Source organism: Aeromonas bivalvium (assembly GCF_000819765.1).
GTDB lineage: Bacteria > Pseudomonadota > Gammaproteobacteria > Enterobacterales > Aeromonadaceae > Aeromonas > Aeromonas bivalvium.
In genome coordinates, this window is sequence record NZ_CDBT01000024.1 from 57,672 (window position 1) to 115,342 (window position 57,671).

A 57,671-nucleotide genomic window follows, 5' to 3' on the forward strand; every position below is an offset into this window, starting at 1 on the left:
GGCCGCCCCGGCCGCGGTGTCGGAGAGCCTGCGCAACATACGGCTGCACCATGTGGCCAACCAGACCGCCATCAAGGCAGCCCTGGACAGCATATTGCACGCCTTCTCCCCCGAGGCGCTGCGGGCGCGTTTCGAGCACTATCGTCGCACCCGCAAGCCCGACGACATGAGCGAGGAGGCCTGGAGCTGGATCATGTACCAGCACTACTACCAGGAACTCACCTCCACCCGTCAGCAGGGGTTCGACAAGCTGTTCCATCAGGTATATGCCCAGGCCTATGACAAGGCCCTGCGCGAACAACAAGGATTGATCTGATGCGATCCCTCGTCGGGTTATTGCTGCTGCTCGGCCTCTCTGGCTGTACCACCATGGGCAAGATGGCCGACGTGGCCATGGATCCGGATATCCAGGTGGGCAGCCATGATGATCAGCCCTCCACCCTGGGCTTCAGCCTGCTGGCCGAGCCCGATGTCAATCCAAACGAGGGCGGGGAGGCGGCGCCGATCGAGTTCCAGATAGTGCTGCTGGCCGAAGACTCCAAGTTGCTGGCCACCGATTATGACCAGGTGAGCGCGGATCTGGAGAAGGCCCTGGGCAAGAACTATCTGGACCACCAGGACTACACCCTGCTGCCGAATCAATTCAAGTACCTGCCGCCGGTGCCCCTGGACGAGAAGACGCGCTACATAGGCGTCATCGCCCGTTATGCCGATCCCAACAGCGCCGAATGGCGCAAGGTCATCAAGGTGCGCAGCAAGGGGCGCGCCTATCAGCTGCTGGTTCACCTGCGGCTCGATGAAGTCGAAATACAAAAAGAAGAAGAATAACTATGTCCAGTCGAAATCGGGTTATCTGGCGCGAAGGCTTGTTCATCAAGCCCCAGCACTTCCAACAACAGCAGCGTCATGGGGACTACAGCCTCCATGCCAGGCTGAGCGCATTGAGCGACTACTTCTTTGGCCTGCAATCCCTGCTCATCAACGAGGACTACCTGGGATTTGGCCGTATTGCCCTGGTGAGCGCCAGCGGCATATTGCCAGATGGCACAGTGTTCAATATCCCGGCAGACGATCTGCTGCCGCCTCCCCTCGAGATCCTGGACGGCTCTTTGGCCAACCAGAAGGTCTACCTGGCGCTGCCGCTCTCGGTGAGCGGGGTCAACGAGGTGAGCGATCCGGAACAGGGCATCGCCACCCGGTTGCAGGCCCAGCGCCACGATGTGCGGGACTTGCACAGCGACGGGGGGGACGTGGTCTCCCTCGAAATCGGCAAGGTGAGCCTGCGTCTCATGCTCGAGCGCGAGGACCGCAGCGCCTACGCGTCGCTGGCCATCGCCCGGATCCTGGACAAGCGGCCCGATGGCAGCCTGGTGCTGGACCCCAACTTCATGCCGTGCAGCATCAGCGTCTCCGCCATCCCCAGCCTCAAGCGCTTCCTGGGGGAGATCGCCGGTCTGGTGGGGGAGCGGGCGCGCAGCCTCTCCCAGCGCATCGCGGCGCCGGGTCAGCAGGGGGTGGCGGACGTGGCCGAGTTCATGATGCTGCAACTGCTCAACCGGGCCCAGCCCCAGCTCGCGCATCTCTCGCGCCTGGGCACCCTGCACCCGGAGCGGCTGTTCGAGGCCCTGGTGCAGCTGTGTGGCGAGCTGATGACCTTCACGGATGAGTCCCGCTTGCCGCCCCAGTTTGCCGCCTATCGTCACGACGACCAGCAGCTGAGCTTCGAGCCGGTGATCCTGGCCCTGCGCCAGGCCCTCAGCACAGTGCTGTCACCGAGGGCCGTCTCCATCCAGCTGCACAAGCAGCAGTACGGCGTCATGGTGGCCATGGTGGGGGAGAACGAGTTGATGCAAAGCGCCGACTTCGTGCTGGCGGTGCGCGCCCGCATGCCCCAGGAGCAGTTGCGCAAGCAGCTGCTGCAACAGATCAAGGTGGCCTCCAGCGAGAAGATCCGCGAGCTCATCAGTTTGCAGCTGCCCGGCATCCCGCTGTTGCCGCTGCCGGTGGCGCCGCGCCAGCTGCCCTATCACGCCGGCTACAGCTACTTCCAGCTCGACCGGCAGAGCCCGGCCTGGCAGATGCTGATCAAGGGCAACACCATCGGCTTTCACATCGCGGGCGACTTCCCGGAGCTGGACATGCAGCTCTGGGCCATTCGCAGCCAATGATCCGCCATAGGGAGGAGTATCACAGATGACCATGGACATCATTCATAGCGATCAGATGCAGGATCTGCTGTTCGACCATGCCCAGCAGCTGGATCTGGACTCGGACTACTGGTTCCGCCTGCGGGGCCAGAGCATCAACCCCATGATAGATGCGGTGACCCCCCTGCTGGGGCTGGTGCAGCGGGTGCGCCAGCTGACCCGTTACGATCGGGTGCCCGAGCTCTACCAGCGAGTGGTCACCGAGATCCAGGCCATCGAGCAGGAGCTGACCGCCCACGGTTACGAGAACGGGGTGGTGCTGTCGTTTCGCTACATCCTGTGCACCTTCATCGACGAGGCCGTGATGGGGCGCGAGTGGGGCAGCCAGAGCGAGTGGTCCGAACACTCACTGCTGACCCGCTTTCACAACGAGACCTGGGGTGGCGAGAAGGTGTTCGTGCTGCTCGCCCGCCTGCAAGAGGATCCGGTGCGCTATCGCGACATCCTGGAGTTCATCTATCTGTGCCTGTGCCTGGGTTTCGAGGGGCGCTACAAGGTGATGAGCCAGGGACGGGACGAGTTCGAGCGCATGGTGCGTCAGCTGCACCGTCAATTGAGGGAAGGGGCGCAGGATCCGTCGCCCCGGGTCTTTCACCTGGACCTGGGCCGGCAGGCCTCCCGCTACCAGCTGCCACGCCAGTGGTCGCTGCGCACGCTCTGCCTCGGCAGCGCCCTGGTGCTGGCCCTCATCTTCGGCCTTTATCACCACCAACTCGATAACCAGACCCAGGACGTGCTGCGTCAACTGGGCGAATTATTAAAATAAGAGGAGAGCACGCCTTGATCCGTATAGAACTGCCAGTCCTGGTGGAAAGACTCAACCCCATCTGCCGCCACATGCTGGAAGAGGCCGCCGCCCTGTGCGTCAGTCAGCAGGGCAGCGAGATCCGCATCGAGCACCTGCTGCTCAAGATGCTGGAGACCCCCTTGTGCGACGTGCGCCAGATCCTCAAGCGCGCCGAGGTGCCGGTCGACGAGCTGACGGTGCTGCTCCAGGCCAGGGCCGGGGATGCCAGCACAGAGCCGGGTTACCCCTCCTTCTCGCCGCTCCTGGTGGAGTGGCTGCAAGACAGCTGGCTGCTGGCCTCCGCCGAATTCGGTCATGGTCAGCTGCGCAGCGGCATCCTGCTGCTGGTGCTGCTGATGACCCCCCAGCGCTACCTCGCCGCCGCCATCAGCCGCCCCCTGGCCCAGGTCAACCGCGAGCTGCTGCGCCAGCAGTTCGATGAATGGGTCAAGGAGTCTGCCGAGACCCAGGTCACCGTCGCCGCCGACGGCCATCCGGCCCAGGCCGCCCTGCCTGCCGATGCCAGCCTGCTGGCCCGCTTCACGGTCAATGTGACCGAGCAGGCCCGTCAGCAGAGCCTGGATCCCGTGCTCTGCCGGGATCACGAAATCGACCTGATGATCGACATCCTCTCCCGCCGTCGCAAGAACAACCCCATCGTCGTGGGGGAGGCCGGGGTGGGCAAGAGCGCCCTGATCGAGGGGCTGGCCCTGCGCATCGTGGCCGGCCAGGTGCCGGAAAAACTGCGGGGGGTCGAGCTGCTCAGCCTGGATCTTGGTGCCATGCAGGCCGGCGCCTCGGTCAAGGGAGAGTTCGAGAAGCGCTTCAAGGGGGTGATGCAGGAGGTCAAGGAGTCCGCTCGGCCCATCATCCTCTTCATCGATGAGGCCCACACCCTGATAGGGGCGGGCAACCAGGCTGGCGGGCTGGATGTCTCCAACCTCATCAAGCCGGCCCTGGCCCGGGGCGAGCTGCGCACCATCGCCGCCACCACCTGGAGCGAGTACAAGAAGTACGTGGAAAAAGACGCGGCCCTGTCGCGCCGCTTCCAGCTGGTGAAGGTGGGTGAGCCCGATGCCGCCGAGGCCACCGTGATCCTGCGCGGCCTGCGCAGCATCTACGAGAAGGCCCATGGGGTGCTCATCGACGAGGAGGCGCTGCAGGCCGCCGCCGAGCTCTCCGCCCGCTATATTTCCGGGCGCCAGCTGCCGGACAAGGCGATCGACGTGCTCGATACCGCCTGTGCCCGGGTCGCCATCAACCTGACCACGCCGCCGCGCAGCGTCAGCCATCTGCAAAACGAGTTGCGCCAGCGGGAGCTGGAGATCCGTCAGCTCGAGCGCCAGACCATGATTGGCCTGGGAGACAACGAGGCCCGCCTGGCCGAGCTCCATGACGCCCAGCAGGCCTGTACCCTGGCCCTGGCCGAGCAGGAGGCCCGCTGGCAGCAACAGCAGAGCCTGGTGCAGGAGATAGTGGCGCTGCGGGCCAGCCTGCTGGCGAGCCAGCAGGCGGCGAGTCAGGAGAACCTGGATCTGGCCGAGATGGATCCCCAGGTCGCCATCGCCCGTCTCAATCAGCTCGATGGCGAGCTCGGTGCCCTGCAACAGGGGGCCGTGCTGGTGTCCGCCCACGTCGACAAGACCCAGATTGCCGCCGTCATTGCCGAGTGGACCGGGGTGCCCCTCAACCGCATCTCCCAGGACGAGCTGGACGTGGTCACCCGCCTGCCCGATTTTCTCGGCAACACCATCAAGGGGCAGGGGGTCGCCGTCGCGCACCTGCACAAGCACCTGCTCACCGCCCGTGCCGATCTGCGTCGCCCGGGTCGCCCCCTTGGCGCCTTCCTGCTGGTGGGGCCAAGCGGGGTCGGCAAGACAGAAACCGTGTTGCAGATTGCCGATCTTATGTTCGGGGGTCGCCAGTACCTGACCACCATCAACATGTCCGAGTACCAGGAAAAACACACCGTCTCCCGTCTCATCGGCTCGCCCCCCGGCTATGTCGGCTTTGGCGAGGGTGGGGTACTGACCGAGGCCATCCGTCAGAAACCCTATTCGGTGGTGCTGCTGGACGAGGTGGAAAAAGCCCACCCGGACGTGCTCAACCTCTTCTACCAGGCCTTTGACAAGGGGGAGCTGGCGGACGGGGAAGGACGCATCATCGACTGCAAGAACGTGGTCTTCTTCCTCACCTCCAACCTGGGCTTCCAGACCATAGTGGACAATGCCGAGCGACCCGATGTGCTGCTCGATGCCCTCTACCCCGAGCTCGCCGCCTTTTTCAAGCCGGCCCTGCTGGCACGGATGGAGGTGATCCCCTATCTGCCGCTCGGTCACGATACCCTGGTGCAGATTGTCGGCGGCAAGCTCGAACGGCTGGTCAAGCTGCTCAAGACCCGTTTCGGCGCCGAGGTGGTGCTGGAGTCCGAGGTGGCCGAGGAGATATTGCGCCGCGCCAATCGCAGCGAGAACGGCGCCCGCATGCTCGAATCCGTCATCGACGGCGCCCTGTTGCCGCCGGTCTCGCTGCAATTGCTGCAACGACTCGCCGCGGGCCAGGCCATCAGCCGGGTCAGCTTCCGGGTCGAGCAGGGCGAGTTTGTCGCCGAGGTCGAGGGCTGAGCCATGTTACATGCCCTCGAGTTTGCCCTGGGTCTGACCCGAGCCCGCGATGAGCAGAGCCTGTGCGACTGGTGGCTGGCGGAGCTGGCGACCAGCTACCCGGCCAGCGGCATGCTGCTGGCCATGCTGGATGTCAGCGGCCGCGAGCTGCATTGCCAGGGCCGGGTGCAGGGCCAGCCTGTGACCATGGTGCTGGGGGCGGACGACTTTGCCCATCCGCTCGCCTATGTGCTGCACAAGGCGCAGCCGCGCACCTGGGACTCTCTCTACGGCGGCGCCCGCATCGAACACCCTGGGTTTCGGCAGCTGCTGACCGCGATGGGCCAGGGGACCGGGCTCCATGCCATGCCCCTGGTCGATGGCGGCGGCAAGCCCTTCGCCGTGCTGGCCCTGCTCGATGAGGGGGCTCGGCTGCAAGCCTGGCAGGATGAGCCCTGCCTCGGCGCCCTGGCCCAGCTGTTTTGCAACCAGCTGACCCTGATCCGCGAACTGGGACGCAGCCGCCGGGATCAATCCGTGCTGCGGGACTCCCTGCGCCAGATCAAGGGGGAAGGCCAGCGCCAGCGGCTGCACGAACAACTGCTCGACGAGCGGCTGATCGGCCAGTCGGCGGCGATCCGCGGCCTGCGCCAGCAGATCCATCAGGCGGGTCAGCACAGGCTGACCGTGCTGATCCAGGGGGAGACGGGCAGCGGCAAGGAGGTGGTCGCCCGCCTGGTACACCAGTGCTCGGATCGGGCCGACAAGCCCTTCGTGGCCATCAACTGCGGCGCCATCCCGGAGAACCTGATCGAAAGCGAGCTGTTTGGCTACCTGAAGGGGGCCTTCTCCGGCGCCCAGCACAACAAGGCCGGCCTGGTGGCCCAGGCCCATGGCGGCACCCTGTTCCTCGACGAGGTGGGGGACATGCCCGCAGCCATGCAGGTCAAGCTGCTGCGGGTGCTGGAGACCCACGCCTATCGCCCCCTGGGGGGCGAGAAGGAGTGTCACTCCGATTTTCGGCTCATCGCCGCCACCCATCAGCCCCTGACCCGTCAGGTGGAGGAGGGGGTCTTTCGCAGCGATCTCTACCACCGCCTCTGCCAGTGCCTGCTGCACATAGCGCCCCTGCGCGAGCGCAGCGAGGACATAGCGCCCCTGTGCCAGCACTTCCTGGCCCAGTTCGGGGCCGCCGATGGCAAGGGGCCGGGCAAGTTGCAGGCCGGCTTCCTGCGCCAGCTGCAGGGGTACGACTTCCCGGGCAACGTGCGCGAGCTGCGCAACCTGCTGGAGGTGGCCTGCGCCCATACCCGGGCCGGGGAGGAGATAGGGCTGGAGGCGCTGCCCCCCGAGCTGCAAAACCGGGTCTGCGCCACCCTGCCTGACCTGCTCGATGACTACAACCATATCCGGGACCTGCGCATGGCCATGCAGAAATACGAGGCCTCGGTGATCGAGGCGCGCCTGCGCCACTACCAGGGCAATCGCCTGCTGGTGGCCCAGAGCCTGAATATTCCCAAACGAACCCTGGATCACAAGTGCCAGAAGCTGGAGGTGAACTGATGTCACTTAGCCTGATCCCGCTGCTGCTGGCCAGCGTCACCCAGGGCGATGCCCTGGCTCCCCAGCTGCAACAGTGCCGCGCCGAGCCCTCTCCCCTGGTGCGATTGGCCTGCTATGACGCCATCGGCGCCGAGACGGCGTCCCAGGTCGAGCCGGTGCAACAATCCCGGCTCTGGCAGGAAATCTGGCGCCAGGAGCAGGGGCGCACCGCCCAGGATGCGCCTTTTCTGCTCGGCCGGGAGGAGGGACAAACCGGGGAGCAGGCGGCGCTGCTGCTCACCCGACCCGCCCTGCGTGGTGCCACCCTGGCCATCGCCTGTCGCGACAACATCACCAGTCTGCGCCTGCGGCTGGACGAGCCCTGGGTGGGCAACCGGGTCGAGACCCGGCTCGACGGCGCGCTGCGCCAGGGCAACTGGTTCGTACGCGAGCAGGGGCTGCTGCTGGAGTACGGCCGCGGCCTGCCCGCCATCGAGGAGCTCAAGGCCTGGACGGGGCATCGTCAGTTGACCCTGACCGCCCCCAGGGGGCGGGCGTTGCAATTTGATCTGGGGGGGCTGGGGCAAGCCCTGTCCCCCTTGCGTCAACAGTGTCGCTGGTAGGAGAGAAGATGAGTCATATGCACCCCTGGTGTCATCGGCTCCTGACCGAGCTGCCCGAGGATCGCATCGCGGCCCCGGTGCCGACAGACAATGGCAACTGGGACTATGTCGAAACCGAGTTGGTCAAGCTGGGCTCCCTGGCCCACAGCCAGGTCAATCTGGACGAGGTGGCCGAACGCTGCCTGCAACTGTTTGAGCGGCACACCAAGGACATGCGGGTGCTTGCCCAGTTGCTGCGTTGCCTGCAACACCCGGCCAAGATTGTTCCGTTCGGTACCGCTCTGGCCCTGCTCGAGGCCTGGCTGGGTGCCTATTGGCAGCAGGCCTGGCCTCACAATCCGGTGCAGAAGCAGCGGTTGATGGTGCAGATCGTCAAGCGGTTCGAGGCGGCGGCGCAGCGCAGCTGCGAGACGGCCAGCGCCGGTGAGCTGAACCAGCTGCTCAGCCGCTGGGACAGCCTGGATACCCGCTGGCTTGCCCTGTGCCCCGACAAGGGGGAGACACTGGCGAGCCTGGGCAGTGCCCTGCGCCGCGCCCAATCCCGTCAGGCGGCCCAGCAACAGGCCGACGGAGGAGAGTCCGCGTCCACGCCCGTCGCGGCGACGGCCCCAGGCGATACCGGGAGCATGGGCCTGACCCCCACCCCGGCTGCGAGCGCCCCCCTCGAGGTCGACAGCAGCAATGACAGGGCCTGGCGTCAGACCCAGCTCAAGGTGGCCGAACTGCTCATCGAGCGCCAGCCCGAGGCGGCGGTGGGCTACCGGCTGCGCCGTCACGCCATCTGGTCCGGGATCGTCACGGCGCCCCAGGGGGGCGCCAAGGGCAAGACCCAGCTCGCCCCCGTCTCCCCCGACATGGTGGATGAGTACCGCGCCGCCATGACAGAGCCGAGCCAGGCGCTCTGGCAACGGGTGGAGCAGAGCCTGACCCTGGCACCCTACTGGCTGGAGGGGCATCTGCTCTCCTGGGAACTGGCCCGGGCCCTGGGCTTTGGCGCCGTGGCCCAGGCCATCCGGGAGGAGGCCCAGGCCCTGCTGGCCCGCCTGCCCGCCCTCAAGGATCTCGCCTTCAGCGACGGCACCCCCTTCCTGGGCAGCGCCTGTGTCAGCTGGTTGCAGCAGGAGCGCAGCGGGGCAGGGGAGGGAAACCTGGAGGCGCAGGCTGAGGCCAGTCTGGCCGAGGGCGGCCTGGGCGCGGCCCTGCAACGGCTCGAGGAGCAGATGCAGGGGCTGAGCGAACCCAGATCCCGCTTCTATGCCGAGCTGGTACAGGCGGATCTGCTGGCTCAGGCCGGCATGGCGAGCCTGGCGCGGCAACATTATCAGCACCTGTGGCAAACCACGGTTCGACTGGGTCTGGCCCAGTGGGAACCAAGCCTGGTCGGTCGCCTGGAACAGTACGCGACCCCCGGGTCGAAATGAGTCATCGAGTCGGAGTTGAAACACAATCCTATGTTCAAGACCCTGTTTAGTTTTTTACGGCAACAGCTGCCCAAGCTCAAACCCTCCTGGACCCTGTTGGGGGGACTGGTGTGGGTGGTCGTGCTGATCCTGGCCTGGTGGCTCGGCCCCCGTCTGACCCTGGCGCAGAGCCAGCCGCTGGCTTCCGTCTGGGGCCGGGTGGTGTTCACCCTGCTCTGGCTCTGGCTGGCACTGGGCATCCTGGCCTGGCGCCTCTACCAGGGGCTCAAGCGTGAGCGTCTGGCCCGCGAGCAGGAGGTGGTGCTGGAGCAGGATCCGGCCCAGGCCCTGGTCGACAGCCAGCAGCGCTTCCTCGACCGCTGGCTGGCGACCCTGCGCCAGCATCTGGGCAAGCAGGCGCTCTACGCCATGCCCTGGTATCTGGTGCTGGGACTGCCCGGCAGCGGCAAGAGCAGCCTGATCCACAGGGCCAATCCGGCCAACAAGCTCAACCCCAGGCTGGACGGTGAGCTGCGCGATGAAGCCCAGGATCAGCAGATCGACTGCTGGCTCGGCGAACAGGCGGTGATGCTGGATCCCGATGGTCAGCTGTTTGCCGAGCCCAGAGGGGATGAGGGGCACTCGGCGGCGCAGCGGCGCTGGCACCATCTGCTTGGCTGGCTGCGGGACAATCGGGGTCGCCAACCCCTCAACGGCCTGGTGCTGACGGTGGATCTTGCCTGGCTGTCCCAGGCCAGCGTCTCCGAGCGCAAGGCCTATGCCCAGCTGATGCGCGCCCGTCTGCAGGAGCTGGTGGGCACTCTCAATACCCGGCTGCCGCTCTATGTGGCCTTCACCAAGCTGGATCTGCTGCACGGCTTCGACGCCGCCTTCGAGGCGATGGACAAGGAGGCCCGCGAGGCCGTGCTCGGGGTCACTTTCGGGCCGGACAGCAGCCAGGGCAAGGAGTGGCTGACAGAGCTCGCGCAGTTCTGGGATCAGTGGCTGGCCAATCTCAACGACAACCTGCCCGAGATGCTGCTGGCCGGTCACGGGGACAGGCAACGCAACGCCCTGTTCGCCTTCGTGCGCCAGCTGGCGGGGCTCAAGGACTATGTCACCGCCCTGCTGGACGAGACCCTGGCCCCTCTGGAAGAGGGCAAGCCCATCCTGGTGCGCGGCGTGTATCTGAGCTCCGTCTACCAGCAAGGGGTGCCGTTTGATGCGTTCGCCCAGGCCTCGGCCCGTCGTTATCAGTTGCCGGACCCCATCTACTCCTCCCTGCGGGGCGAGTCGACCACCTACTTCGTGCGCAACCTGTTTGCCTCCATCATTTTCCCCGAGGCGCATCTGGCCGGGGAGAACCGGCTGCACACCCTCTATCGTCGTCGTCGCATGGCCTTCGGGGTGGGGGGGATAGCCCTGGTGTGCGCCGGTCTCATCGGGGGCTGGCACTACTACTATCGGGTCAACGAGGCGGCGGGCCAGGTGGTGCTGGCCAAGGCCCAGGACTTCATGGATACCCGGGATCTGGGGGGCCAGGATGGGTTTGGCTTCAATCAACTGCCCAGGCTCAACCTGATCCGCGAGGCAACCCTGTCGTTTGGCAACTACCGGGAGCGTTCGCCCCTGCTGGCGGATCTGGGACTCTACCAGGGGGACGAGATAGGCCCCTATGTGGAGGGCTCCTACCTGCAGCTGCTGCGACTGCGTTTCCTGCCCGCCCTGATGGCGGGACTGAAAGAGGATCTCGAGCAGGCTCCGGCGGGCAGCGAGGAGAAGTTTGCCATCCTGCGGGTGATGCGGATGATCGACGATGCCTCGGGTCGCGACAAGGCCCAGGTGGAGCAGTTCATGGCGAGCCGCTGGCAGCGGGCCTTCCCGGGGCAGGGACAGGCTCAGGATCAGTTGATGGGGCACCTGGATTATGCCCTGGACCACACCAACTGGCATGGCAGCCGCCAGCAGAAGGATCAGGCGGCCATCACGGCCTTCGTGCCGTTCCAGCAAGCGGTCTACGGCGCCCAGCGCGAGCTTGGCAAGCTGCCCCTCTATCAGCGGGTCTATCAGAATCTGGTGCTCAAGGCCGACGAGACCCTGGCGCCGGATCTCGATATCCGCGACGAGGTGGGTCCCACCTTCGACAATGTGTTCGTGCTGCGCGACGAACAGCGGGGCCAGGTACCCAGGCTGCTCACTTATCCGGGGTTTAGCACCTTCTTCCTCAAGCAGGATGCCTCCCTCATCGACCTGACCGCCACCGACGCCTGGGTGCTGGGCCAGCGCAAGCATACCCGGCTGAGCGAGGCGGACAGGAATGAGATCACCCGCCAGGTCAACGATCGTTACGTCACCAACTATGTGGGCCAGTGGCAGAACCTGCTGACCAACCTGGATGTGCAGCCGCTGCAAAACCCGCAGCAGGCGCTGGATGTGCTGGGGGCCATCACGGGCAACGATCAGCCGTTCCAGCGGGTCATCGCCACCCTGGACGACAACACCCGCATTCGCCAGTTGTCGGACAAGGAGGGGGATCCTGCCCAGGCCATCTCGGCCCGGATCGGCCGTCCTTTCCTGGCTACCAATGCCGTGCTGAGCGGCCGTGGCGAGCAGGGACCGCTCATCTCCGAGGTGACCCAGAAGATCACCGACTTGCAGCACTATCTGGATCTGATCGTCAACGCCACGGATCCGGGCCAGGCAGCGCTCAAGGCGGTGCAGATGCGCCTGACCAACAAGTACGCCGATCCTGTGTTCGCCCTGCAGCAGTACGCCAGCGGCCTGCCCATGCCGCTGGATCGCTGGGTCGGTCAGCTGGCCGAAGACAGCTCCCGCCTGGTGGTGGACTTGGCCATGTCCTCCCTCAACCAGGAGTGGCAGAACCGGGTCGTCACCCCGTTCAACACAGAGCTGGCGGGACGCTATCCGTTCAATCCGGCCTCGGCCAAGGATGCTCCTCTCTCCGAGCTGGAGCGCTTCTTTGCCCCCGGCGGCACCCTGGACAGCTTCTACCAGAGCAACCTCAAGCCCATGGTGGAGAGCGGCATGATGGACGGGGACTATGGCTCGCCGGTGCAGGCCGAGCTGCTCAAGCAGCTGGAGCGGGCCGCGCGCATTCGCCAGACCTTCTTCACCCCCAAGGGCAACCTGGAAGTGCAGTTTGTGCTCGAGCCCATCGAGCTGACCGCCAACAAGCGGCGCAGCGTGCTCAACCTGGACGGCCAGTTGCTCGAATACGCCCACGGCCGACGGGGCAAGGTGCCGCTGGTGTGGCCCAACACCATGCGTGACGGGGCCGAGAGCAAGATCACCCTGGTGCCCGCCGCACCGGATCGCTCACCGCGCAGCGAGGGCTTCGTCGGGCCCTGGGCCATGTTCCGCCTGATGGACAAGGGGGTGCTGACCCAGGTGAAGGAGGCCGCCTTCGACGTGCGCTTCCCGGTGGATCAGGGGGCCATGACCTATCGGGTCTATACGGACGCCTCCCACAACCCCTTTGCCGGCGGCCTGTTCAGCCAGTTCCGCCTGCCGGAATCCCTTTACTGACAGGGGGGCTCCCCCGGGTGCGTGCCCGGGGAGAGCCACCCATGGAATCTTGATATGCAAGACGCACAACAGGCACTGAAGATAGGTTCGGATCCCCGCATGCTGCCCGAGTACGAGGCGCTGCGGGCCGAAATCAACAAGCTGAGCCACGCCTCCCGCCCCGAGGTGGACTGGGCCAGGATCCACCGCCTGGCGAGCGAGATCTTCGATCGCCACGGGGTGGATCTGCAAACCGCCATCTACTTCGTGCTGGCCCGCTCCCGGTTGCAGGGGCTCAAGGGGTTCGCCGAGGGGTGCGAGTTCCTGGCAAACCTCATCGTCAGCCAGTGGCAGAGTTTCTGGCCCCCCGCCCATCAGGAGCGGGCCAGGGTCGAGATGCTGGACTGGTTCATCGCCCGCATCAGCCCCATCATCCGCGAATACCAGATAAGCCATGACGACAAGCGCCTCATCTACCGTTGCGAGAGGGCCCTGCAGCTCATCAGCGAGAAGCTGCACCATTGCGGGCTCAGCCGCATCCCCAGGGTCGAGAACCTGGTGCACTTCATCGAGGGATATACCCACCTGTTCGATGAGGCCGAGGTGGTCATCGTCTCGGACGAGGAGGGGAGCGCCCAGGAGATGAACATACCGCCCATGGTCTTCTTTCAGGGGGAACAAGCCGCCCAGTCAGGCCCGGCGCCGACGGGGAGGGGGGATGGGCCCGTGCAGGGCAGCATTCTGGTGGGGCGAGAGCCCGGCAGCCTCAGGCCCACGGTGCTGAAGATAGAGACCAAGACCAAACGGCGTCCCGCCTGGCAGTGGTTTGCCGCCGGGGTGCTCTGCTGCGCCCTGCCTGCACTGGCGGTATGGGGCTGGCAGGAGAGTCAGCAGAGCCAGAGCCGGCAACAGCAGCAGGTCGCCAGCGAGCGTGAAGCCATGGTGGCGCGGCTGAAGCAACCGGCCCAGCCGCAGCCCCGCGGGCTGGACAGGGACGATATCCGCCAGGCGCGCATCGTGCTGGGGGAGCAGGCCCTGCAGGATCTGGCCCCAGATCTGGTGGGCGACTACCAGCGCAAGCTGACCCAGCTCGAACAGATCTCTCCCCTCTACTGGTATGGGGTGGGGGACGAGCTCAATACCTCCATGGCGCGGCTCTACCCGGAGACGGCCCAGGTCCAGGCCATGGCGCGCCAGTGGCAGGCGGCCCTGCAACGCCAGCGCGGCGATGCCGCATCGGCGCAGTCCCGCTACCTCGGGGTCAAGGGCGGCGTCGATGAGCTGCTGGCCACCCTGCTCGAGCTGGAGCGTCAGCGCAAGACGGTGACCATCTCCTACCTCAAGTCCCGCCTCTATGAAATTCAGCAGGACTTGCTGCTGGACGTGCCCCTCGAGGCCAGGCTGGCGACCCTGGAAGGGAAGGGGCAGGCGGCCCCGGCCCAGCTCAAGCTCATGGAAGATGAACTGAAATCCCTGGCCGTGCGCCTCTATCAATTGCAGGGCAGCCCCCTGTACCAAGACGGTGGCATCCTGCCCCCGGGTTGAATTCCCGCCCATGCCGAGGTGTTGGCATGGGCGAACAAGGAGAATCATATGTGTCCCAGCATTGCCCTGCTCGGAGATCTCGGCACCGATCATGATGGATTCGTGCCATCGCCCATCATCGCCGCGAGCCCGGATGTCCTGCTCGATGGCAAACCCGTGGCCCGTCAGGGAGATCCCCTGGCGCCCCACGACAAGCCCAACAACCCGCCCCATCCGCGCAGCATCTCGGGCGGGGTCGGCTCCGTGCTGGTCAACGGCAAGCCCATCGCCGTCACCGGCACCGAGATTGGTTGTGGCGGCGTGGTGATCGGCAGCGGCACCGGTCAGGCAGGATAAGGAGCCATCCATGGCAGACAACACAGGATTGCAGTTCACCGCCCGGGTGGGCACCCTGCCCGAGACCACCTTCGCCGTGGCCGGGTTCAGCCTGGATGAGCGCCTGAGCGGCCCCTTCACGCTGACCATTGACCTCGCCAGCCACCAGGCCGACATCCCCTTCGCCGAGGTGCTCGACCAGCCCTGCGAACTGCTGGTCTGGTACCACGGCGAGTTGCAGCGCCGGGTCTGCGGCGTGGTCAGCGACATGGTGCAGGGGGACAGCGGCTTTCGCCGCACCCGCTATCAGGTCGTCGTCAGGCCCGCCCTCTGGCGCCTCTCCCTGCGCCGCAACGCCCGCATCTTCCAGGCGCAAAAACCTGAAGAAATCATCAGCATACTGCTGCAAGAGGCCGGCATCACCGACTATGCCTTCGCCCTGAAACACGACCACCCCCAGCGGGAATACTGCGTCCAGTACCGGGAGAGCGACCTCGAATTCGTCGAGCGCCTCGCCGCCGAGGAGGGGCTCTTCTATTTTCACGAGTTCGAGGCGGGCAAGCACCGCATCGTCTTTGCCGACGATGCCGCCGCCCTGACCCCGGGCCCCGAGCTCTTCTTCAATCTCGGCAACCGCTCCCTGGAGCAGGGTCCTTATGTGCGCCAGTTCCACTACCGCGAATCGGTGCGCACCAGCGAGGTGGAGCTGAAAGACTACAGCTTCAAGACCCCGGCTTATGGCCTCTCCCATCATGCCGTCGGCAGTACCCTCGATCACCAACGGGATGGCTATCAGCATTTTGACTACCCGGGCCGCTTCAAAGCCGACCCGAGCGGCAAGGCCTTCAGCCAGTACCGGCTCGACGCCCTGCGCCAGGACGCCATGACGAGCCAAGGCCAGTCCAACTGCGCCGCCCTGCTGCCGGGGCAGCGTTTCTCCCTGAGCGAACATCCCAACGACAGCCTCAACACCGACTGGCAGATTGTCCATGTCCGCCACATCGGCAAACAGCCCCAGGCCCTGGAAGAGGAAGGGGGCGATGGCGCCACCACCCTTGGCAACGACTTCTCTGTGGTCAAGGCCCAGCAGAGCTGGCGCCCTGCCATTCCCCACAAACCCATGGTGGACGGCCCCCAGGTCGCCTTCGTGGTGGGGCCCGAGGGGGAGGAGATCTATTGCGACGAGCACGGCCGGGTCAAGCTGCAATTCCCCTGGGACCGCTATGGCTCGAGCAACGACCAAAGCTCCTGCTGGGTGCGGGTGAGCCAGGGCTGGGCCGGCGGCCAGTACGGCATCATGGCCATCCCCCGCATCGGTCACGAGGTGATCGTTTCCTTCCTGGAAGGGGACCCGGATCAGCCCATCGTCACCGGGCGCACCTATCACGCCACCAACCGGCCGCCCTACGAACTGCCTGCCCACAAGACCCGCACCGTGCTGCGCACCGAGACCCACCAGGGGGAGGGCTTCAACGAGCTGCGCTTCGAGGATCAGGCCGGGCAGGAGGAGATCTACATCCACGGTCAGAAAGACCTGAACCTGCTCATCGAAAACGACGCGGCCTGGCACATCAAGCACGACGAGCATCGGGATATCGACCATGAGCGGGTGACCCGCATCAAGGCCAACGACCACCTCAGCGTCGATGGCGAGAAACGGGACCAGATCAAGGGGGACTATTCCCTCACCGTGGATAGCTCCCTGCATCAGAAGCTGGGGCAATCCCTGCTGGTGGAAGCGGGCAGCGAGGTGCACCACAAGGCGGGCATGAAGATAGTGCTGGAGGCAGGCGCCGAGCTGACACTCAAGGTCGGTGGCAGCTTTGTGAAAATCGATCCGAGCGGCGTGACCCTCTCCGGCGGCAGCATCAAGCTGAACTCAGGGGGCAGCCCGGGCTCGGGTTCTGGCTGGGCGGGCAAGATGCCGACCCTGCCCGGTGAGGTGGAAGTGGTGGCGCCCCCCGCCCCCCTGGACCCTGTCCGTCAGATTGCGACGCTCAAATCCGCCGAGCCCGTGTGCGAGATCTGCGAGCTGCTCGCCAAGGAGGGGGAGGCATGACACACCCTCTGCCGCCCCTGACGTTGGCGCAAGGAGAACGACTCTATTTGTTGCTTGATGGCGGCCAGATCCCGTGTATTGAACGGACCTTGTTTGAAATTTCCGACTCACCCGACTATCAGCCCATCTACCTGCATCAGCCTTGGGACAGCCTGCGGGAGGTGAGCCCCTGTCTGGTCAGCGCCAGCCGGACACTGCTGGACTGGTTTATGGAAAAGCGTGAACCATCATGGGGTTACCTGTTATCTTCCCCCCTCGAATTGCTGGCGTTGGCCGAGAGCCTGCGCACGCTCATCGAGGTCGAGAGCCCCTATGGCAGCCGCATTCTGCTCAAGATGGCCAAACCCGAGACCATGGGACGGCTGCTGATGGATGAGGACCCCTGGCTGTGGCAGGGGATAGGGCAGGTCTGGATCCCGACGCCAGAGGGCTGGCAGCACCGGCAGGCCCCCCCTGTGCTTGCCCCAAGACAGGGTGAACGGTTGCGGCTGACCGATGAGCAGTGGACGCGGCTGGGGGAGGTCACCTGGCAGAACACGCTGGGGGCGATAGGGCGCCATATGGAGAAATGGTTTCCCGCGCGGCTGGCCGAGCAGACAGATGCTCCTCGGTGGATCGCCGAGTGGGCCGAGTGGGGCTATGGCAGGGGATTTCAGAGCGAGCGGGATCTGCTGCTGATGTTCAACCTGCTGGGCTATCTGGGAGACACCGTGTTGACCCCGGCGCAACAGGTGCCAGGTGAAGAAGACGAGGTGGACGACATACGCGAACTGGCGCTGAACCCATCGAGCCAGACCCCGTCCCAACGTATTGAACGGGCCGCCGAACTGGCCCAGGCTCGCGTGCAGAACAAGAAGGAGAGAGTGGCATGAGCACCCCCAATCAGGCTGCCCAGTGTGCAAATCCGAGTGACGGCAAGCACCCCGCCGGGGCCTGTCCGTTCAAGAACAAAGAGATAGCCATAGTACCGGTGCGTTATGCACTGGATGAGGGGTTCGTCTCCCCCCAGCGTCAGCCGCACCCCTTGCCAGGCAAAGGTTTCAAGGGGGCCCTGACGCTCAAGAGTCGCGCATACACCCTGCGCCAACTGCGCGATGGCTGGCTCTATGTCTATGACGAGACCGCCAAGGTGCTCGATGAGTACGAGATCAAGGGGGCGCAATTTGTCAGCGCCAGCAAGGGGAGCAAGGGACATCTGCTCTATCTGGCGCCCCACACCCTGATGTTGATCTACTCTCCCGAACGCTGGACCACCCGCATCAAGGGCGAGATGACGAAAAATGCCAGCCTGCGTGGCAGCTGGATGCGCAAGGTCACGCCACTCAGCTTCGCCACCACCTTGAAGGCGGCCCATTGCGGGGTAACCGACTTGCTCGCACAGGTGGCAGATCTTGGCATGCCGAATCAGGACTTCTCGCTAAGCTGTACCCCTCTGTCTCAGCCCGAAGAGGAAGGGAAGCTGGGGGCCATCAAGCTGCTGCGGCACAAAGCTGCCGGAACGCCTGAGGCCTACAAGGCCGGTATGCCGGATCCCAAGAGCGCCATGATGGTTGCCCTGGATGACCCCTTGGCCGATCTCGCCGACCTCAGTATGGAGGTCAACAATCTGCTGGCCAAACGCGAAGCCCTGCTGGGTGAGAATGACACCATCAGAAAAACCAATAGCCACAAGCTGATGATGGCAGAGGTGACCCGCAATCTGGCAAGGGTCCGGTTAGATGAGAAGGAACTGCCCGCTTCCGTCAGAGGCAATGTGGCCAAAACCCAGGCTTTTGAAGAGGCGCTGGATGATTATCTGGGGGACCGGTATCTCGCCGATGCCGAAAGCATGAGCGCAGAGCCCGGTATGGTGACATTCAACTCCCCCATGGCCCAGCAAGCCGATGCCAAGCTCCAGCGCCTGCGTGACCAGTACGGTTTCAACCCTTCCAGCAAGCAGGTCAATCAATGGAAGGAGCGTGCCGCCTTCCAGGATGAGGTCAATTGGGGCGGACTCAATGGCTTTATCAAACAGTATCAGGTGCCCCTCAATGAGCTGGAACTGGCCCTGGGTCGCGCCCACGAAGATCTGCGCAATGGCCTGACCCGCCTCAAGGCCGATCCGCTGCCCTTTGGTCTGGATAACAGGACGGCCAGGGGACAGGCCTATCTGTTGACCCTGATAGCCGAAGCGGCGCAGGCGACCACCCTCAGCTGCACCAGCCAGGACCACAAAAAAGCACTGGAAAAACTGCTGGATGAGAAACGCCGGGACAACCTGCTGGCGCTGGCCCCCTATGGTTTTGATAGTGATCTGCACAAGGGGTTGAGCGAGCAGACGGTGGACAATACCTGGCTCAGCACCTCTTCGGGGGACATGACGGCTCTCTTTGGTCGAGTGGCCGAGTTGGAGACACTGCTGGGGGAGGAGAGGCTCAAGCAGAAGCCCTGGTTCCAGACGGTCGAGGCCGTGATCGACGCCATCAAAGGGGCGGGTCAATCCCTTGCCAAGGGGGCCCATGCCCAGATCATGGCGGCCATCTTGCCCCATGCCTGGAAGAACAGCCTGGCAGGCAACTTAAGGCTGGTACTGCTCGAATCCCTGCTTGGCGACAAGCCGCTCCAGGTCGACAGCGGTTTCAAGCTGCGCTGGGGTGGTTTCCAGAGCAAGATGCAGCCTATCGTCAAGCAAATGGCCGTCATCTCCTCGCCCCCGCCCGGGCGCAACACCACGGTGCAAGCCATCAATGGCCAGTTAAGGGCCTTGCAACAAGAGCTTGATACCCTGATAGCCGCCGAGATGCCGCAACTGGTCAGACTCAAGGGGGAGCTCTACCAGCAGCAGGCACGGCAATATATAGGCGACTATCTGGCGAGCGTGCGCACTGGGGTGAGCAAGGGGGTCTCGGCCATGAATGAGCGTGTGCCCAATATGGGTACCTTCGGCGGCTTGGTGGCCCTGCTCAACCTCTGGAACCTGAGTGTGGTCATTGCCGGAACGGCGCAAAACGCCCAGTCTATCGGCCGGGAGCGGGCCTCACTGCAATTGGGGGCTGCCTTTGCCTGGACAGGGAACGCCATTGCTGCGCTCTACCAGGGGGCGGCGTGGGAGAAGTTAAAGCCTCTAGTAACTAACGGAAAAACACTGACATCATTGTCAATTAGTGACGTGCTGGGAAGTAAGGATGGGGCTTTGATTAGGTCCTTCTCTATACGGATGTTAGCTTTTGCTGGGTTGGGAATGGTGGCTGCAGGGGCAGAGATGTGGGACTCCTTCCAGGCCAGCAAGGATCCTCTGATAAGCAGCATGGAAAAAACACTTCTGCAAATGAAAGCGGTTGTATTGCTAGGCCAGGGGGGGATCTTTTTTACTCAGCTTGTGTTCTTAGGTATCAATGGGTTTGGTGGCTCGTCCATAGCAGCGATTTTTGCACCCTGGATGGCGGTTGGATTATTTGTGCTAGGTGCCGCCTATCTGGTACTGACAGTGCTGCTGAATATCTTTAAACGTTCGGATCTGGAAAAGTGGTTGCTGCAATCCACTTGGGGCAAGCAGCCCGCCAACTGGTCCGCAGAAGACGAACTGGCTCGCTTTGAGTTGCTGGTCAATAAGCCTGGTGCCAGCCTGACGGTGGTGCGTTCCCCGGCCCAGGGCTGGATGGACAGCGGTCGCCCCCAGTGGCAGTTGCAACTCTCGCTGCCAGCTCACTTGAGAGGGCAGACCATAGGTTTAAAGGTCATCGGCCAGCCAATTGCTCGCGCCGGTCAAATGGTGCCGGTACGCTCCAAAGAGGATCTGGCGCGCTATCAGGCTGCCATGCAGCCCAAGACGCTGGAGACACAACGCGGACGCTGGGATGAGATGGTCTATTCCCTGCCGCTGGGGGTCGATACCAATACCGCCATCAAACTGGAGCTGGGATATATGGGTGGCATGGTACAGCGGCAATTTGTCTTCAAGGGCAGCGGCAATAGTGGTGGACCTATCACTTTGAATTCCAGCAGCGGTGAATTAAGTTCTATGCCCGCCCTGGTAGTTGGTAAACAAGGGAGTAAATAATGAACAACACGAATGAAGCAGCTGGGGCAAGCGAGCAAGAAACCCCTTTTCATCAGCTACCGCAGGAAGAACAGCAACGCATTAGCAATGCCAATCAGAAAAAAGTGTATGAGGCTCAGACGTGCTATGAATGGGATATTAAAGTTCCAACAACTTTCGCCTGGCCAATAATATTGATAGTCGTTGGCGCTATGATGCTATTCGGAGGTGCGGTGGTATGGTTTGCTGGAGATAATGATTGGGCTTTTGTTTATATGATGGTCGGTATGTCGATAGTGATGACGTTCTATTTACGTTATTTGGTGATGGCGGATAAGCATTACCATTATCGGTTAACAACAGAGGGTTTAATCGTCACTTATCATGAGGCTATTCCCGAAGTGGCCTACACTATAGTGCGTGGTTTGGCTTGGCTTGGAGTGGTGGTGTGCGTGATGGCCGTGGCTGTACTGGGACCGCTAGCACTGGTTGGCGCAGGCGGCATGGCTCTTTTGGCCGTGTTTTTCACTGGTTTTGAAAAAAAAACCACGACTGAATACACGGTGTTTAATAAAGATAAAAAATACGTTGTGAAGGTAGTAAAAAAAAGAAGTCTTATTCGGTTTGATGTCATCCCATTTAGCTGGTTTGAGTTTTCTTATATGTATTGCCATAAAGAAGATCTATATAAAATTCTGTCATGTTTGATGGGAGAACTTGGATGTGATGAATATAGAGAATTTAAAAGTGAACTATCTCTTCGCAGGACCCCTGTTGGTGTATTGGATGTTGGCGCCCCAAGAAAACTGGATGAAATAAATAAGTAGCTTATTAGTATGGAGTGTTTATTTAGATGTGACAGTCGTAGGGGTATTAGAATGATTGGTGTAAGAGACGTGGCTATTTAAATCAACTCAGGGCTACCAATCTGCCGAGGACGAACTGGCTCGCTTTGAATTGCTGGTCAATAAGCCTGGTGCCAGCCTGACGGTGGTGCGCTCCCCGGCCCAGGGCTGGATGGACACTGGTCGCCCCCAGTGGCAGTTGCAACTCTCGCTGCCGGCTCACTTGCGAGGGCAGACCATAGGACTGAAGGTCATCGGCCAGCCTCTGGCCCGCGCTGGTCAGATGGTGCCGGTACGCTCCAAGGAGGATCTGGTGCGCTATCAAGCGGCCATGCAGCCTAGGACGCTTGAGACACAGCGCGGACGCTGGGATGAGATGATCTATACCCTACCGCTGGGGGTCGATACCAATACCGCCATCAAGCTGGAGCTGGGCTATTTGGGTGGCATGGTGCAGCGGCAATTTTTTTCAAGGGCAACGGCAATAGCAACGGCCCCATTATATTGGATACCAGCAGTGGTGAGGTGAACTCTATGCCTGCACTAGTGGTTGGCACGCAAGGGAATAAATAATGAACGAGGCGAACGAGCAGGACATCCCTTTTCATCTGCTGCCGCAGGAAGAGCAACAACGTATAATCAATGCCAATCAGAAAAGGGTGCGTGAGGCCCCTACGCTCCATGAATGGGGGATTAGGGTAAAAACACCTTTTGTCTGGCTAGTTATTTCAATCCCAGTTGGTATTATGATGTCTATTGGTATATGGCTAGTGTATAGCGATGATGATGCAGGTTGGGCTCCTATTATCATGGGGGGAATAGTTGCGGCCTTTACTCGTTACTTATGGCTAGCAGATAAAAACTATCATTATCGACTGACAACAGAAGGCTTAATCGTCACTTATCATGACGCCATTCCTGAAATAGCCTATAAAATAGTCCGGGGCTTGGCTTGGCTGGGAGTGGCTGTATGTGTGATGGCGGTAGCAGTATTGGGGCCGTTAGCACTGGTTGGTGCAGGTGGTATGGCGCTCTTTGCGGTGTTTTTCACTGATTTTAAGAGTGAAGTTTCAGAACATGATACCATGTTTAAGAAAGACTGGCCCTACACGCTGTCTATTTCTAATAGAAAAAAGGCACTGAGATTTGAATCCACCCCCTTTACAGTTGCATATAGCGACAATTTATATTGTAAGTCCGAGGATTTTGAACGTGTTATTGAACTGATTAAAAATCAAATCAGATGCGTCGAGATAAAAAATATAAAAGGTCATCCAATGATTTGATTTTAAGATCTCGACAGTGATTGATAAATAACTCTTGTTGCTATTCACTAGGAAGCCAGTTTGTTCGATGAACAAGCTGGCTCACTATCCGGCGATTTTCTTGAGCCCCAATAAGGAAACTTGAATGGCATATTCTATACCTTTGACACCAATACCGCCGTCAAGCTGGAGTTGGGGTATCTCGGGGGTATGATTCAGCGGGACTTCATTTTCAAGGGCAGAAGTAGCAGTGGCGGCCCTGTCGCAGTGCTTTGCCGAACGCTACTTCGCCGCCCATCCCGAGCTGGCAGTCTGGAGCGAGCCATTGCCACCCGAGCAGTGGGCCAAGCCGAGCGAGCGGTTGACCCGTTGCAACCAGCTGCTGGCGGAGCAATACGCCGAGGGCCGGAACATCTTCACCGTGGGTGACGTGCGCGAATTGCTGGGGGAGGAGATAACCCCGCAGGCCGCTCAGACGTTGGCGCACTGAGGCGATAAACCAGCGGGCACGGTGGGGCTGCCGCTGCCCAGCCTGACTGCATGGAGATGGTATTCACAAGACACAGGTTTCAAGCCGATGTCTTGCATACAAGGCGTTAACACGCACTTCCTTCTGCATCAATCTCAGGCCTTGCTGAACATAAGGCAAGGCGTCCTGCCACGCTTGTGCCCTGATGTGGGGGACTGGGGATTGCCATGCCCCGGATAGCCAGCTCTGCCTGCTGTTTGCAACCGACGCTGGCATGGCTCAATGCACATTCAGAAGCTCTGGGGTTGCAGGTGCCAGGCTCATGGGTCGTTATCTCTTGCGTCTTATCCTCCTGCCTCGGGGGAGGGGGTGGCGGCAACCTGGCGTTTGAAGGGGCCTGGCTTGTTGGCCTTGCGGTGTTCCGAGACCAGGATCAGCAGGCGCTGCAGGGCGATGAAGCAAAACAGCAGCAGGCCGATGATGATCTTGGTCCACCAGGAGCTGAGAGTGCCGTCGAAGTTGATGTAGGTCTGGATCAAGCCCTGGATCAGCACCCCGAACAGGGAGCCGAAGACGGTGCCCACCCCGCCGCTCAGCAGGGTGCCGCCGATCACCACGGCGGCGATGGCATCGAGTTCCACCCCGACGGCGGCAAGCGGATAGCCCGCCGAGGTATAGAGCGCGAACACTATGCCTGCCAGGGTCGCCAGGGTGGTGGAGAGCAGGTAGATGCGAATGGTGGTGTGGCGCACCGAGATCCCCATCAGGGCCGCCGAGGTGGCGTTGCCGCCGATGGCGTAAACGTTGTTGCCAAAGCGGGTGCGGTTGGCGAGCAGGATGCCGAAGACCACCACCGCCAGCATGATGAGGGCCAGCAGGCTCAGGCGCCCGCCGCCCGGGATCTTCCATGACAGGCTCGACAGGTAGGTGAAGCTGGGGTGATCGATGGGCAGGGACTGCTCGGAGATGAGAAAACTGGCCCCCCGCAGGAAGAACATGCCCGCCAGGGTGATGATGAAGGCGGGGATCTTCAGGGTGTCGATGAGCCAGCCCATGAGGGCGCCAAAGCCTGCTCCGAGCACCAGCACCAGGGGGATGGCCAGCATGGGGCTGACCCCAAGATCCCCGATGAGGGTTGCCAGCAGCACGCCGGTGAAGGCGATGACGGCCCCCACCGACAGATCGATGCCCCCCGAGAGGATGACGAAGGTCATGCCCACCGCCACTATTCCTAGAAACGCGTTGTCCGTCAGTATGTTGCAGATGATGCGGGTGGACATGAAGGCCGGGAAGGAGGCCAGGCAGAGCAGATAGCCCAGCACGAAGACCATGATGGTCACCATCAGGGGGAGGTTGCGTTTAAACATGGCGAGTCCCTCGCTGGAACAGGTGGTTGAGGGCCGGTGACTGCATGACCAGCACCGCTAGCACCACCAGGGCCTTGACGATCTGGTTCCACTGGGGCTGGTAGCCGGAGAGCAGAATACCTGTGTTCACCCCCTGGATGATCAGTATGCCGATCAGGGAGAGGGCGAGGTTGAAGCGCCCCCCCATCAGGGAGGTGCCTCCTATCACCACCGCCAGAATGGCGTCCATCTCGAGCCAGAGCCCGGCGTTGTTGGCATCGGCACCCCGGATGTCGGCGGCGACTATCATGCCGGCGACGGCGGCCATCATGCCGCTCAACAGGTAGGTGGCGATAACCACCATGGGGGTGTTGAGCCCGGCGTTCTTGGCGGCCTTGATGTTGATCCCCACCGCTTCGATGAAAAGGCCGAGGGCGGTGCGCTTGGTCAGCAGCCAGAGCAGCAGCGTCATCCCCAGGGTGATGATGACCGGGGTGGGCAGATAGAAGAGGGAGCCGCTGCCGATCCAGGCAAGGGCCTCGTTGTTGAAGGTGATGATCTGCCCCTCGGTGATGAGCTGGGCGATGCCCCGGCCCGCTACCATGAGGATCAGGGTGGCGACGATGGGCTGGATCTTGAACACCGCCACCAGCAGGCCGTTCCACAGGCCGCACAGAAGGCCCACCCCGATGACGGCGGCGAAGATGACCGGCAGGCTGTGACCGCCGGTGGCCAGGCTGGCCATGGTGGCCCCGCTGATGGCCATGACGGCTCCCACCGACAGGTCGATGCCGCCGGTGGCGATCACCAGCGTCATGCCGAGGGAGAGCAGGGCCACCGGGGCACAGCGGTTGAGGATGTCGATGAGGCTGCCAAACAGCCGCCCATCCTGGATGTGGATGGCGAAGAAGTTGTCGGCGACCAGGGCATTGATGAGCAGCACGCACACCAGGGCGGCGCACTGGGCCGAGCCCGTGGGCCACTCCCTGCGGGCGCGCGACCCCTTGGCGAGGGGGAGGATGGATGACGTCATATCAGGCCTCACATGCAATGGCGTTCATGATGGCAGGAACGCTGAGGGCGTCCGTCGCAAGCTCTGCCACCTGTTTTCTGTCACGAAGGACGATCACCCGATCGGCATAGCCCACCAGCTCCTCGAGCTCGGAGGAGATGACCAGCAGGGCCAGCCCGTTGGCGCAGAGGGATTCGATGAGGCGGATGATCTCGGCGTGGGCCCCCACGTCGATGCCCCGGGTGGGCTCGTCCAGGATCAGGAACTGGGGCTTGGTGAGCAGCCAGCGGGCGAGCAGCACCTTTTGCTGGTTGCCCCCGGAGAGAAACTGGATGGGCTGCTCCGGTCCCGGGGTCTTGATGGCCAACTGCTCGATGAGGCGGGCGCTGATCTCGTCCTGCTCCTTGCGGGGCAGGGGGCGCAACCAGCCCCGCTGGGCTTGCAGGGCCAGCACCATGTTCTCCTGCACCGAGGCCGAGGCGATGATACCGGCGCTCTTGCGATCCTCCGGGCAGAAACCAAAGCCGTTGGCGGCCGCCTGGCGTGCAGAGCGGATGGTTACCGCTTTGCCCCGCACCCGGCACTCGCCACAATCCTTTGGCACTATGCCGAACATCAGCTCGGCGGTCTCGGTACGACCGGACCCGAGCAGGCCGGCGAGACCGACGATCTCCCCGGGCATGACGTCGAGACTGAAAGGGGCGATGACCCCCCGCTTGCCATAGTCCCTGAACGACACCATGGGCTGGTGGCTGCGCAGTGTCTTGCCCGCCCGCTTGAGGGCATTGTCGTCCAGCTCGCGCCCCAGCATCATCTTGACCAGCTCCAGTTGTGGCAGCGCCTGGGTGTCGCGGGTGCCGACCAGCTCGCCGTTGCGCAGCACCGTGATGCGATCGCTGATGGCGTAGACCTGATCGAGAAAATGGGTGATGAAGATGAGGCTCACCCCCTGATCCCGCAGGCGCGTCATCAGGGCGAAGAGCATCTGGACTTCGCTGGCATCCAGGCTCGCGGTGGGCTCGTCCAGGATCAGGATCCTGGCGGAGAGTGACACCGCCCGGGCGATGGCTACTATCTGCTGCATGGCGACCGAGTAGTGGTCGAGGGGCAGGGTGACATCCATCTCAAAGCCGTGGCTGGCCATGATGGCGCTGGCCTGCCGGGTCATGGCGGCTCTGTCGATGAAGCCGAAACGGCGGGGTTCGTGGCCGATGAAGAGGTTGTCCGCCACCGACATGTTCGGCAGCAGGTTGACCTCCTGATAGACGGTGCCAATCCCCAGGCGCTGGGCGTGGGCTGTGTCCGTCGGGGAGATGGGAACGCCATCGAGCTCGATGCGGCCCGCATCACGCTGATAGACGCCGGTGAGGGTCTTGACCAGGGTGGACTTGCCGGCCCCGTTCTCGCCGAGCAGCGCCATGATCTCCCCCCTTCGCAGGGAGAAGTCCACCTGATGCAGGGCTCGTACCCCGGGAAAGGCCTTGCAGATCCCGCGGGCGTTCAACAGGACATCCTGAGTGTTTTCTGACATGAATAGGGGCTCTCCGATATAAGACGCCATATCGCAACCCAGCCGATATGGCGTCTTATTCAACTGGCAGGCTCAGCGGGCGAGCGGTATTAATAACCCATGTCTTTTTTGAGCTCGAGCTGGGCCTCGGCACTCCCGGGCTCGAACAGAATAGACGCCGTCTTGATATGTTTGGGGGGCAGGGTGCCGTCTTTCTTATAGGCCAGCAGGGCATCGAAGGCGGGGCCTGCCATATTCGGCGTCAATTCTACCGAGGCATTGGCTTCGCCGGACATCATCGCCTTGAAAATATCCGGTACGCCATCGATGGAGATGATCTTGATATCCGTGCCCGGTTTCAGCCCGGCCTCTTTAATGGCCTGAATGGCGCCGATGGCCATGTCATCGTTATGGGCGTAGACGGCGCAAATATTCTTGCCGCTATTTTCCGCCTTGATGAAGCTCTCCATCACTTCCTTGCCCTTGCTGCGGGTGAAGTCCCCAGACTGGGTGCGGATGATCTTGATGGTGGGCACGGCCGCGACGGTGTCGAGGAAGCCCTTCTTGCGATCCAGCGCCACGCTGGCACCCACTGTGCCTTGCAATTCCACCACGTTGCACGGCTTGCCATCCTGCTGCTTGATGAGCCACTGGGCCGCCACTTCTCCCTCGTGGACGCTGTCTGCGGCGACCCCGGTCATGAAGAGGCCGTCATCTTTCACCGTGATGTTGCGATCCAGCAGGAACACTGGGATCTCGGCCTCTTTCGCCTCCTGCAATACCGGATCCCAGCCGGTCTGCACCACGGGCGAAATAAAGATGGCATCCACCCCCTGGGCAATGAAGGAGCGAATGGCCTTGATCTGGTTCTCCTGTTTCTGCTGGGCATCGGCAATTTTCAGGGTGATGCCGCGTTTTTGCGCTTCGCTCTTGGCGACCGAGGTTTCCGCCGCCCGCCAGCCGGACTCAGAGCCTATTTGCGAGAAGCCCACCGTCATCTCGGCAGAATATGCAGAGGCAGAGAGAATGAGGGTGCTGATAATGCTCGCCAGTTTCACTTTTTTATACATATGACACTCCTTTGTGATGCATGGTGAAATAAACCGGAACGCGTCCGGTTTTTATTGTATGGAGCAAGGGTAGAGGCTCGCGGATTAAACGACGGGAGGTGGCTCACAGAAAATTTTCAGCAGCATGATGCTTCATACAAACAGCAGAAGAGTTCATATGTCGGGCGGGTTGAACCGTGTTTTCAGTGCATATTTATTCGTATGTCGGCGCTCGCGCCAGGATGACGCTGTGCGAGAAGGCGAAGGTTGGTTTGGCCCCAGTCCCAGGGACGCACTGTGCCTGGCCCTGATCTTGTGCCCCCTGAGTTCGATATCATCTGAATGCCATGGGCCTGAGCGCCTCGCCCCCGGACGCACCGCCCAGCTGGCTAGATGCCACCCAGCGCCCAGGGAGGGCGCCGATGGGCAGCCTTTGACCATGAGGTGCGTCAGGGAGGAGGTGGGTGGCATCAAGGAACATGGATCCGCATCAGCGCCGAGGGGTGGCCTTGCACAAAATGGTGCCAGACATGGTCATAGAGCGCCTGCTGGCCGGGGAAACTCACCAGTCCCTTGGCCTCGGCCAAGGTGCACCAGCGATATTCGGTGTGCTCATCATTGAGGGTGACCGTTTGATTGGGCGGGCAATAGATCACGAACACAGGCACCACCATCACGGTATTCGTGGCCGCGTCGTAAAACTGCTCCAGATACTGGCCGTTATAGAGCTCGGCCACTTTGATGCCCGTCTCCTCGCCAAACTCGCGCACTATGGTCTGCCAGCCGGTTTCACCCGCCTCGACCGTGCCCGCAACATGGCACCAGAAACCGCCCTTGACCCTGTTCATCAGCAGCATCTTTATCTGGCCATCGATGTTCGATAGCGCCACTCCGGCAACGGCGTGGCAGCAAATGGGGATCATGCATCTACCTTGTCATTGTGAAATCACGGTTTGCATTATGGGGTTGTTCGGCGCCCCTTGCCCTCTTTTCTACGTCCCGCCCTGTCCCCGGCTAGCCCCCCATGATGCGGGCGGTCTGAATTGCCTCGATCAGCGCGGCCCGGTTGATGCGGGGGCGCTCGCTGTCCAGCAACTGCTGCCAGAGGGCGATGGCCTGGCTGTAGCGGCCGTGCAGGAAGTGATCGGAGGCGAGCAGCATCAGGGCGCTCACCTCGCCCTTGTCCTGCTTGAGCGCACTTGCCAGCAGACGCTGCGCCTCCGGGGTCAGCTGCTGGCCCGCCTGGTAGTAGAGCACGGTGGCCTGGGCGGCCTGGGTCGCCGCGCTGGCGCCTCCTTCTTGCAGGGCGAGGCGCTGGTAGGCGAGCAGGGCGTTGGCGTACTCGTCCCGATAGAGATACAACTGGCCGAGCGCCGCCCAGCCGTCGAGATCGGCGGGGTTGGCTTGCAGGCGCTGGTGCAGGGCGCCGAGCTCCTTGTCCTGCAGATCCCGGGGGCTCAATCCCGCCAGCGGATCGGGGCGCGACTGATAATCCTGCCACGCCTGATAGCGGCCAGTGCCGGCATAAATGCCGGCCATCAGCGCCAGCAGCAGGGCCCCAACTAGTATCCATGGCCGAAACCTAAGCTGCGGGCGGGCGGTGCGGTCCTTGGCCAGCCGCTCGCGCAGGGCCTGCTCGGCGGTTGGGGTGGCGTTGGCGAGGCGGGCCAGCTCCAGCTCCCGGTAGAGGCGGCTGTGGGGGGCAAGCCCCGCCTGCTGCTCGGCCATGATGAGGAGGTTCAGCTCGGCCCTGGGGTCGTGGGCAAGCATTCCCTCGGCTCTGTCGCCGACAAGCGGCACTTGCGCCGGTTGCCGGCGATGCAGGCTCCTGCGAAGGCGACTGAGCGCCAGCAACAGCAAGAGGGCGGGGCCGCCCCACAGCAGCGCCGTGCTGCTCTTGAAGGGGGGATCGTAGCGCACGAAATCGCCGAAGCGCGCCGTTATGCGGGCGATCACCTGCTCATCAGACTGCCCCTCGTCCACCCAGCGGTAGACCTCAAGCCGCAGATCCCGGGCGATGGGGGAGTTGGATTCCACCAGGTTCTGGTTCTGGCACTGGGGGCAGCGCAGGGCGCGGGCCAGCTCCTGAGCGCGGATCTGCCGCTCGGGGTGGCGAAACTCATAGGTGTCGACCCCGCTGGCAAGGGCCCCGAGGCTTAAGGCCAGCAAGAGCGGCGCGATCAGGGCGTGGCCGAGACGGCTCATGGCTTGCTCTCCTGCACTTGTCTCTTTACTTCTCTCTCCACTTCGGACTGGCTAGCGGTGTTGCTGCGGGCCTTTGCAAGCTGGGGGGCAAACTGGCGTTGCCAGATGTCCCGGGTGAGCAGGCCGGTATGACGGGTCAGCAGGGTGCCGTCGCCGGCGAAGAGATAGGTCTCCGGCGTGCCGTAGACGCCAAGCTCCATAGCCAGCTTGCCGTCGGGGTCGGCCAGCACGGCGCGATAGGGGTTACCCGCCTCGGTGAGCCAGGCGCGGGCGGCGTCTCCCTTGTCCCGGTAGTTGAGGCCGTAGAGGGGCACGGCGCTTGCCAGCTCACTGAGCAGCGGGTGCTCGGCGAGGCAGTTGGGGCACCAGCTGGCCCAGACGTTGAGCACGAAGGGGGCCCCCTTGAGTGCCGCGGTATGGATGGGGGGGCCACCAAACAGATCGTCACTCTGCCAGACTGGCAGAGTGCGCCCTGCGACAGCCTCATCCTGGCTGTAGGGATTGTTGCCAAGGCCGAGCCAGAGCAGGGCACCGAGCCCCAGGGTGAGCAGGAGCGGCACGAACAGGCGCAGACGGGCGTTCATAAGGTCTCCTGTTCAAGCCGGGGGCAGGGGGCGGTAGCTGGCGCAGGATGGCTAGCCAGCAGCGGTCGGCGGGCGAGCAGGCGCAGGGCGCCACCCGCCATCATCAACAGGCCACCGAACCAGATCCAGCGCACCAGTGGCTTATGGTGCAGCCTCATGGCATAGGCGCCGGGTCCCATCTTCTCGCCAAGCACCACGTAGAGATCGCCAAGCATTCCCCATTTGATCCCGGGTTCGTTCATGTTCATGGTGCGCACGCTGTAGTGGCGCCGCTCCGGCGTCAGCCGCGCCACCTCTTTACCGTCCTTATGCGCGCTAAGCGTGATGCGCTCGGCGGTGTAGTTGGGGCCGATGATGGGCTCGCTCCCCTCATAGCGAAACTCGAAGGCGCCGAGCCGATAGGGCTGGCCTGCGGCGAGTACCGCGCCCCCCTCCTGACTGTGGTGACTCACCTGCGCAATGCCGAGGGCGCACACCGCCACCCCGAGGTGGGCCAGCAGGCTCCCCAGCCGGCTGGCGCTCAGGTCGCGAGTCTTGAATGAGAAATTGAGCAGCAGGCTCGCGATTAGCCAGAGGCTCGCCATATTGGCGAGGATGCCGCTCCAGCCCATGGATCCCTGTTCGCGATAGCCGAGGCTCAGCAGGCCGCCCCCCAGCAGGCCGAGCAGGGGCGGCAGCAGCGTCCCGAGGAGGGAGATCTTGGCAAGGCGCTGCCAGCGCAGGCGCGGCAGCTGGGTCATCAGCGCCATCAGGCAGAGGGCCAGCGGCACGAAGAGGGTATTGAAATAGGGGGCGCCCACCGAGAGCGAGCCCAGATGGAGCGACTGGAACACCATGGGGTAGAAGGTGCCGAGCAGCACGCTGGCGCAGGCCACGCTGAGCAGCAGGATGGCGGCGCCGATCAGCCCCTCTTTTGACAGCAAGCCAAAGCGGGCATAGGGGGCGCGAATGTCCGCCCGCAGTGCAAACAGGGTGAGGGCGCAGGTCAATAACAAGCCGAGCAGCAACAAGAGGGTGAGGCCGCGGCTGGGGTCCACTGCAAAGGCGTGCACCGAGGTGAGCACCCCGGAGCGCACCACGAAGGTACCGAGCAGGCTCAAGGCGAAGGTGAAGATGGAGAGCAGCAACACGGCGTGACCATAGGCGCCGCGCTTCTCGCACACCACCAGGGCGTGCAGCAGGGCAGTGCCGAGCAGCCAGGGCAAGAGGGAGGCATTTTCTACCGGATCCCAGAACCACCAGCCACCCCAACCGAGCTCGTAATAGGCCCACCAGGAGCCCAGCACGATACCGGCGGTGAGAAACACCCAGGAGCCGAGCGCCCAGGGGCGGCTCCAGTGGGCCACGGCGCCATCGAGCCTGCCCGAGTGCAGCGCCGCCATGGCGAAGGCGAAGTTGACCGCAAAGCCGACATAACCGAGATAGAGCAGGGGCGGGTGGATGATAAGGCCGATATCCTGCAGCATGGGGTTGAGATCGCGCCCCTCCAGCGGCCCCGGAAACTGACGGTCAAACGGGCTGGAGAAGATCAGGGTATAGAGGCCGAACAGCCCGACGATCAGCCCCATGATGGCCAGTACTCGAGCTGTGATCAGCGGATCGACCCGCTTGGAGCAAAGTGCCACCAGCGCGCCCCACAGCCCCAGCGCAAAGACAAAGAAGAGCATGGAGCCTTCGTGGCCCCCCCACACCGCTGCCAGCTTGAAGCCAAGGGGCAGGGCCCTGTTGGCGTGCTGGGCCACATAGACCAGGGTAAAGTCATCGAGGCCAAAACAGCTGGCGAGCAGCAGCAGGGAGGCCAACAGCAGGAGCGCGACCAGGAGGGCCAGCGGTGCTGCGCAGCCGAGCAGCGGGCGTGAGGCGAGCCGCAGCCCCAGCCAGGGCAGCAGCCCTTGCAGCAGGGCGAGCCCGGTCGCCAGCAACAGTGAGAGATAGCCGAGCTCCGCCAGCACACAACCTCCAGTCAATCATTCGTCTATGTTATGCCGCAGCGTCTGCACCGTACCGGCGCTGGGGGATAACATCTACATTTCTGGCAACAACCAATCGCAACAACTCATCGCAACAAACAAGCGCCAGTCACCCGAGGGCGGCTGGCGCTTATCCCCAGCTTTCAATAACCGGTTCACGATCCGTCGCGAGAGGTTGTCAGCAAGGTAAAGAGCAGCGCAGGAACCGGAGTGTATGTGAATACATGAGGATTCCGAGCAGCGCATGAGCCTTGATCACGGCCTCGCAGCAGGAGCGTGAACGGTTTTTTAAACTACCGTCATCTGGCCGGCATAGAGCACGAAGTAGCGCAGCAGCAGTATGCCCACCAGGGTCAGGCTGCAGACCAGCACCAGGTGGCCGTTTCGCTCCCGCAGCGCGGCCGGAGCCAGCAGGGAGAGCAGCTGGGGCAACAGCATGCCGATCCCCACCACGCCGACCCAGAACACCTGAGCCCAGAAGCCGCTGCCGATGGCGGCCCACATGGCCACCTCCTTCTGACCGCCACCGAAGTAGAGACCGGTAAAGAAGCAGACCAGCAGCAGCACCTCTACCGCCAACACGGGGCGCTCGAAGCTATGCACAAAGCTCACGCCCGGGCTGTGGTGGTGCTCCTTGAACAGGGTCACCGCCAGCAAGATGGTGGAGGCGATCCCTGAGCTGATGCCTGAGACCAGGAAGAGCACCGGCAGCACCGGGTTGTTCAACAGCGGATAGGTCTTGAGCGCCGACAGCAGAAAGCCGGTGTAGGCCCCCAAGAGCACGGCGAGCAGCAGCAAGAGCGGCGCCAGCAGCCGCTCGAAACGAGCCAGCAGGCCTATCAGCCCATCCACAAAGGCGAACCTCTCTTGCAGCAGGTGACGGCGCAAGGTCTCAATCTCGGAGCGAAACACCACCGCCAGCCAGGCGAACAGCACCGCCATGTAGAGCTGAAACAGCATGACCCCCATCGACATCACGGAGTCGAACTGATAGTGGAACATCAGCTTCCAGAAGGTCCAGGGGCGGGCCAGATGGAAGATGAGGATCAGTAACCCCAGCACCACGCTCACCGGCGCCAGAATGGCGGTCGCCTTGATGATGCCGTTCTCGCTGCCGGCCCCCTTGCGGCGCAGCAGCACCGAGAGGGTGGTGGCCCCGGCGGAGATGCCGAGCAGAAAGAGATAGATGGCGATGGGCCAGTCCCACACCAGCGAGGGAAAGTGAAATGCGTCATGCAACATGATCCATTCCTCCTTCTGTTACTGCGGTAGATGGCGATGGGGCAAATCCCCACACCAGCGAGGGGAAGTGAAGCGCCGCTTGCATGGTCATGACGTTATCTCCCCTTTGGGTACGCGGTACATCTTGGGCGAGGTGCCGAGTGCCTGCTTGTAGCGATAGGTGGTCTCCTTCACCAGCCGTTTGGCGATGGGACTGTCCGGGTCATCCAGATTGCCGAACACCAGCGCCTTGGTGGGGCAGGACTCCACGCAGGCCGGCTCCTTGCCCGCCGCCAGGTTGGTCTTGCGGCAAAAGTCGCACTTGTCGGCAACCTTGGTCACAGGGTTGATAAAGCGCACCTGATAGGGGCAGGCGGCCAGACAATACATGCAGCCGACGCAGAGATCCGGGTTGACGTCGACGATGCCATCCTCCTCGCGGATATGGGAGGCACCGGTCGGGCAGACGTGCACGCAGGGGGCGTTGTCGCAGTGCTGGCAGGACTTGCGAAAGAAGTGGTACTCGGCGTCGGGGAATTCACCGATGGGGCCGGAGCGGAGGATCTCGAGGCGCGAGACCCCCTCTGGCACCTGATTGACCTCCCGGCAGGCATCCATGCAGGCGGTACAGCCGATGCAGGCCGTCTCGTCGTGGATCATGCCATAGCGGACCCCGTCTATGGTCTGGCTGTGGGCGAGGGTGGTGGCAAGGGCGCGGGTGTTGGCACGAGCAGCCCCCGTCATCATGATGAGGGCCCCCGCGCCCATCCCCGCCATAAAGTCACGGCGAGAGCAGCTCATGGCGCCTCCTTGCCCAGGCTTGCATTCTGGTTGCCTGCCTTGGCCTGATGCTGCTTGCTGTGGCAGTCGACGCAGAGCTTGATGCGGGACTTCTCCGGAATAGCCACCATGGGCTCCCTGGCCGGGTGCAGCTGGTGGCAGCTGGTGCAGGTGAGTTTGGTGGCGTGCACGTCGTGGGCCCAGAGCGCCTCGCGCAGCACTTTGGGCTCGTGACAGCTCATGCAGACCCCGTTTTGCTCGGCGATGGGGTAGGTCCCGGTGCTCTGCTTGTTATTGAAGCTGTCGCTAAAGCGCATCACATCCTTGACCCCTTCCCTGTGCTGAGGGGAGGGCTGGCCGTGGCAGTTGGTGCAGGTGACCGGTGCCAGGTTGTTGGGGTTGGTCGCCTGACCATGCTTGCCGTGCATCCCCTCGCTCTGCTCCTTGTGGCAGTCGGTACAGGCCTTGTCGGCACTGCGCAGAAATTCCACTTCATGTGTCGTCGGTGCCGGGGCGGTTGCCGCATCGGCGGCCTGGCCCTGCAGGCTGGTGAGCAGCATGGCTGCCATCAGCATCAGTCGTAAGAAATCCATCGTTAAATCACCCATAGGAAGCCTCCATCCGGCGGCAGGCCCGGCTGTGCGGGCCCGCCTCCCTCGTCATTGTGCGAGCCGTCCGGCCGCTTTGGCCTCGGCATCCCAGGCGGGGACTGTGGTCTTGAGGAACTGGGCCTTGTCGCTGTTCATCTGCTTCATATCCATGCCAAGGGCGGCCTGGGCCTTCTCCTTGCTGGAGATGTCAGGAATGGCGATCTCGTGGCTGATCCCCTTGGCAGCCAGCAGGCGTGCCAGCTTGGTGCGGGCATCGGCGGCCTTGTCCAGGGCGGTTCCCAGCATGCGCAGCGCCACTTCCGGGGCGTGCATCTGCACCCCGTGGGAGGCGATGGAGAAGTCCCAGCGCCACTGGGCGTGACGGATGTCCTGCAGAATGTCCTTCATCTGCGCCTCGGTGGCGCCGGCATCCCAGGCGGCCTTGGCCTCGAAGTGGGCGTGCACCAGCTGCTTCTCGACCTTCAATTTGATTTCGGTGACGGCATCCTTGCGCTGCTGGACTATGCCTTGCAGCATCTCCTTGCTCTGGGTATGGCAGTTGCGGCAGGTCTGGTCGAAGCGATCGAAGGGGTTGCCCACCTTGTGATCGGTGTAGACCTTGCCCTGCTCGTTCTGCACCTTGGGCATGTGGCAGTCGACGCAGGCGACGTTGTTCTGACCGTGAATGCCGGCGCGCCAGGTTTCGTACTCGGGGTGCTGGGCTTTGAGCATGGGGGTCCTGGAGAGGGCATGGGTCCAGTCGGCAAAGCCTATTTCGTCGTAATACTGCTCCATCTGCTCCACTGTGGTGCCCTTGTCCCAGGGGAATTTCACCGCCTTGGTGGGGCCGGTGAAGTAATACTCCACGTGGCACTGGCCGCACACCTGGGACTGCTGATCGAAGTGCCCCTGCTCCTTGAACGGCTTGCCGATGGCCGTCATGGCGCGGTCGGCATAGGGACGGGAGAGGTGCAGGGCGGGTTTGCCCTCCTTGAACTCTTTCGAGGCGGTGTCATGGCAGTCGGCGCAGCCGATGGTGTTGACGATCTCGGGTCCGCCTTTTGCCCACATCCCCTTGAAGTAGCCATCCTCACCCTGCTCGTCGATGACGCGGGCCACGTCCGGGCCTTTGCAGCTCCAGCAGGCCATGGGCAGGGGGCCATCCTCGGCGCTCTTGGGGGCGCCGGTGCGCAGGGTTTCCCGCACATCGGTCAGGGCATAGAAGTGACCCCGCGGCTTGTTGTAGTCCTTGGCGAAGGCATAGCCGCCCCAGAGCACCACCATCTGCGGATCTTCCGCCAGAGCATCGGTGCGCTCGCGGCTCTCGCCGGTCGCCTTCCAGCTGCTGAACTGATCGGCGTGATCCTTGGCGAACAGCTCGCTGCGGGTCTCTATTTTTCCCTTGGGCTGTGCCTCCTTGCCCTTGGGCTGAGCCTCATCGGCCTGCACCGGCGCGCAGAGCAGGGTTGTCATCAGCAGGGCGGCGAGGCCCAGCCAGGTTGGTTTTTTGCATGAACTCACGATCATCGCTCCCCAATAAAATGCGTAGCAAAACCTGACCCTTGCCATCCATGACGTGGACACCAGTCTTCGCGTGTGGCGGGAGCAGGCAAACCGGACTCTTGTTATGAATGGAATCAATGAGATCCCACGATTGCTCGGCAGGAATACTACATAATGGGTAAAGGAAATGATGATTTATCGAGATCGGTTTTGCGCTAGATCAATTCCCGTTGGTGCCAGATGGCAAAAGTGAGATCTCACGCCACTATTCGAAGAAAAAGTGCTCGCCCCTGGCAAAGCAAGCGCCCTTTTCAGGGGCTCATCCCCAAGAGACATCTTGCCCGGATCTGCCTCTTTGGCCGGGTCATATCATCTGGTTACTGCAACCCTGGATTGATCAAACGCAATGGGCTAAGTGCCACATCTGGCGGCTCTACACTCAATAAAATGAGTGAGGTAAACACGATGAAACGCTGTTGGTTATTGTTTGCCCTGAGCCTGTTTGTCTCTGTCTCAGCCTGGGGCGAAGAGGCGGTGGAGGCGGAGAAAGAGGAGGGCGAGGCGCTCTCCTTCAGTGCCCAGGAGCTGGCTCAGCCTTGGCTGGGAGATCTGGATGCCATGCTGGAGCGGCGCACCATCAGGGTGCTGACCAGCTACAACAAGACGGGGTACTTCATCCATAAAGGGGTGCAGCGGGGCGTCACCTATGACGCCTTCATGACGCTGGAGCGTCGCCTCAACGAACAGCTGCGCAAGGAGAAGGCCATCAAGCGCCATCTCAAGGTTCATTTCGTCTTCATTCCGGTGGCCCGGGAGGCGCTGCTCACCTCCCTCACTGCCGGCAAGGGGGACATAGCCGCCGCCAACCTCACCATCACGGACAAGCGCAAGCAACAAGGGGTGGCGTTCACGGATCCCCTGCTCGAAAACGTGCGCGAACTGCTGGTCTCCGGCCCTCACTCTCCCAAGGTGGAAAGCGCCGCCGATCTGGGGGGCAAGACCGTCTTCGTTCGCCCCTCTTCCAGCTATTTCGAGAGCCTGCTCGCCTATAACCAGGCGCGCAAGGAGGCGGGAGAGCCCCTCATCGACATTCAGCCCGCCTCCGAGGCGCTGGAAGATGAAGATCTGGTGGAGATGGTGAACGCCGGTCTGCTGCCCTTTATCGTCATGGATGATCACAAGGCTCGCTTCTGGCAGAAGATCTTTCCCGAGATAACCCTTCACGAGACCCCAGTGTTCAGGGAGGGGGGCATCATCGCCTGGGCGGTGCGCAAGGAGAGCCCGCAACTGCTGACCATGCTCAACGAGCAGATCAAGGCCCTGCGTGGCAAGGCGACCGGCGACGATCTGCTGGCGCGCTATCTCAAGCAGAACAAGTTCGTCAAGAGCGCCGCCGCCGAGGCCGAACGCAAGAAGTTTTTGCAGGTGGTGGATCTGTTTCGCGAGTACGGCGAGCGTTATGACATGGACTGGTTGCTGATGGCGGCCCAGGGCTATCAGGAGTCGGCGCTCAACCACAAGGCGCGCAGTCACGTCGGCGCCATCGGCATCATGCAGATCATGCCTGCCACCGGCAAGGGGCTGAAGGTGGGTGACATCCGTCAGCTTGAGCCCAACATCCACGGCGGCGTCAAATACATGCGCTGGATGATAGATCACTACTATGCCGACGAACCCATGACGGCGCTGGACAAGGCGCTCTTCTCCTTCGCCTCCTACAACGCGGGCCCGGCACGGGTGGCGCGGCTGCGGGCCGAGGCGAAAAAGCAGGGCCTGGATCCCAATGCCTGGTTCCACAACGTCGAGTACGTGGCGGCGGAAAAGATAGGCGCCGAGACGGTGACCTATGTCGGCAACATCTACAAGTACTACATCGCCTACAAGCTGGTGATGGAGCAGCTCACCCACAAGGAGCAGGTCATGACTGCCCTGAAGCAAGAGGCAGCCCCATCATCAGCCACCCCGACCGAGACCACCGCGCCCGAGCCGGCGACCCCCTGACCCTTGACGAGCGGGCCTTGATGGAGAAGAGGTGCCGCCGGGCACCTCTTCTCGCGGGTGGGCCTCTCCATCAGATGAACATGCCGCCGGACACTTCGATGCGCTGGGCGGTGATCCAGCGGCACTCCTCCGCCAGCAGGGCGGCGATGGCGCCCCCTATGTCATCGGGGCGGCCGACCCGGCCCAGAGCCGTCTGGCTGGCAAGAAAATCGTTCACTCCCTGATTGTCGCGCACCACACCCCCGCCAAAGTCGGTCTCGATGGCGCCCGGGGCCACCACGTTGACGGCGATCCCCCTGGGGCCCAGCTCCTTGGCCAGATAGTGGCTGAGCACCTCTATGCCCCCCTTCATGGCCGCATAGGCGGCGTAGCCAGGCAGGGCGAAGCGGGTCAGGCCGGTGGAGAGGTTGACGATGCGCCCACCATCGCGCAGCAACGGCAGCAACTGCTGGGTGAGGAAGAAGGTGCCCTTGAGGTGGATGTTCATCAGGGTATCGAACTGCTGCTCCGTGGTCTGATCGAAGGGGGCACTGATGCCGATGCCGGCATTGTTGACCAGAAAATCGAACCGGGTCTGCTGCCACTGCTGTTGCAGCAGTTGATGCACCTGCTCGGCAAAGGACTGAAAGCTGGCGCTTTCGCCCACATCCAGCATCAGGGCATGGGCCTGGACCCCGAAGGCGCGGGCGGCGTCGACCACCGTCTGCGCCTCCTGTGCCTGGTGGCGGTAGGTGATGATGAGATCGACCCCGCGGGTGGCCAGGGTGAGAGCCGTGTTGCGGCCAAGGCCGCGGCTGGCCCCTGTGATGAGGGCAATGGGATTGGGCATGATGAGCTCCTGGGTTGACTGGGTCTATCGGACGCCTTGACTATATTTTCCCTTCAAACATGGATAAAGCTGGGCATACTGGATGCAATGTTCCATTTACATGAACAATGACCGAGATGGACCAACTGGATGCCATGCGCATGTTTGTGAGGGTAGCCGAGCTCAAGAGCTTTACCCGCGCCGCCGATCAGCTGGCGGTGCCCAAGGCGACCCTGTCACTGACCATTCGTCGCCTCGAGGAGCGCCTGGGCACCCGCCTGTTGCAGCGCACCACGCGCCGGGTGCAGCTCACCCCAGATGGGCGGCTCTGCTATGAACGTTGCCTGGATCTGCTCGCGGATGTGGAGGAGTGGCAGGGATTGTTCCAGCAGACCCGGCAGCTGGGCGGGCGCTTGCGAGTCGATCTGCCAAGCCGGTTGGCCCGGCTGCTGGTGATCCCCCGGTTGCCGGCATTTTTGAGTCAGCACCCGGCCTTGACCCTGATGCTGAGCACCACGGACAGGCGGGTCGATCTGGTGCGCGAGGGCTTTGACTGCGTGGTACGGGTCGGGGCGCTGGAATCATCGAGTCTGGTGGCGCGCCGGCTCGGGGAACTGCGGCAGATCAACTGTGCCAGCCCGGCCTACCTGGCCCGGCATGGGATACCGACCACACTGGCGGCGCTGTCTCGCCACCAGCTTATCCACTATGGCCACGATCTGGGGCGCGAGCCGGGCGGGTTTGAGTTCATGGGGGCCGACGGCCGTGCCGAGCGTTACCCCATGGCCGGCGCCCTGACGGTCAATGACAGCGAGAGCTACCTGGCCGCGGCCCTGGCGGGGCTTGGCATCATACAGCTGCCCGAACACGGGGTGAGCTCCCTGCTGGCCAGGGGCGAGCTGGTGGCCATACTGCCCGAGTGGCAGGCGCCCCCTCTGCCCATCCATGTCCTCTATGGTCATCGTCGCCAGCTGGCCCCCAGGGTGCAGGTCTTCATCCAGTGGCTGGCCGACGTGCTGGAAGAGGCACTGGCGTAGCGGGGGCAGCGGCCTGCTGCTAGGAACTGGGCCGTCAACCGGAAAAGGCGACGATGCGGTTCTTGCCTGCCGATTTGGCCTGATAGAGGGCAAGGTCGGCGTGATGCAGCAAGGTTTCCCCGTCATGCCCCGATGCGCTGTCGGCCCAGCCAATGCTGATGGTGCAGTAGAGGGTCTGCTGCTCGGCCACGATGGACATGTTGGCAAGGGTGCTGCGGATCGCCTCCAGCAAGGGCTCGACCTCGTCTGGCGCAATATCGACCAATACCAGGGCAAACTCCTCCCCCCCGATCCGCGCCGTAATGTCCTGGCTGCGGCAGCGATTGTGGATGATCTGGGCCAGGATCTGGATCACCCGATCGCCCACCCTGTGACCATGGTTGTCATTGATCGACTTGAAGTTGTCTATGTCCAGCATGGCCACACAGTAGCGGCGGCCCTGGTTGTCCAGCCGGGCCAGGGTCGGCATGAAGCCGCGACGGTTGAGCAGGCCTGACAGGGGATCGTAACTGGCCTGCTTCTCCGCGGTCTGCTTGTCCTGCTCGGTGCGGTGCAGTTGTGCGCGTTGCAGCGAGACACCGAAGATGGTGAGCGTGGACGAGAAGACGAAGGCCATCATCTCAGTATTGGTTTCCTCCGGGGTCAGATGGATGAAGGGGCCTAGGCCATGGGCCGTGGCCAGTATGATGAACAGCATGGTGAGGCCGCTGAAGATGCTCAGATAGAAGCGGCTCACTTCGAACGCCAGAATGATCAGCAGGGGAGGCATCAGATAGATCAACCAGCTGCTCTGGGTACCCAGCCCCAGGATGCCAAACAGTGACAGACCGGCCAGGGGCAGTACCAGGTGGCGCAGGCGGACGATGCGCAAGGCATGGGGATCTTGCCAGCCGGTATGGATCTGGTACACCAGAATGATGCCGAGGATATCGGCCAGGAAGAACATCTTGGCCATGGCGACCCAGGTCGATCCGGCGATGTAGTGGCCCAGCACCAGATTCCAGGTCAGCAGCAGGCTGGAGATCGAAATGGGCACCACGCCGGCCAGCAGCACGAGCTTGATGAGGTCGTTGGCGTTGCGGGTCCCCAGTGGGAGAAAGCGGCGCAGCAGGTACAAGGCAAGGGCGGGGGCCAGGGTATCGATCAGCGCCGCGATGGCGGTGTGCCCGAGGGAGGAGGGCAGGGCGCCCTCTACCGTCATGCCGCCGACATTGAGCAGGAAACTGCCGAGCCATATCCAGAGAAGCGATGTCATGCCCCAGTTGAGCAGCATGATGAGGGCAATCCCGGAGGGGAGCCAGATCAGCGTGATGTTAGCGGGGTGCAGGCTGAACAGGGTCTGCCCCACCCAGCCGGTGAGGAGATAGCACAAGGAGGCCAGCCCAAGGGTCAGCTGCTTGCGCCAGACCGGGGGCAGAGGGGGGAATCGTTTATTCAATCCGTTGATCGTATCTTGTGGGGCCAGTGGTCCTACTATAGCCAATCTCTTTCAGTAACTAAATTGAGTAAATTCAAATACTTCACCTCTGTGAACTCGCGCATCTTCTCTCAAAACGTCCCAGGCACACCGGGGCGGGCCTGGGATCCCAGTCCGTCCCCGCTGGCCGAGTCAGGCATGGCAACCCATCGGCCGTCTCAGCCCCGGTAGCGATGGGCGCGATACTGGCTGGGGGATTGGTCGAACGCCTCCTTGAAGAAACGGGTAAAGCTGCTCTGGCGGGCAAAACCCAGGCGCTCCCCCACGCTCTGCAAGGGGAGGGCGGGATCCTGCAACAGGCGGCAGGCCTCCTCCCGGCGCACCCGCTCCAGCAGGCCCGAGAAGTGGCACCCTTCCTCTCGCAGATGGCGGTTGAGGGTCCAGCGGGTCAGCTTGAGGTGCTCGCACACCCCATCGAGCAGAGAGGAGGCCTCAGGGTTCTCTTGCCACAGCTGCTGGCGGATGAGTGCCATCACCTTGTCCCGGTAGCGGCTGCGTGGGCGAAGCTGGGCCATCTGCCGGTCGAGCTCCCCGAGCAGCAGGGGTTGCAGGGGCAGGTTGCACTGCCCGTGGGCGAGATCGAGCAAGGGGGCGGGAAAGCGCAGCTCGAAGGCCGCCTCCTGTTGCAACCGCCCTTCCAGCCAGCCTGCCAGCTCACGCCACAGCCTGGGGCGTACCGGGGTGGGTAGCACCAGCAGGCCCTGCCCCGGGTGATAGAACTGAAGCAGGGCATAGAGGTGGCAGAGGTTGGCCAGGCTGCTCAGGGCGATGACATCCGGGTGATCGGACTCCGAGTGGTAGCTTACCCTGGCCTGCCCCTCTTCTTCTCGCAGGCGGATCTCGTCGCTCTCGCCGATGAGGGGGCGGTAGGCGAGGAAGAAGTGCAGGGCCTGGCGCAGGGTGGCGGCGTTGCAGCACAGGCTCGCCAGCGACATGAAGTCGGCAAAGAGGCCGGGGAGGACGGGGGGCGTCCAGTCGAGGGCCAGATCCACGTGGGGGGCGGCCCTCGCCAGCAGCCGGAAGTGGCGCCCGGTGTCGAGTCGCCCCTGGGGGATCAGCAGCTCTTCGTGGGCGATGCCGCAGGGGTGCAGGAGGGCTGCAGGATCCCGCCCCCGGGCCTGCCAGTGGTTGAGGCAGTGCAGGGCAATCCGGTTGGAGACGGTCTTCACGGCAAAAATCCTTGTCGGCGGTGGCCCACCATCATCGGCCAACGGCGGCGGATTGCCGTGAGCCAGCGCCGCTTTCATGTTTCAGATTTGTAACCAAGGGTAACCCTGCAACCCTTTTCACACTTTTCAATCCTGCTCCCAACCGGCAACTTCCTGCACCCGACGGGCAAGTGAGAGGGGCCGCTTTTGCATAGAGTGGCCACTCCTACACACACAAGGAAGATAACAACAATGAAACAGCACTCGCTCTCCCGAACCCGTGTCGCCCTCGCCATCGGGGCCCTGCTGCTGGCAGGGTGCAACGACAACGACTCCACCCCCAAGCCGGAGCAGCCCGTCCTGGGCCACCGCACCGTCACCCTCATCGAGCAGGATGGCCTGCAATTCAAGGATCTCGATGGCAGCGGCATCCTGACCCCCTACGAGGACTGGCGCCTCGGTGCCGCCGAGCGGGCCCGGGATCTGGTGGCCAGGCTCACCCTGGCCCAGAAGGCGGGGCTGATGATGCACGGCACCCTGGTGCTGGACGGGGAGGGGCGAGTGAACCTCGCGGCCATGGACAAGATGCTGCGCGAGGACGGGGTCAACACCTTCATCACCCGCATGGCCGGTGATCCGGCGGCCATCGCCGCGGACAACAACACCCTGCAGGCCCTGCTGGAAGGGGTGGGATTCGGCATCCCCATGACGGTGAGCACGGATCCCCGCAACCACTTCACCCATGATCCCAACGCCACCAGCATAGGCGCCGGGGCCTTCTCCCAGTGGCCCGAGACCCTGGGGCTCGCCGCCATCGGCGATGCCGCCCTGGTGCAGCGCTTTGGCGACATCGCCCGTCAGGAGTACAGGGCCGTCGGCATCCACGAGGCCCTCTCGCCCCAGGCGGATCTCGCGACCGAGCCGCGCTGGGGGCGCATCAATGGCACCTTCGGGGAAGACAACCTGCTCGCCAAATCCCTGGTCAAGGCCTACATCGAGGGCTTCCAGCAGGGGAGCGACGGCATAGGCAAGGAGAGCGTGGTCACCGTGGTCAAGCACTTCGCCGGGGCGGGTCCCCAGAAAAACGGCCTGGATGCCCACAACCCCTGGGGCAAGGAGCAGGTCTACCCCGGCGGTCAGTTTGCCTACCACCTGGTGCCCTTCGAGGGCGCCTTCGAGGCCAGGGTGGGGGCCGTGATGCCCTATTACGCCATGCCCCTGGGTCTGACCCAGGATGGGCAGCCCGTCGAGGAGGTGGGGTTTGGCTTCAACCGCCAGATCATCACGGATCTGTTGCGGGGCCACTTCAAGTTCGACGGCGTGGTGCTGAGCGACTGGGGCATCGTCAATGACTGTGACAGCCGCTGCGAGCAGGGGCTGACCCAGGATGAGGTGACGGCGGGGGTCAGCCCCTGGACCGTGCCCTTTGGCATGTCCTGGGGGGTGGAGAAGCTCACCAAGGCCGAGCGCTACGCCAAGGCCATCGACGCCGGGGTGGATCAGTTCGGTGGCGTGGAAGATCCCGCCCCCCTGCTGGCGGCGGTGCAGAGCGGTCTGGTGACCGAGGCGGCCATCACCACCTCGGCCGAGCGGATCCTGGAACAGAAGTTTGCCCTGGGGCTCTTCGAGAATCCCTATGTGGATGCGGAGGCCGCGGTGGTCCTGGTGGGCAAGGCCGAGTTCCAGCAAGAGGCCCAGGCCGCCCAGGCGGCGTCCCACGTGTTGCTGAAGAACGAGGGATCCCTGCTGCCGCTCAAGGCGGACGGCAAGCGGGTCTATCTGCACAATGTCAACGCCGAGGTGGCCAGGGCCAACGGCTATACGGTGGTGACGGATCTCGCCGACGCGGGGCTTGCCATCGTGCGGGTCAATGCCCCGGGCGAGCAGGATCCCCGCTTCCCGTTTGGCAGCATCCACTTCGGTCAGCTCGGCTTTGCCAGCAATGATCAGGTGGTGCAGGAGACGGCCCACGAGGGGGTCTACCGCGGCGCGGATGACTATGCCGCCATCCAGGCCATCGAGCAGGCCGGGGTGCCCCTGGTGCTCTCCGTCTATCTGGACAGGCCCGCCATCCTGACCGAGGTGGCCCCGGCGGCCCGGGTGCTGCTCGCCAACTTCGGCGCCCTGGATCAGGCCCTGTTCGATGTCATGAGCGGCACCCAGAAGGCACGCGGCAAGCTCCCCTTCGAGCTGCCCTCCAACTGGCAGGCGGTGCAAGACCAGCACTCGGACGTGGCGAAGGACTCCGCGAACCCGCTCTACCCCTACGGGGCCGGTCTGGCCTATTGACGGGCAGGGGTCACCTTCCTCTCATCAAGGCGCCTGCGGGCGCCTTTTCCATTGCCCCCATCGACAATCCCGGTTTGGCGCAAGGGGCGGGCTTGGGCATAATGGCGCCCCATCAGGGGGTGGCGCGTCTCGCGGCCTTGACACACTCGCGAGGCGACGCGCCCAGCAAGCGCAGAGGAGACAAGATGAAATTTATCGGAGCCCACGTCAGTGCGGCCGGCGGGGTGGAGAACACCATAGCCCGAGCCCAGGCTATCGGGGCCAACGCCTTCGCCCTGTTCACCAAGAACCAGCGCCAGTGGCAGGCGGCGCCGCTGACCACCAAGTCCATCGATGCCTTCAAGGCGGCCTGCGAGAAGGGGGGCTTTCGCCCCGAGCAGATCCTGCCCCACGACAGCTACCTCATCAACCTGGGTCATCCCGACCCCGACGCCCTCGCCAAGTCCCGGGATGCGTTTCTGGACGAGATCAGGCGCTGCGAGCAGCTGGGGCTGTGCTACCTCAACTTCCACCCCGGCAGCCACCTCAAGCAGATCCCCGAGGCGGCGAGCCTCAAGCTGGTGAGCGAGTCCATCAACTGGGCGCTGGAGCGCAGTGAAGGGGTGACGGCGGTGATCGAGAATACCGCAGGCCAGGGCACCAACCTCGGCTGGTCGTTCGAGCACCTGGCCACCCTGATCGAGGGGGTGGAAGACAAGGGCCGGGTCGGCGTCTGCTTCGACACCTGCCACGCCTTCGCCGCCGGTTACGATCTGCGCACCCCCGAGGGGTGCGAGGCGGTGTTTGCCGACTTCGACCGCATCGTGGGGTTCGAGTACCTCAAGGGGATGCACATCAACGGTGCCAAATGTACCTTCGGCAGCCGGGTCGACCGTCACCACAGCCTGCGGGAGGGCAACCTCGGCGAGGCGGTGTTCCACCACATCATGAACGACGCGCGTTTCGACGGCATCCCGCTGATCCTCGAGACCATCGACGAGTCCATCTGGGGCGAGGAGATACGCTGGCTGCGCAGTCTGGCCCCCTGAGGATCCAGACGATGCAACGAACAGAGGCCCCAATGCGGGGCCTCTTTTTTATGGCGGTACTGCCTTTGGCGCTCCCGGCGCGTCTCGCTGCCGGGGCGCGGGCCATCAAGCGGCGTGGGCGGCGAGATCCTTGAGCAGACCGTCGACCCGCTGCAACCGGGTGACCCTGTCCTGGGTGGGTACCTGGAAGCGCAGCCGGGTCGGGCCGTCCATCTTGAACACCCTGGGCTGTTCGCTGAGCAGCTTGACCAGGTAGGTGGGGTCGACCCGGGTCTCCTGGGTGAAATCCAGATAACCGCCGCGCTCGTTCATCTCCAGGCGCTTGATGCCAAGGGCCGCCGCCCGCTGGCGGAAGCCGGCGAGGTCGAACAGGGTCTTGGTGGCGTCCGGCAGCAGGCCGAAGCGATCGATGAGCTCCACCTTGAGCTCCCGCAGCTCCTGCTCGTCCGCCGCGCTGGCGATGCGCTTGTACATGGACAGGCGCATGTTGACGTCCGGGATATAGCTGTCCGGCAACAGGGCCGGCAGGCGCAGCTCCACCTCGGTGTGCTGGCTCATCAGCTGATCCAGGGAGGGCTCCTTGCCTGATTTGAGGGCCTCCACCGCCTGCTCCAGCATCTCCATGTAGAGGGTGAAACCCACCGACTCTATCTGGCCGCTCTGGTCGTCGCCAAGCAGCTCGCCCGCGCCCCGGATCTCCAGATCGTGGGTGGCCAGTGCAAATCCGGCGCCGAGATCTTCGAGGGATGCGATGGCATCGAGCCGTTTGGCGGCATCCTTGGTCATCAGCTTGGGATGGGGGGTGAGCAGGTAGGCATAGGCCTGATGGTGGGAGCGCCCGACCCGGCCCCGCAACTGGTGCAGCTGGGCCAGCCCCAGATGATCGGCCCTGTCCATGATGATGGTGTTGGCGCTCGGCACGTCGATGCCGGTCTCTATGATGGTGGTGCACACCAGCAGGTTGAAGCGCTGGTGGTAGAAGTCCGACATGATGCGCTCAAGATCGCGTTCGCGCATCTGGCCGTGGGCGATGCCGATGCGCGCCTCCGGCACCAGCTGGGCGAGATCATTGGCGCATTTCTCTATGCTCTCCACATCGTTGTGCAGGTAGTAGACCTGACCGCCCCGCTTGAGCTCCCGCAGCACCGCCTCCCGGGTGACGGCGGGATCCTGCTGGCGCACGAAGGTCTTGATGGCGAGGCGCTTGGCGGGCGGGGTGGCGATGATGGAGAGATCCCGCATGCCGGACATGGCCATGTTGAGGGTGCGCGGGATCGGCGTCGCCGTGAGGGTGAGGATGTCCACGTCGGCCCGCAGCGCCTTGATCTTCTCCTTCTGGCGCACCCCGAATCTGTGCTCCTCGTCGACGATGAGCAGCCCCAGATCCTTGAACGTCAGATCCGAGCCCAGCAGCTTGTGGGTGCCTATGATGATGTCCACCTTGCCCTCCGCCAGCTCTTTCAAGACGGCCGTCTGCTCCTTGGCGGAGCGGAAGCGGCTCAGCACCTCCACTCGCACCGGCCAGTTGGCGAAGCGGTCGCGGAAGTTGTCGTAGTGCTGCTGGGCCAAGAGAGTGGTGGGCACCAGCACCGCCACCTGCTTGCCGCCATGGACCGCAACAAACGCGGCCCGTATCGCCACTTCCGTCTTGCCAAAGCCCACGTCGCCGCACACCAGGCGGTCCATGCTCTTGGCCTGGCACATGTCGCCGAGCACCGCATTGATGGCATTGAGCTGGTCTTCGGTCTCCTCGAACGGGAAGCCGGCGGCAAACTGGCGATAGCTCTCCTTGTCGTGCTTGAAGGCGAACCCCTTGCGCGCCGCCCGCAGGGCATAGACGTCCAGCAGTTCGGCGGCCACATCGCGCACCTTCTCCGCCGCCTTGCGCCGGGCTCGGCTCCAGGCCTCGCCGCCGAGCTTGTGGCTGGGGGGGTTGTCCGAACCCGTGTAGCGGCTGATGAGGTGCAGGCTGGTGACCGGCACGAACAGCTTGTCGCCCCCGGCGTATTCCAGGGTGAGGAACTCGGTGGGCATGCCGCCGGCGTCCAGGGTCTCCAGGCCGAGATAGCGGCCGACCCCGTGATCCAGATGCACCACGGGCTGACCCTGGGTCAGCTCGCCCAGGTTTCGGATCACCGCCTCCGAGCTTAAGTTCTTGCTCTTCTCCCGGGCGCGCTTGCTGCGGATCTTGCCGCCCAGCAGCTCGCTCTCCGTGATGAGGGCGAGCGCCTCCTGGCCGCTCTCTTGCAGCAAGAAGCCGCGCTCCAGGGGGCCGACCAGTATGCCCATCCTGTCGCTCCCGGCGAGGAAGGCCGCCAGGCTGGCGGACTCGGGGGGCTGGTGGCCGATGCGGGCCAGCAGGTCCCGCAACACCTCGCGCCGCCCCTCGGACTCGACCACGAACAGGGTGCGTCCGGCAAACCCTCGCAGGAACTGCTCCAGGGCGAGCAGGGGCTGCTCCTTGCTGTGATCCAGTTGCAGCTCGGGCAGGGGGGCGAAGGGCAGATCGAACTGGCCGGCGCCGCCCTGGCAGGGGGCGCTTTGCAGGCGCACGGCGCCATACTGGCCGAGGGCCGCAAACAGCTGCTCCACCGGCAGATAGAGGCGGGCGGGCTCGAGCAGGGGGCGGCTGGTGTCCCAGCGCCGCTCCTCGTAGCGTTGTTGTACGTCGTTCCAGAAGCCCTGGGCGGCCGGGTAGATCTCCCCGACCGTGATGAGGCGGGTCTGGGGTGGCAGATAGTCAAACAGGCTGGCGGTCTGCTCGAAAAAGAGCGGCAGATAGTATTCGATCCCCGCCGGCCAGCGCCCCTTGCTCACCTCCTGATAGATGGAGCCATCGGCCCGGGACAGCTCGAACAGCTCCCGGTACTGGCCGCGAAACAGCTCGATGGCCCCCTCGTCGGTGGGGTACTCCCGGGCCGGCAGCAGGCTGACCGCAGGGACGGGCTCGCGGGAGCGCTGGGATTCGGGGTCGAAGGGACGGATGGAGTCCACCTCGTCATCGAAAAAGTCGATGCGATAGGGGTGGTTGCTGCCCATGGGGAAGAGGTCGAGCAGGGAGCCGCGGGCGGCGAACTCGCCATGCTCGAGCACCTGATCCACTGCCACATAACCCGCCGTGGCCAGACGCCCCCTCAGCTGTTGCAGGTTGAGGCGCTGGCCGCTTTTGACCATCAGGCTGTATTTGTCGAGATACGCCTGGGGGGCACAGCGCAGCATCAGGGTGGAGATGGGGACGATGAGGGCGCCCCGCTGCATCTGGGGCAGCTGATAGAGGGCCTCCAGCCGCTGGGAGATGATGTCCTGATGGGGGGAGAAGGTGTCGTAGGGCAGGGTCTCCCAGTCCGGGAACAGCAGCACGGGGCAGGGGGCATCGTCTGCCTGGGCCAGCAGGTAGCGCAGCTCCTGCTCGAGGCGCAGGGCGCTCGGGGTGTCGGCGGTGATCAGCAGGGTCGGGCCCGTGTTGCTGCGGGTGAGCTCGGCGGCCACCAGGGCCAGGGCGCTGCCATGGAGCTGGCCCAGGGTGCTTTTTTGGCCCGCGGTGGCGGGCAGCTGGGGTAGGGTTAGGGGTCTCATCACTCTTCGTCTTGAACCTTGTTCCGTTTGCACCTGGGCCCGGGGGCGCGGTGCCGGGATCAGCCGATCGGGCGGGGCGCGACCGGCTGGTGGGGGGTTGCTAGCCTAGCCGTTCCTGGGCGCGGGCCTTGAGCTGGCGCGACTGGACGTGGAGGCTGGCTCGCACCAGCAGCTCGCGGTCTTCCTCGCGAATGCGGACATAGTCGAGGCCGACATGCAGGCCATGCTCGCCGGCCGTGAGCTCCCGGACCCGGGCGTAACAGTAGACGGCAGCGGCCTCGTCGCGCAGGAAGATCTTGAGGCGCACCAGCTGCCCCTGGGTGGGGGCCTGGCCATGGCCCTGCGTTGGGTGCAGGTAGGTGAGCTGGCCCGCGCCGAAGGTCAGGGTATGAAAGCGCTGCTCCGGGTGATCCTGAGCCGCCAGCACATAGCTCATGATCATGTCTATCTTGCGGGACTGCTGGTTGATGATCTCCACCAGATCCTGCACGGCGTCGCTCTGGTTGCGAATGAGCCGGGTGGCGGCCATGTCGGCGGTGCTGATGGCACTGGCGATGCGAAAGGGTTCGGGCAGCTCGGCTTCCAGGGCCTGCTCGCTCGGCAAGGGGTAGTCGCTAGGCAGGGGGATCACATTGACCGGCGTGGCATGGGTGACGTTGAAAAACTGTTCCTGCATGTAGGCTATCCCTTGTGTTCATGGATAAGTGTTCATGGATATGTGGTCATGGCGATGGGAGCCGGGTGCTATGTCTCGCTCGGGCCAGTGTCAGCCGGACTGCCGCGATGAGGCGTCAGGTGGCGGCGCCTGGCGCCACTCGTCTGCCTGGCGAGGTTGGCTCTTCCCACTCGGCCTGCCCGCTTGCCAGCGGGGGCTGACCGGGGGCCATGGCCGTGGCCGGGCCCCTCCCTCGGCACCCTTTGGCGCAGCAACGCGGCTTGCGTTGAGGCGTCAACAGACCCTATTATCCGGCATCTTATTTTGTTGGCAACGTAGATATCCTTGAAGACTGGACTTTTTCAGCCCCTTTCGCTGGCCATTGGCCTGCGTTATGCAGGGTCACGGCGCAGTAATCGCTTCGTCTCCTTCATCTCCCTGTTCTCCACCTTTGGCATCGCCATCGGGGTCGCCGCCCTGATGGTGGTGATCTCCGTCATGAACGGCTTCGAAGGCCAGCTCAAGGGACGCATTCTCGGGGTGATCCCCCATGTGGTGTTGACCAGTCAGGCTGGTCGCATCGATGCTCATCCCGAGGGGCTGCCCGACCTTGCCAAGCTGCCCCACGTCGTCGCCACGGCCCCCATGCTCGACAGCGAAGGCATGCTGCAAAGCCCGGGTCAGCTGACCGGGGTCAGCGTGCAGGGCATCGACCCCGCCCGCTGGCCGAAAGAGGACATACTGCATTCCCAGATGCTGGGGGGACGGCTCGACTCCCTCAAGGGGGGGGAGTACCAGATAGTGCTGGGGCAGGGAGTGGCGCGTCGCCTCGGCGTGGGGCTGGGGGATCCGGTGCGTCTCATCCTGACCGAGGCGACCCGCTTCACTCCCTTTGGCCGGGTACCGGCCCAGCGTATCTTCACCGTCTCCGGCATCTTCGGGGTGGGCGCCGACGTGGATGATCAAATCGCCCTGATCGCCCTCGCGGATGCCCAGCGCCTGCTGCGTCTGCCTCCCGAGACCATCGGCGGTCTGCGACTCTGGCTCGATGATCCCTTCGCGGCGGACGCCGTGATCAAGACCCCCTTGCCCGCAGGTTATCAATGGCAGGATTGGCGCCGCGAGCGCGGCGAGCTGTTCCAGGCCGTGGCCATGGAGAAGCGCATGATGGGCTTGATGCTGGTGCTGATCATCGCGGTGGCCACCTTCAACATTCTCTCCGCCCTGGTGATGGTGGTGACCGACAAGGAAGGGGAGGTGGCCATACTGCGCACCATGGGCATGAACGAGGCAGGGATAGTCAGGATCTTCATGGTGCTCGGCGCCTCCAGCGGGGTGATCGGCGCCCTGTTTGGCGCCCTGGCCGGGCTGGCCCTGACCCTGGGGCTGAACCCACTGCTCAACGGGCTTGGGCTCAATCTCTATATGGCGGCGGGCGGAAGTGGCCTGCCGGTCATCGTCGAGCCGATGCAGGTGGCCACCATCCTGGGCGGCGCCGTCTTGCTGAGCTTTGGCGCCACCCTCTATCCGGCGGCCCGTGCGGCCCGGGTGAAACCGGCCGAGGCATTGCGTTATGAATGATTCATCTTCTGTTGTTGCTGGTGCAAGTGGAGCCCCTGTTATGAATGACCCCCAGTCCCGTGAACCCCTGCTGCGTTGTCAGGCGTTGAATCATGTCTATCAGGAGGGCGAACTGCAGACCCAGGTGCTCAAGGGGATCGATCTCAGTGTCGCCCCCGGCGAGATGCTGGCGGTGGTCGGCAGCTCGGGGTCGGGCAAGACCACCCTGCTGCACCTGATGGGGGCGCTGGACAACCCTTCCAGCGGCGCCGTGTTGTTCAAGGGGGAGGATATCCACCGCTGGGACAGCCGGACCCAGGCTCGTTTTCGCAACCAGGAGCTGGGATTCGTCTATCAGTTCCACCACCTGCTTGCCGAGTTCACCGCCCTGGAGAACACCGCCATGCCGCTGCTGATCGCCGGGGAGCCCGTGGCGTCGGCCAGCGCGAAGGCGAGCAAGATGCTGGAGCGGGTGGGGCTCTCCCATCGCCTCCATCACCGTCCCTCCGAGCTCTCCGGTGGCGAGCGCCAGCGGGTGGCCATCGCCCGGGCCCTGGTCAACGAGCCCAGCCTGGTGCTGGCGGACGAACCGACCGGCAACCTGGATCACGCCAGCGCCACCGCCGTCTACGAGCTTCTGTGCGAGCTCAACCGCGAGCTGGGCACGGCGTTTGTGGTGGTGACCCATGACTTGAGTCTGGCCGCCAAGCTCCATCGCCGGGTGACCCTGGTGAGCGGCATCATGGCGGAGGTCGCCTGATGTTCAAGCCGCTGCCCCTGTTCCTGGGACTGCGCTACAGCCGCTCCCGTCGCCGCAACGGCTTCATCGCCTTCATCTCCGCGTCTTCCCTCATCGGCATCGCCCTCGGGGTGATGGCGCTGATCCTGGGGCTGTCCGCCATGAACGGCTTCGAGCGGGAGCTCAAAGACAGGGTGCTCTCCGTCATCCCCCACGGTGAGCTGGATGCGGTGGAGAGGCCGCTTCCCGACTGGCCGAGGCTCAGAGACTACCTGTTGGCCCAGCCCGGGATCGAGGCCGCCGCCCCCGTCATTCGCCTGAACGGCCTGCTCGAACATGGCAGCGCCCTCAAGGGGGTGCAGCTGCGCGCCGTGCTGCCCGAGCTCGAGGCCAATCTCTCCGATGCCGGCAACTTCATGACGGGGCGGGGTTTTCGCGAGCTCAAGGGCGGTGAGCGGGGGGTGATCCTCGGCAAGGCCATCGCCGACAAGCTGGGGGTGGGGATCGGCGATCCGGTCGCCATCCTGCTGCCCCAGGGGGGCGATACGACGGGAATAAAGAACCCCAGGCGCGAGGCGCTGCACGTGGTGGGCCTGCTGGAACTCGGCGGCCAGCTTGACGGCCTGCTCGGCTTCATGCACCTGGAAGATGCCCAGGCCATCACCGCCATGGGCAGCGATGTGGAGGGTTTCAGCCTCAAGGTGGACGATGTGCTCAAGGCGCAATCCATCACTGTGGCCGCCGCGCAGCAATTCCCCCATCACGTCTATATCCGCAGCTGGATGAACAGCCAGGGCTATCTCTATCAGGACATCCAGATGGTGCGCACCGTCATGTACGTGGTGATGCTGATGGTGGTGGCGGTGGCCTGCTTCAACATCGTCTCCACCCTGGTGATGGCGGTGAACGAGAAGCGCAGCGAGATCGCCATCTTGAAGACCATGGGGGCGAGCCCGGGCCAGATAAGGCTCACCTTCGTCATCCAGGGCATGGTGAACGGGGTGGCGGGGGCCCTGCTCGGCGCCCTGCTCGGCAGCCTGCTGTCGAGCAAGCTGACCCAGATCCTGAGCGCCATCGAGGGGGTGATCGGCCATCGCTTCCTCAACCCGGATATCTACTTCATCGATTTCCTGCCCACCGAGCTCCATGGCCAGGACGTGGTCATCGTCACCGGGGCGGCCATCCTGATGAGCCTGGCGGCCACCCTCTACCCCGCCTGGCGGGCGAGTGGCCTGGTGCCCTCCCGGGAGCTGGGACACTGACCTCGTCTCTGACCCGAGCAATGAAACAGGGCCCGCCGGCACAACCGGCGGGCCCTGTCGTCTGGGCGGGATGGGCGCCTCAGTGGGCGTTGAGTTCATCGAGGGGCAGGGAGAAACTGGCCACGAACACGTCGATGAAGTAGCGCATGGCCGGGCTCATGCGCGCCTCCAGCATGGCCTCGAGGCGTTTCCTCGCCGGCTCGAATTCCCGGTTGCCCGCGTTGATCTCCTCCAGGCACTTGGTATAGGCACACAGGGTGTCGGCGTCCTTGACCAGTCGGGCGAGGGCGTCGTCCTGGGCGCCGGAGTCGAGCAGGGGGCGATAATCCTCCACCAGCTCCGCCGGCAGGAGCGCCAGCAGGCGTTGCTCGGCGGCTAACTCTATCTTCTTGTATTCCCGTGCAATTTCAGGATTGAAATACTTGACCGGGGTGGGCAGGTCCCCGGTTAGCACCTCGCTGCTGTCATGGTAGAGGGCCATGACGGCGGCGCGATCCGCATCGACGCTTCCGCCAAACAAGCGGTTGTGGATGAGCCCCAGGGCATGGGCCACCATGGCGACCTGCAGGCTGTGCTCGGCGATGTTCTCCGGCTGGACATTGCGCATCAGGGGCCAGCGGTAGATGAGCTTCATGCGGGATAGGTTGGCAAAGAAGTGGCTGGGCAGCATGGTGACCTCACAAGAGAGATGAAACGGATAATGAAAAGGGCAGACCTCAGTCTGCCCTTTTTTTCCTGTCACGGCACCTGTCGGGATCAGCGGATATAACGGCCGGATTCGGCCTCCTGATTGGTGACCACCATCTGGCCGATGGGGGCCAGGGCAATCAGCGCCAGCTTGAGGTGCTGGATGCCGAACGGAATGCCGATGATGGTGACGAAGCAGGCCAGGGCCGAGGCGATATGGCCGATGGCCAGCCAGATGCCGATCACCAGGAACCAGAGGACATTGCCTATCATCCCGAGCGTGCCCGTGCCTATGTCGCCCTGACCCGTCATGCTCTTGCGGCTCACCGCCTGCTTGCCGAACGGGAAGAAGGTGAAGGTACCGATGACAAAGCAGGAGCGGCCCCAGGGAATGCCGATGAGGGAGACGAAACAGAGCAATCCCGCCAGCCACCAGGCCAGTCCCATGATGACACCGCCGAGCAGGAACCACAGCAGATTGAACACAAAACGAAAGAAACTCATCAGTTTGACTCCAGAACCAGATAGTTTGCCACCATAGCCGCGCGGGGCAGGGGACGCAATATGTGAATGATGCCCCCCTTGTCCCGATGGACAATCGCGGTCGCAGCCGGGCCCGCTCGATGCCTTTTTAGCGCCATTGACGCAAAAAAACCGGACCGAGACCAAATTATTGGCCCCTTTGCCCTTGAAGTCGGTATCCGGGCGCCCCATATCGGTCACAGAATTGCACGATTTGTCTCTCCCGAGCGCTGTTTTGCGCCGCGAAGGGCATGGATGTGGGGCTCTGCGGCTCGACGCGACCAAAGTGCGCCGCTATAATGTCGCGTCATATTTTCTCATCACAAAGACAGTCGTTGTCTTTATAAACAGGAAGACTCCGGGTCTCGACCCAGGGGCAATAAAGGGTCAGCACACAGTGCTGAGTTGAACGAGGTAAAAGAATGCAAGTTTCTGTAGAGACAACCCAAGGTCTGGAACGCCGTCTTACCATCACTGTACCGGCTGCCACCGTTGATGCCGCCGTGCGTAAAGAATTGAATGGCCTGGCCAAGACCCGTCGCATCGACGGTTTCCGTCCTGGCAAGGCTCCGGTTGCCATCATCAAGAAGATGTTCGGCGCCATGGCCCATGCCCGCGTTGCCGACGACATGATGCAGAGCAACTTCATCAAGGCCATCATCGAGAACAAACTGAGCCCGGCCGGTGCCCCGACCATGGATCCGAAAGAGATCAAAGAAGGTCAGGATTTCGAGTTCACCGCCACCTTCGAAGTCTACCCCGAGTTCGAAGTCGCCGGTCTGGAGTCCATCAAGGTCGAGAAGCCGATTGCTTCCGTCAAGGACGCCGATCTGGCCAACATGATCGACACCCTGCGCAAGCAGCATGCCACCTGGTCCGAGTCTGACACCGCTGCCGCTGCCGGCATGCGTGTGACCATGGACTTCGTCGGTTCCATCGACGGTGAAGAGTTCGACGGCGGCAAGGCCGAAGGCTTCACCCTGGAACTGGGCGCCGGCCGCATGATCCCGGGCTTCGAAGATGCCATCCTGGGCAAGAAAGCCGGTGACGAGTTCACCATCGAGGTGACTTTCCCGGCCGACTACCACGCCGAAAACCTCAAAGGCAAGGCGGCCAAGTTTGCCTCCAAGCTGAACAAGGTTGAAGTCCAGGTGCTGCCCGAGCTGACCGAAGAGTTCGTCAAGCGTTTCGGCATCGAGAGCGGCAACGTGGAAGACCTGAAAGCCGAAGTGCGCAAGAACATGGAGCGCGAGCTGGCCCAGGCCCTGAAAAACAGCGTGAAAGAGCAGGTACTGAACGGCCTGGTTGAAGCCAACCAGATCGATCTGCCCAAGGCTGCCGTCGAGCAAGAGATCGACACCCTGCGTCAGCAGGCCCTGCAGCGCTTCGGTGGCTTCCAGGGCGGCAACGCGCCCGAGCTGCCGGCCGAGCTGTTCCAGGCCCAGGCCGAGCGCCGTGTTCGCGTCGGTCTGCTGCTGGGTGATGTCATCCGCACCAACGAGATCAAGGCCGACGACGCGCGCGTGACCGCACTGATCGAATCCATGGCCACCGCCTACGAAGATCCGAAGGAAGTGATCGAGTACTACCAGAAGAACGAGCAGATGCTGAATGGCGTCCGCAACCTGGCGGTTGAAGATCAAGCCATCGACCTGATCCTGTCCAAGGCGCAAGTGACCGAAAAAGAAGTGGCCTTTGACGACGTGATCAACAAGTCCGGCGCCGCTGCCTAAGAACATTTGACTTAAGGTCAAAACTGTTAAGTATAATGGCTCGTGTGATGTCCACCCGGGCCATTTTATTTTAGGGACAATGCCTTATGTACAAAAACTATAACGACGTGACAGATTCTCCCCGTAATGCCCTGATCCCCATGGTGGTCGAGCAGACTGCCAAGGGGGAGCGTTCA

Annotated in this window: 46 protein-coding genes (2 of these 46 cut by a window edge); 27 read left to right on the top strand and 19 right to left on the bottom strand. The window is 63.3% G+C overall.

Annotated features, from left to right (window positions below; translation table 11 throughout):
* The 18 genes from tagH to BN1119_RS09065 form a co-directional block, all read left to right on the top strand.
* Nucleotides 1-316, top strand: partial view of a type VI secretion system-associated FHA domain protein TagH gene (gene tagH, locus BN1119_RS08980; RefSeq protein ID WP_041996825.1) — the end only. 971 nt of this gene lie to the left of the window's left edge; 316 of the gene's 1,287 nt are visible here — the last part of the coding sequence; its start codon lies beyond the left edge, outside the window; it ends in the stop codon at nucleotides 314-316.
* Nucleotides 316-828 carry a type VI secretion system lipoprotein TssJ gene (tssJ, locus tag BN1119_RS08985; RefSeq protein WP_244463710.1) on the top strand — a complete coding sequence of 171 codons (513 nt, stop codon included), beginning with the start codon at nucleotides 316-318 and terminating at the stop codon, nucleotides 826-828. The genes tagH and tssJ overlap by 1 nt, the downstream gene beginning before the upstream one ends.
* A 2-nt stretch (nucleotides 829-830) precedes the next feature.
* Nucleotides 831-2,168 (top strand): type VI secretion system baseplate subunit TssK, encoded by a 1,338-nt coding sequence (tssK, locus tag BN1119_RS08990; protein ID WP_041996831.1) that lies wholly within the window; start codon nucleotides 831-833, stop codon nucleotides 2,166-2,168.
* A 25-nt stretch (nucleotides 2,169-2,193) separates the two neighbouring features.
* Nucleotides 2,194-2,973 carry a type IVB secretion system protein IcmH/DotU gene (gene icmH / locus BN1119_RS08995; protein WP_041996834.1) on the top strand — a complete coding sequence of 260 codons (780 nt, stop codon included), beginning with the start codon at nucleotides 2,194-2,196 and terminating at the stop codon, nucleotides 2,971-2,973.
* 14 nt (nucleotides 2,974-2,987) lie between these two features.
* Nucleotides 2,988-5,618, top strand: a complete 2,631-nt coding sequence (gene tssH, locus BN1119_RS09000; protein WP_041996836.1) for a type VI secretion system ATPase TssH — start codon at nucleotides 2,988-2,990, stop codon at nucleotides 5,616-5,618.
* Between the two features lie 3 nt (nucleotides 5,619-5,621).
* Nucleotides 5,622-7,160 (top strand): sigma-54 interaction domain-containing protein, encoded by a 1,539-nt coding sequence (locus BN1119_RS09005; RefSeq protein WP_041996838.1) that lies wholly within the window; start codon nucleotides 5,622-5,624, stop codon nucleotides 7,158-7,160.
* A complete protein-coding gene (gene vasI / locus BN1119_RS09010) occupies nucleotides 7,160-7,762 on the top strand; it encodes a type VI secretion system-associated protein VasI (RefSeq protein ID WP_041996840.1) in 603 nt (200 codons plus the stop codon). Before BN1119_RS09005 ends, vasI begins: the two co-directional genes overlap by 1 nt.
* Nucleotides 7,763-7,770: 8 nt before the next feature.
* A complete protein-coding gene (tssA, locus tag BN1119_RS09015; RefSeq protein ID WP_041996843.1) occupies nucleotides 7,771-9,183 on the top strand; it encodes a type VI secretion system protein TssA in 1,413 nt (470 codons plus the stop codon).
* 30 nt (nucleotides 9,184-9,213) lie between these two features.
* Entirely contained in the window at nucleotides 9,214-12,708 is a 3,495-nt protein-coding gene (tssM, locus tag BN1119_RS09020; protein ID WP_041996845.1) for a type VI secretion system membrane subunit TssM, read from the top strand.
* 54 nt (nucleotides 12,709-12,762) lie between these two features.
* Nucleotides 12,763-14,232 carry a VasL domain-containing protein gene (locus BN1119_RS09025; protein WP_041996847.1) on the top strand — a complete coding sequence of 490 codons (1,470 nt, stop codon included), beginning with the start codon at nucleotides 12,763-12,765 and terminating at the stop codon, nucleotides 14,230-14,232.
* 48 nt (nucleotides 14,233-14,280) lie between these two features.
* Complete coding sequence (locus BN1119_RS09030) at nucleotides 14,281-14,568, top strand: type VI secretion system PAAR protein (RefSeq protein WP_041996850.1); 288 nt, start codon at nucleotides 14,281-14,283, stop codon at nucleotides 14,566-14,568.
* A gap of 10 nt (nucleotides 14,569-14,578) precedes the next feature.
* Nucleotides 14,579-16,606 (top strand): type VI secretion system Vgr family protein, encoded by a 2,028-nt coding sequence (locus BN1119_RS09035; RefSeq protein ID WP_041996853.1) that lies wholly within the window; start codon nucleotides 14,579-14,581, stop codon nucleotides 16,604-16,606.
* Nucleotides 16,603-17,478, top strand: coding sequence for a DUF4123 domain-containing protein (locus tag BN1119_RS09040; RefSeq protein WP_041996856.1), 876 nt, complete (start codon nucleotides 16,603-16,605; stop codon nucleotides 17,476-17,478). The genes BN1119_RS09035 and BN1119_RS09040 overlap by 4 nt, the downstream gene beginning before the upstream one ends.
* Entirely contained in the window at nucleotides 17,475-20,645 is a 3,171-nt protein-coding gene (locus BN1119_RS09045) for a toxin VasX (RefSeq protein WP_041996858.1), read from the top strand. The genes BN1119_RS09040 and BN1119_RS09045 overlap by 4 nt, the downstream gene beginning before the upstream one ends.
* A complete protein-coding gene (locus BN1119_RS09050) occupies nucleotides 20,645-21,451 on the top strand; it encodes a hypothetical protein (protein WP_041996861.1) in 807 nt (268 codons plus the stop codon). Before BN1119_RS09045 ends, BN1119_RS09050 begins: the two co-directional genes overlap by 1 nt.
* A 130-nt stretch (nucleotides 21,452-21,581) precedes the next feature.
* Nucleotides 21,582-21,998: a hypothetical protein gene (locus tag BN1119_RS09055; RefSeq protein WP_041996864.1), complete on the top strand. Its 417-nt coding sequence runs from the start codon at nucleotides 21,582-21,584 to the stop codon at nucleotides 21,996-21,998.
* A 43-nt stretch (nucleotides 21,999-22,041) separates the two neighbouring features.
* Nucleotides 22,042-22,755, top strand: a complete 714-nt coding sequence (locus BN1119_RS09060) for a hypothetical protein (protein WP_052448042.1) — start codon at nucleotides 22,042-22,044, stop codon at nucleotides 22,753-22,755.
* A gap of 229 nt (nucleotides 22,756-22,984) precedes the next feature.
* Nucleotides 22,985-23,224, top strand: coding sequence for a hypothetical protein (locus BN1119_RS09065; protein WP_244463712.1), 240 nt, complete (start codon nucleotides 22,985-22,987; stop codon nucleotides 23,222-23,224).
* 323 nt (nucleotides 23,225-23,547) lie between these two features.
* Here the strand turns inward: BN1119_RS09065 and yjfF are convergent, their stop codons facing one another.
* The 12 genes from yjfF to nrfA form a co-directional block, all read right to left on the bottom strand.
* The gene (gene yjfF, locus BN1119_RS09070) at nucleotides 23,548-24,570 is read right to left on the bottom strand and encodes a galactofuranose ABC transporter, permease protein YjfF (RefSeq protein ID WP_041996866.1); all 1,023 of its coding nucleotides are present in this window, start codon (nucleotides 24,568-24,570) and stop codon (nucleotides 23,548-23,550) included.
* The gene (ytfT, locus tag BN1119_RS09075; protein ID WP_041996869.1) at nucleotides 24,563-25,582 is read right to left on the bottom strand and encodes a galactofuranose ABC transporter, ATP-binding protein YtfT; all 1,020 of its coding nucleotides are present in this window, start codon (nucleotides 25,580-25,582) and stop codon (nucleotides 24,563-24,565) included. Before ytfT ends, yjfF begins: the two co-directional genes overlap by 8 nt.
* A 1-nt stretch (nucleotide 25,583) precedes the next feature.
* On the bottom strand, nucleotides 25,584-27,092 hold the full coding sequence (locus tag BN1119_RS09080) for a sugar ABC transporter ATP-binding protein (RefSeq protein ID WP_041996873.1): 1,509 nt from the start codon (nucleotides 27,090-27,092) through the stop codon (nucleotides 25,584-25,586).
* Between the two features lie 89 nt (nucleotides 27,093-27,181).
* Nucleotides 27,182-28,141 carry a galactofuranose ABC transporter, galactofuranose-binding protein YtfQ gene (gene ytfQ / locus BN1119_RS09085; RefSeq protein ID WP_041996874.1) on the bottom strand — a complete coding sequence of 320 codons (960 nt, stop codon included), beginning with the start codon at nucleotides 28,139-28,141 and terminating at the stop codon, nucleotides 27,182-27,184.
* 449 nt (nucleotides 28,142-28,590) lie between these two features.
* Nucleotides 28,591-29,043 carry an NUDIX hydrolase gene (locus BN1119_RS09090; protein WP_041996876.1) on the bottom strand — a complete coding sequence of 151 codons (453 nt, stop codon included), beginning with the start codon at nucleotides 29,041-29,043 and terminating at the stop codon, nucleotides 28,591-28,593.
* Nucleotides 29,044-29,134: 91 nt separating this feature from the next.
* On the bottom strand, nucleotides 29,135-30,325 hold the full coding sequence (nrfF, locus tag BN1119_RS09095) for a heme lyase NrfEFG subunit NrfF (RefSeq protein WP_041996879.1): 1,191 nt from the start codon (nucleotides 30,323-30,325) through the stop codon (nucleotides 29,135-29,137).
* On the bottom strand, nucleotides 30,322-30,909 hold the full coding sequence (locus tag BN1119_RS09100; protein WP_041996881.1) for a DsbE family thiol:disulfide interchange protein: 588 nt from the start codon (nucleotides 30,907-30,909) through the stop codon (nucleotides 30,322-30,324). Before BN1119_RS09100 ends, nrfF begins: the two co-directional genes overlap by 4 nt.
* Nucleotides 30,906-32,861 carry a heme lyase NrfEFG subunit NrfE gene (gene nrfE, locus BN1119_RS09105; RefSeq protein ID WP_041996884.1) on the bottom strand — a complete coding sequence of 652 codons (1,956 nt, stop codon included), beginning with the start codon at nucleotides 32,859-32,861 and terminating at the stop codon, nucleotides 30,906-30,908. Before nrfE ends, BN1119_RS09100 begins: the two co-directional genes overlap by 4 nt.
* Before the next feature lie 306 nt (nucleotides 32,862-33,167).
* Nucleotides 33,168-34,121, bottom strand: a complete 954-nt coding sequence (gene nrfD, locus BN1119_RS09110) for a cytochrome c nitrite reductase subunit NrfD (RefSeq protein WP_041996887.1) — start codon at nucleotides 34,119-34,121, stop codon at nucleotides 33,168-33,170.
* 87 nt (nucleotides 34,122-34,208) lie between these two features.
* Nucleotides 34,209-34,901, bottom strand: a complete 693-nt coding sequence (gene nrfC, locus BN1119_RS09115; RefSeq protein WP_041996890.1) for a cytochrome c nitrite reductase Fe-S protein — start codon at nucleotides 34,899-34,901, stop codon at nucleotides 34,209-34,211.
* On the bottom strand, nucleotides 34,898-35,488 hold the full coding sequence (nrfB, locus tag BN1119_RS09120; protein ID WP_041996892.1) for a cytochrome c nitrite reductase pentaheme subunit: 591 nt from the start codon (nucleotides 35,486-35,488) through the stop codon (nucleotides 34,898-34,900). The genes nrfC and nrfB overlap by 4 nt, the downstream gene beginning before the upstream one ends.
* Before the next feature lie 51 nt (nucleotides 35,489-35,539).
* Nucleotides 35,540-36,997 (bottom strand): ammonia-forming nitrite reductase cytochrome c552 subunit, encoded by a 1,458-nt coding sequence (gene nrfA / locus BN1119_RS09125; RefSeq protein WP_041996894.1) that lies wholly within the window; start codon nucleotides 36,995-36,997, stop codon nucleotides 35,540-35,542.
* 441 nt (nucleotides 36,998-37,438) lie between these two features.
* Here nrfA and BN1119_RS09130 point away from each other — a divergent pair, with 441 nt between their 5' ends.
* Nucleotides 37,439-38,974, top strand: coding sequence for an MltF family protein (locus BN1119_RS09130; protein WP_041996897.1), 1,536 nt, complete (start codon nucleotides 37,439-37,441; stop codon nucleotides 38,972-38,974).
* A gap of 70 nt (nucleotides 38,975-39,044) precedes the next feature.
* Here BN1119_RS09130 and BN1119_RS09135 read toward each other — a convergent pair whose 3' ends face one another.
* Nucleotides 39,045-39,803, bottom strand: coding sequence for an SDR family NAD(P)-dependent oxidoreductase (locus BN1119_RS09135; protein ID WP_041996899.1), 759 nt, complete (start codon nucleotides 39,801-39,803; stop codon nucleotides 39,045-39,047).
* 116 nt (nucleotides 39,804-39,919) lie between these two features.
* Here BN1119_RS09135 and BN1119_RS09140 point away from each other — a divergent pair, with 116 nt between their 5' ends.
* On the top strand, nucleotides 39,920-40,819 hold the full coding sequence (locus tag BN1119_RS09140; protein ID WP_041997194.1) for a LysR family transcriptional regulator: 900 nt from the start codon (nucleotides 39,920-39,922) through the stop codon (nucleotides 40,817-40,819).
* Nucleotides 40,820-40,853: 34 nt separating this feature from the next.
* Here BN1119_RS09140 and BN1119_RS09145 read toward each other — a convergent pair whose 3' ends face one another.
* Together BN1119_RS09145 and BN1119_RS09150 are read right to left on the bottom strand one after the other, a co-directional pair.
* Nucleotides 40,854-42,257 carry a sensor domain-containing diguanylate cyclase gene (locus BN1119_RS09145; RefSeq protein ID WP_041996901.1) on the bottom strand — a complete coding sequence of 468 codons (1,404 nt, stop codon included), beginning with the start codon at nucleotides 42,255-42,257 and terminating at the stop codon, nucleotides 40,854-40,856.
* A gap of 197 nt (nucleotides 42,258-42,454) precedes the next feature.
* Entirely contained in the window at nucleotides 42,455-43,465 is a 1,011-nt protein-coding gene (locus tag BN1119_RS09150; RefSeq protein WP_041996904.1) for a helix-turn-helix transcriptional regulator, read from the bottom strand.
* A gap of 231 nt (nucleotides 43,466-43,696) precedes the next feature.
* Between BN1119_RS09150 and BN1119_RS09155 the strand changes: the two genes are divergently transcribed.
* Both BN1119_RS09155 and nfo read left to right on the top strand, forming a co-directional pair.
* Nucleotides 43,697-45,733, top strand: coding sequence for a glycoside hydrolase family 3 protein (locus tag BN1119_RS09155; RefSeq protein WP_041996907.1), 2,037 nt, complete (start codon nucleotides 43,697-43,699; stop codon nucleotides 45,731-45,733).
* Between the two features lie 185 nt (nucleotides 45,734-45,918).
* Nucleotides 45,919-46,761: a deoxyribonuclease IV gene (gene nfo / locus BN1119_RS09160; RefSeq protein ID WP_041996910.1), complete on the top strand. Its 843-nt coding sequence runs from the start codon at nucleotides 45,919-45,921 to the stop codon at nucleotides 46,759-46,761.
* A 105-nt stretch (nucleotides 46,762-46,866) separates the two neighbouring features.
* Here the strand turns inward: nfo and mfd are convergent, their stop codons facing one another.
* Nucleotides 46,867-50,337 carry a transcription-repair coupling factor gene (gene mfd, locus BN1119_RS09165; RefSeq protein ID WP_041996911.1) on the bottom strand — a complete coding sequence of 1,157 codons (3,471 nt, stop codon included), beginning with the start codon at nucleotides 50,335-50,337 and terminating at the stop codon, nucleotides 46,867-46,869.
* Nucleotides 50,338-50,437: 100 nt separating this feature from the next.
* Nucleotides 50,438-51,013: a PilZ domain-containing protein gene (locus tag BN1119_RS09170; RefSeq protein WP_041996914.1), complete on the bottom strand. Its 576-nt coding sequence runs from the start codon at nucleotides 51,011-51,013 to the stop codon at nucleotides 50,438-50,440.
* Between the two features lie 324 nt (nucleotides 51,014-51,337).
* Here BN1119_RS09170 and BN1119_RS09175 point away from each other — a divergent pair, with 324 nt between their 5' ends.
* From BN1119_RS09175 to lolE, 3 genes are read left to right on the top strand one after another with little or no spacing between them, the layout of a single operon-like run.
* The gene (locus tag BN1119_RS09175) at nucleotides 51,338-52,573 is read left to right on the top strand and encodes a lipoprotein-releasing ABC transporter permease subunit (protein ID WP_041996917.1); all 1,236 of its coding nucleotides are present in this window, start codon (nucleotides 51,338-51,340) and stop codon (nucleotides 52,571-52,573) included.
* 40 nt (nucleotides 52,574-52,613) lie between these two features.
* Complete coding sequence (gene lolD, locus BN1119_RS09180; RefSeq protein WP_041996919.1) at nucleotides 52,614-53,312, top strand: lipoprotein-releasing ABC transporter ATP-binding protein LolD; 699 nt, start codon at nucleotides 52,614-52,616, stop codon at nucleotides 53,310-53,312.
* The gene (gene lolE, locus BN1119_RS09185; protein WP_041996922.1) at nucleotides 53,312-54,553 is read left to right on the top strand and encodes a lipoprotein-releasing ABC transporter permease subunit LolE; all 1,242 of its coding nucleotides are present in this window, start codon (nucleotides 53,312-53,314) and stop codon (nucleotides 54,551-54,553) included. Before lolD ends, lolE begins: the two co-directional genes overlap by 1 nt.
* Before the next feature lie 79 nt (nucleotides 54,554-54,632).
* Here lolE and yfbR read toward each other — a convergent pair whose 3' ends face one another.
* Nucleotides 54,633-55,223: a 5'-deoxynucleotidase gene (gene yfbR / locus BN1119_RS09190; RefSeq protein WP_041996925.1), complete on the bottom strand. Its 591-nt coding sequence runs from the start codon at nucleotides 55,221-55,223 to the stop codon at nucleotides 54,633-54,635.
* Between the two features lie 86 nt (nucleotides 55,224-55,309).
* The gene (locus BN1119_RS09195; RefSeq protein WP_041996928.1) at nucleotides 55,310-55,744 is read right to left on the bottom strand and encodes a YccF domain-containing protein; all 435 of its coding nucleotides are present in this window, start codon (nucleotides 55,742-55,744) and stop codon (nucleotides 55,310-55,312) included.
* A gap of 440 nt (nucleotides 55,745-56,184) precedes the next feature.
* On the opposite strand from BN1119_RS09195, the gene tig reads away from it, so the two are divergent.
* Both tig and clpP read left to right on the top strand, forming a co-directional pair.
* Complete coding sequence (gene tig / locus BN1119_RS09200) at nucleotides 56,185-57,495, top strand: trigger factor (RefSeq protein ID WP_041996931.1); 1,311 nt, start codon at nucleotides 56,185-56,187, stop codon at nucleotides 57,493-57,495.
* Nucleotides 57,496-57,581: 86 nt separating this feature from the next.
* Nucleotides 57,582-57,671, top strand: partial view of an ATP-dependent Clp endopeptidase proteolytic subunit ClpP gene (clpP, locus tag BN1119_RS09205; protein ID WP_041996934.1) — the start only. It continues 534 nt past the right edge of the window; the window shows 90 of its 624 coding nt (coding positions 1-90); the start codon lies at nucleotides 57,582-57,584; its stop codon lies beyond the right edge, outside the window.

Coding starts and splice junctions, on each gene's coding strand:
- lolE (WP_041996922.1), top strand. CDS start 53,312: ATGTTCAAGCCGCTGCCCCTGTTCCTGGGACTGCGCTACAGCCGCTCC.
- ytfT (WP_041996869.1), bottom strand. CDS start 25,582: ATGACGTCATCCATCCTCCCCCTCGCCAAGGGGTCGCGCGCCCGCAGG.
- tig (WP_041996931.1), top strand. CDS start 56,185: ATGCAAGTTTCTGTAGAGACAACCCAAGGTCTGGAACGCCGTCTTACC.
- BN1119_RS09005 (WP_041996838.1), top strand. CDS start 5,622: ATGTTACATGCCCTCGAGTTTGCCCTGGGTCTGACCCGAGCCCGCGAT.
- tssA (WP_041996843.1), top strand. CDS start 7,771: ATGAGTCATATGCACCCCTGGTGTCATCGGCTCCTGACCGAGCTGCCC.
- BN1119_RS09080 (WP_041996873.1), bottom strand. CDS start 27,092: ATGTCAGAAAACACTCAGGATGTCCTGTTGAACGCCCGCGGGATCTGC.
- mfd (WP_041996911.1), bottom strand. CDS start 50,337: ATGAGACCCCTAACCCTACCCCAGCTGCCCGCCACCGCGGGCCAAAAA.
- BN1119_RS09030 (WP_041996850.1), top strand. CDS start 14,281: ATGTGTCCCAGCATTGCCCTGCTCGGAGATCTCGGCACCGATCATGAT.
- nfo (WP_041996910.1), top strand. CDS start 45,919: ATGAAATTTATCGGAGCCCACGTCAGTGCGGCCGGCGGGGTGGAGAAC.
- BN1119_RS09140 (WP_041997194.1), top strand. CDS start 39,920: ATGGACCAACTGGATGCCATGCGCATGTTTGTGAGGGTAGCCGAGCTC.
- yfbR (WP_041996925.1), bottom strand. CDS start 55,223: ATGCTGCCCAGCCACTTCTTTGCCAACCTATCCCGCATGAAGCTCATC.
- BN1119_RS09170 (WP_041996914.1), bottom strand. CDS start 51,013: ATGCAGGAACAGTTTTTCAACGTCACCCATGCCACGCCGGTCAATGTG.
- BN1119_RS09025 (WP_041996847.1), top strand. CDS start 12,763: ATGCAAGACGCACAACAGGCACTGAAGATAGGTTCGGATCCCCGCATG.
- BN1119_RS09060 (WP_052448042.1), top strand. CDS start 22,042: ATGAACGAGGCGAACGAGCAGGACATCCCTTTTCATCTGCTGCCGCAG.
- icmH (WP_041996834.1), top strand. CDS start 2,194: ATGACCATGGACATCATTCATAGCGATCAGATGCAGGATCTGCTGTTC.
- nrfD (WP_041996887.1), bottom strand. CDS start 34,121: ATGTTGCATGACGCATTTCACTTTCCCTCGCTGGTGTGGGACTGGCCC.
- BN1119_RS09040 (WP_041996856.1), top strand. CDS start 16,603: ATGACACACCCTCTGCCGCCCCTGACGTTGGCGCAAGGAGAACGACTC.
- yjfF (WP_041996866.1), bottom strand. CDS start 24,570: ATGTTTAAACGCAACCTCCCCCTGATGGTGACCATCATGGTCTTCGTG.
- nrfA (WP_041996894.1), bottom strand. CDS start 36,997: ATGATCGTGAGTTCATGCAAAAAACCAACCTGGCTGGGCCTCGCCGCC.
- nrfB (WP_041996892.1), bottom strand. CDS start 35,488: ATGGGTGATTTAACGATGGATTTCTTACGACTGATGCTGATGGCAGCC.
- lolD (WP_041996919.1), top strand. CDS start 52,614: ATGAATGACCCCCAGTCCCGTGAACCCCTGCTGCGTTGTCAGGCGTTG.
- ytfQ (WP_041996874.1), bottom strand. CDS start 28,141: ATGTATAAAAAAGTGAAACTGGCGAGCATTATCAGCACCCTCATTCTC.
- BN1119_RS09035 (WP_041996853.1), top strand. CDS start 14,579: ATGGCAGACAACACAGGATTGCAGTTCACCGCCCGGGTGGGCACCCTG.
- BN1119_RS09045 (WP_041996858.1), top strand. CDS start 17,475: ATGAGCACCCCCAATCAGGCTGCCCAGTGTGCAAATCCGAGTGACGGC.
- BN1119_RS09130 (WP_041996897.1), top strand. CDS start 37,439: ATGAAACGCTGTTGGTTATTGTTTGCCCTGAGCCTGTTTGTCTCTGTC.
- BN1119_RS09050 (WP_041996861.1), top strand. CDS start 20,645: ATGAACAACACGAATGAAGCAGCTGGGGCAAGCGAGCAAGAAACCCCT.
- BN1119_RS09100 (WP_041996881.1), bottom strand. CDS start 30,909: ATGAACGCCCGTCTGCGCCTGTTCGTGCCGCTCCTGCTCACCCTGGGG.
- tssK (WP_041996831.1), top strand. CDS start 831: ATGTCCAGTCGAAATCGGGTTATCTGGCGCGAAGGCTTGTTCATCAAG.
- BN1119_RS09090 (WP_041996876.1), bottom strand. CDS start 29,043: ATGATCCCCATTTGCTGCCACGCCGTTGCCGGAGTGGCGCTATCGAAC.
- nrfF (WP_041996879.1), bottom strand. CDS start 30,325: ATGAGCCGTCTCGGCCACGCCCTGATCGCGCCGCTCTTGCTGGCCTTA.
- BN1119_RS09155 (WP_041996907.1), top strand. CDS start 43,697: ATGAAACAGCACTCGCTCTCCCGAACCCGTGTCGCCCTCGCCATCGGG.
- tssJ (WP_244463710.1), top strand. CDS start 316: ATGCGATCCCTCGTCGGGTTATTGCTGCTGCTCGGCCTCTCTGGCTGT.
- BN1119_RS09135 (WP_041996899.1), bottom strand. CDS start 39,803: ATGCCCAATCCCATTGCCCTCATCACAGGGGCCAGCCGCGGCCTTGGC.
- vasI (WP_041996840.1), top strand. CDS start 7,160: ATGTCACTTAGCCTGATCCCGCTGCTGCTGGCCAGCGTCACCCAGGGC.
- BN1119_RS09195 (WP_041996928.1), bottom strand. CDS start 55,744: ATGAGTTTCTTTCGTTTTGTGTTCAATCTGCTGTGGTTCCTGCTCGGC.
- nrfC (WP_041996890.1), bottom strand. CDS start 34,901: ATGAGCTGCTCTCGCCGTGACTTTATGGCGGGGATGGGCGCGGGGGCC.
- tssM (WP_041996845.1), top strand. CDS start 9,214: ATGTTCAAGACCCTGTTTAGTTTTTTACGGCAACAGCTGCCCAAGCTC.